At 63.3% G+C, this 41743-nt stretch carries 32 protein-coding genes (1 of these 32 running past the window's edge); 5 read left to right on the top strand and 27 right to left on the bottom strand.

Translation table 11 applies throughout. The features are described from left to right. The 4 genes from N4Q37_RS21080 to N4Q37_RS21095 form a co-directional block, all read right to left on the bottom strand. Positions 1-578, bottom strand: the 5' portion of a protein-coding gene (locus tag N4Q37_RS21080) for an alpha/beta hydrolase (RefSeq protein ID WP_260961534.1). Its footprint begins 4 nt before the window's first position; only the first 578 of its 582 coding nucleotides appear in the window; the start codon lies at positions 576-578; its stop codon lies beyond the left edge, outside the window. Between the two features lie 117 nt (positions 579-695). Further along, positions 696-977, bottom strand: a complete 282-nt coding sequence (locus N4Q37_RS21085) for a type II toxin-antitoxin system RelE family toxin (RefSeq protein WP_260961535.1) — start codon at positions 975-977, stop codon at positions 696-698. Beyond that, positions 967-1212 (bottom strand): type II toxin-antitoxin system Phd/YefM family antitoxin, encoded by a 246-nt coding sequence (locus tag N4Q37_RS21090; RefSeq protein WP_025211236.1) that lies wholly within the window; start codon positions 1210-1212, stop codon positions 967-969. Before N4Q37_RS21090 ends, N4Q37_RS21085 begins: the two co-directional genes overlap by 11 nt. Before the next feature lie 59 nt (positions 1213-1271). Continuing rightward, complete coding sequence (locus N4Q37_RS21095; protein ID WP_260961537.1) at positions 1272-1517, bottom strand: DUF2789 domain-containing protein; 246 nt, start codon at positions 1515-1517, stop codon at positions 1272-1274. 152 nt (positions 1518-1669) lie between these two features. On the opposite strand from N4Q37_RS21095, the gene N4Q37_RS21100 reads away from it, so the two are divergent. Together N4Q37_RS21100 and N4Q37_RS21105 are read left to right on the top strand one after the other, a co-directional pair. Next, the gene (locus tag N4Q37_RS21100; protein ID WP_260961538.1) at positions 1670-2197 is read left to right on the top strand and encodes an NfeD family protein; all 528 of its coding nucleotides are present in this window, start codon (positions 1670-1672) and stop codon (positions 2195-2197) included. A gap of 1 nt (position 2198) precedes the next feature. Continuing rightward, positions 2199-2960, top strand: coding sequence for a slipin family protein (locus tag N4Q37_RS21105; protein WP_260961539.1), 762 nt, complete (start codon positions 2199-2201; stop codon positions 2958-2960). 139 nt (positions 2961-3099) lie between these two features. On the opposite strand, the gene N4Q37_RS21110 is transcribed toward N4Q37_RS21105, so the two are convergent. From N4Q37_RS21110 to N4Q37_RS21130, 5 genes are read right to left on the bottom strand one after another with little or no spacing between them, the layout of a single operon-like run. Continuing rightward, complete coding sequence (locus N4Q37_RS21110; RefSeq protein ID WP_260961540.1) at positions 3100-4062, bottom strand: sulfotransferase; 963 nt, start codon at positions 4060-4062, stop codon at positions 3100-3102. Beyond that, entirely contained in the window at positions 4050-4835 is a 786-nt protein-coding gene (locus N4Q37_RS21115) for an aspartyl/asparaginyl beta-hydroxylase domain-containing protein (protein WP_260961541.1), read from the bottom strand. The genes N4Q37_RS21110 and N4Q37_RS21115 overlap by 13 nt, the downstream gene beginning before the upstream one ends. 11 nt (positions 4836-4846) lie before the next feature. Continuing rightward, positions 4847-6358, bottom strand: coding sequence for a TolC family protein (locus N4Q37_RS21120; RefSeq protein ID WP_260961542.1), 1512 nt, complete (start codon positions 6356-6358; stop codon positions 4847-4849). Positions 6359-6397: 39 nt separating this feature from the next. Beyond that, positions 6398-12712: an Ig-like domain-containing protein gene (locus N4Q37_RS21125; RefSeq protein WP_260961543.1), complete on the bottom strand. Its 6315-nt coding sequence runs from the start codon at positions 12710-12712 to the stop codon at positions 6398-6400. A 53-nt stretch (positions 12713-12765) separates the two neighbouring features. Next, on the bottom strand, positions 12766-13611 hold the full coding sequence (locus tag N4Q37_RS21130) for a sulfotransferase family protein (RefSeq protein WP_260961545.1): 846 nt from the start codon (positions 13609-13611) through the stop codon (positions 12766-12768). Between the two features lie 309 nt (positions 13612-13920). On the opposite strand from N4Q37_RS21130, the gene N4Q37_RS21135 reads away from it, so the two are divergent. Both N4Q37_RS21135 and N4Q37_RS21140 read left to right on the top strand, forming a co-directional pair. Then, on the top strand, positions 13921-14508 hold the full coding sequence (locus tag N4Q37_RS21135; protein ID WP_260961546.1) for a phage tail protein: 588 nt from the start codon (positions 13921-13923) through the stop codon (positions 14506-14508). A gap of 46 nt (positions 14509-14554) precedes the next feature. After that, complete coding sequence (locus N4Q37_RS21140) at positions 14555-14866, top strand: DUF6916 family protein (protein ID WP_260961548.1); 312 nt, start codon at positions 14555-14557, stop codon at positions 14864-14866. Between the two features lie 124 nt (positions 14867-14990). Here N4Q37_RS21140 and N4Q37_RS21145 read toward each other — a convergent pair whose 3' ends face one another. The 18 genes from N4Q37_RS21145 to N4Q37_RS21235 form a co-directional block, all read right to left on the bottom strand. Then, positions 14991-15482: a GNAT family N-acetyltransferase gene (locus tag N4Q37_RS21145; protein WP_260961549.1), complete on the bottom strand. Its 492-nt coding sequence runs from the start codon at positions 15480-15482 to the stop codon at positions 14991-14993. A 9-nt stretch (positions 15483-15491) separates the two neighbouring features. Next, positions 15492-17591: a biotin/lipoyl-binding protein gene (locus tag N4Q37_RS21150; RefSeq protein ID WP_260961550.1), complete on the bottom strand. Its 2100-nt coding sequence runs from the start codon at positions 17589-17591 to the stop codon at positions 15492-15494. A 1-nt stretch (position 17592) separates the two neighbouring features. Continuing rightward, positions 17593-18912 (bottom strand): efflux RND transporter periplasmic adaptor subunit, encoded by a 1320-nt coding sequence (locus tag N4Q37_RS21155; protein WP_260961551.1) that lies wholly within the window; start codon positions 18910-18912, stop codon positions 17593-17595. Then, complete coding sequence (locus N4Q37_RS21160; protein WP_260961552.1) at positions 18909-19688, bottom strand: efflux RND transporter periplasmic adaptor subunit; 780 nt, start codon at positions 19686-19688, stop codon at positions 18909-18911. Before N4Q37_RS21160 ends, N4Q37_RS21155 begins: the two co-directional genes overlap by 4 nt. A 613-nt stretch (positions 19689-20301) precedes the next feature. Next, positions 20302-21780 (bottom strand): efflux transporter outer membrane subunit, encoded by a 1479-nt coding sequence (locus tag N4Q37_RS21170; RefSeq protein ID WP_260961553.1) that lies wholly within the window; start codon positions 21778-21780, stop codon positions 20302-20304. Next, a complete protein-coding gene (locus tag N4Q37_RS21175; RefSeq protein WP_260961554.1) occupies positions 21777-22838 on the bottom strand; it encodes an HlyD family secretion protein in 1062 nt (353 codons plus the stop codon). Before N4Q37_RS21175 ends, N4Q37_RS21170 begins: the two co-directional genes overlap by 4 nt. 16 nt (positions 22839-22854) lie before the next feature. Then, complete coding sequence (locus N4Q37_RS21180; RefSeq protein ID WP_260961556.1) at positions 22855-24378, bottom strand: MFS transporter; 1524 nt, start codon at positions 24376-24378, stop codon at positions 22855-22857. A gap of 132 nt (positions 24379-24510) precedes the next feature. Further along, positions 24511-25431 (bottom strand): LysR family transcriptional regulator, encoded by a 921-nt coding sequence (locus tag N4Q37_RS21185; protein WP_260961558.1) that lies wholly within the window; start codon positions 25429-25431, stop codon positions 24511-24513. 72 nt (positions 25432-25503) lie between these two features. Then, positions 25504-27939: an alpha/beta hydrolase gene (locus N4Q37_RS21190; protein ID WP_260961559.1), complete on the bottom strand. Its 2436-nt coding sequence runs from the start codon at positions 27937-27939 to the stop codon at positions 25504-25506. Between the two features lie 9 nt (positions 27940-27948). Beyond that, entirely contained in the window at positions 27949-29391 is a 1443-nt protein-coding gene (locus N4Q37_RS21195) for a TIGR01777 family oxidoreductase (RefSeq protein ID WP_260961560.1), read from the bottom strand. Beyond that, positions 29384-29872, bottom strand: a complete 489-nt coding sequence (locus N4Q37_RS21200) for a cell division protein (RefSeq protein ID WP_260961561.1) — start codon at positions 29870-29872, stop codon at positions 29384-29386. Before N4Q37_RS21200 ends, N4Q37_RS21195 begins: the two co-directional genes overlap by 8 nt. Positions 29873-29977: 105 nt before the next feature. Then, positions 29978-30844: an ABC transporter permease gene (locus N4Q37_RS21205; protein ID WP_260961562.1), complete on the bottom strand. Its 867-nt coding sequence runs from the start codon at positions 30842-30844 to the stop codon at positions 29978-29980. 12 nt (positions 30845-30856) lie between these two features. Next, complete coding sequence (locus tag N4Q37_RS21210; protein WP_260961563.1) at positions 30857-31714, bottom strand: ABC transporter ATP-binding protein; 858 nt, start codon at positions 31712-31714, stop codon at positions 30857-30859. Positions 31715-31719: 5 nt separating this feature from the next. Continuing rightward, positions 31720-32745, bottom strand: a complete 1026-nt coding sequence (locus N4Q37_RS21215) for an ABC transporter substrate-binding protein (protein ID WP_260961564.1) — start codon at positions 32743-32745, stop codon at positions 31720-31722. A 37-nt stretch (positions 32746-32782) separates the two neighbouring features. After that, positions 32783-33676, bottom strand: coding sequence for a TauD/TfdA dioxygenase family protein (locus N4Q37_RS21220; RefSeq protein WP_260961565.1), 894 nt, complete (start codon positions 33674-33676; stop codon positions 32783-32785). A 341-nt stretch (positions 33677-34017) separates the two neighbouring features. Beyond that, positions 34018-35385 carry an HlyD family type I secretion periplasmic adaptor subunit gene (locus tag N4Q37_RS21225; protein ID WP_260961566.1) on the bottom strand — a complete coding sequence of 456 codons (1368 nt, stop codon included), beginning with the start codon at positions 35383-35385 and terminating at the stop codon, positions 34018-34020. Further along, a complete protein-coding gene (locus N4Q37_RS21230) occupies positions 35375-37531 on the bottom strand; it encodes a type I secretion system permease/ATPase (RefSeq protein ID WP_260961568.1) in 2157 nt (718 codons plus the stop codon). Before N4Q37_RS21230 ends, N4Q37_RS21225 begins: the two co-directional genes overlap by 11 nt. A 39-nt stretch (positions 37532-37570) precedes the next feature. After that, a complete protein-coding gene (locus N4Q37_RS21235; RefSeq protein WP_260961569.1) occupies positions 37571-38920 on the bottom strand; it encodes a TolC family outer membrane protein in 1350 nt (449 codons plus the stop codon). Positions 38921-39278: 358 nt separating this feature from the next. Between N4Q37_RS21235 and N4Q37_RS21240 the strand changes: the two genes are divergently transcribed. After that, positions 39279-41743, top strand: a 2465-nt coding sequence (locus N4Q37_RS21240) for a retention module-containing protein (RefSeq protein ID WP_260961570.1), incomplete at its 3' end; no start/stop codon positions are given.

Consider the following 41743-nt stretch of genomic DNA (forward strand, 5'->3'; position numbering starts at 1 on the left):
GCGCGACGCAGGGCGTGATGCTCCATGCGGTTTTGCAGGCGATAGAGATAAGCGAAACCCTGCTCCCAGCGGTGGTGGCCGGACTTCACATTGATATGCCCGGCACCCGCCAGTATCCCGGCCTCGGCTCCCCAGTGACGCGCCAACTCCAGCGCACGCGGGGCACTCACGGCGGCATCGTTGTCGGAACTGACCACCTGGCTTGGGAATGGCAACAGGTCGCGGGGGATCGGCGCGAAATTGCGCAGTGCCGGAGCACAGGCCGGGCGCTCGACATCCGCCGGCGCCACCAGCAACGCGCCACGAACCTGTCGCAACAGATGCATGGGGGCGGTGGCGGCCCAATGAGCCACCGTGATGCAACCCAGGCTATGGGCAATCAGGATCACCGGTGTGCTGTCGACCACGATGGCTTCGGCCAGCGCAGCGACCCAGTCTTCACGACGAGGCGTCAACCAGTCGGCCTGCTCGACCCTGGCGCTGTTGGGCAGGCTGTTCTGCCAGTGGGTTTGCCAATGATTTTCCGGCGATCCTTGCCAGCCCGGCACGATCAGGTAGCGAATGGATTCGTTGCGCATGGGGGCTCTCCTGCGGGTCTGTTCCCAGAGGAGTATAGGGAGGAGATTTATATTGTTTAAGGAATAAGAAGATATTTATTAATATCAATTTAGAATAATGCAAGCAGATGCCAAGGGCTAACGACGTCTGGCTCTCTGATAAACCTCACTGCGCTCACGCTTGCCGACGGCTATAACCGACACCACAAGACGATCATCGATTACCTCATAGACCAACCGATACCCGCAGGCCTTGAGCTTGATTTTGTAGCAGTCAGGCATCCCATGCAGCGCATCCGCAGCGAGGCGAGGCGATTCAAGCCGCTGGATCAGTTTTTTCTTGAATTGCTCACGCACGGTATAGCCCAACTTGTCCCATTCCTTACGAGCCGATGGCAGGAACTCGAGCTTATAGGTCATCCAGGCTCACCGGGATGGGTGTCTCATGACGGCGGGCACGAACGATCTCAGCCAACTCCAGATCATCCAGGCGCTCCATCATGGCCTCGAAGACCTCGGCCGGCACCATATACCCCATCACACGATTGTGATTGAGCACTGCAACTGGGCCACCGTGGGCGCCACTGAGAACAGCCGAAGGGTTTTTTTTCAATTCCGAAACACTGACAGCCATGTCGGCCAGAATGCTTTGCATGATTCAGGTCCTCAAAAGGTACGGCATTCTGGTCTTTTTAGTGGCTACGCACAACTTGATCACTCCCCCCGTCCCTTGCGCAACAGCACATCCAATTGATCCACCACTTCCGCCCAGTCGGCGTCCTCGAGGAGCTCGTCGCGCAGTAATTGCCGCTGGGCTTCGCTCCAGAAAAATGCGTCAGCCAGGTGCAAGTCGGGCTTGAGCGGTGAATGACTGGCGATGAATTGATCAATGCTGACGGCATCGTCGGGCAGGCCCAGTTGTTTGAACAGCGCGGGCAGGCTGTGGATCGGCGTTTCCATGGGAGGGCTCCTGTACGGGGGGTCAATGGGCACTTGGCACTCTGCTCAGTCTAGTCCCTTGGAAGAGGATCGAACTGATCAAAAATCGATCAAGCCAGGACTCGACTAAACTCAGGATAGAGTCAGTGCAAATCGTTGTTGCGGAGGGCCCCGTGAACATTCGTTGCATGACGGTCGCGCTGCTGTTGATCCTCAGCGGACCGGCGCTCGCAGGCGATGGCCTCGCACTGTGGGCAACCAACCCCCTGGCGTTCTGGCTGATCGCCTTGGGCGTGACATTGCTGATTGCCGAGGCTGCCTTGCCCAACTACGGCGTTGCAGGGCTGGGCGGCATCGTCTTGTGCCTGATCGGTGCGCTCATCCTGACCAACGCCGACGTGCCTGTTCCATTGATGATCAGCCTGGGCCTGGTCAGTGCCCTGTTGCTGGTCGCGCTGGTGATCCGCGCGTTGAAGACCCGGCCACGCCACCCCGTCAGTGGCGATGCGGCGCTGCTGGGCAGCGTCACGACGATCAACGCATTGCAGGGCGCCAGTCACCATCATGGCTGGGTCCAACTGGAAGGCGAGCAGTGGCAGGTGACCTGCGCAACGCCGCTACGGCCAGGGCAAGCGGTGCGAGTCATCGCACGCAAGGGTTTGCTGCTGGAAGTCGCCCCCGCTGACGCACAAGGAGCCTGAGATGGGTATGCAAATCGGTTTTGCACTGCTGCTGGTGCTGGTCATCGCGCTGGCGGCTTCGACGTTCCGGATCCTGCGCGAATATGAACGCGCGGTGGTGTTCCAGCTCGGTCGGTTCTGGCAGGTCAAGGGGCCGGGGCTGATCTTGCTGATTCCGGTGGTGCAACAAATGATCCGCGTCGACCTGCGCACCATCGTCCTCGACGTGCCTCCCCAGGACGTGATCACCCGCGACAACGTCTCGGTGAAGGTCAACGCGGTGCTGTATTTCCGCGTGCTCGATCCGCAGAAAGCCATCATCCAGGTGGAAAACTTCCTCATGGCCACCAGCCAATTGGCCCAGACCACGCTACGGGCGGTCCTCGGCAAGCATGAGCTGGACCAGTTGCTGGCCGAGCGCGAGCAACTGAACAGTGATATCCAACAAGTCCTGGACGCCCAGACCGACGCCTGGGGCATCAAGGTGGCGAACGTCGAAATCAAGCACGTGGACCTCAACGAATCGATGATCCGCGCCATCGCGCGCCAAGCCGAAGCCGAGCGGGAGCGCCGGGCCAAGGTGATCCACGCCGAAGGTGAGTTGCAGGCGTCGGAAAAACTCATGCAGGCCGCTGAAATGCTCGGGCGCCAGCCGGGGGCGATGCAATTGCGCTACATGCAGACGCTGGGGGCGATTGCCGGGGATAAAAGCTCCACCATCGTTTTCCCGTTGCCGATCGAGTTGCTCAAGGGGATGGCGGAGGTGTCTGCCAATAAGCCTTGATGTATTTGCAGGCAAGACACGCACGGCCTGCTGTGGGAACAAGGCTTGCCCGCGATGAAGGCGATGCGGTCTCTCAAGTATCGAGGCGCCTGTGTCGCGAGCAAGCTTTGCTCCCACAGCGGGGCAGTACGGCGCTTCGCTAAATCCCCTCGCCACAAGAGTGAACACGCAATGTTTCGAGCGCTTCGTAAGGCCCCTGCGCCCACTGCATCACCCGTTCGCGCAACAACGGCGAAGCCTCCCGGCGCTTATCTTCGCTGTCACTGGCAAACGCCTGCGTCGGTTGCTTGGCATGCCGGCCCGCCGCCGCCAACGCCTGGCGGCATTGCTCCTCATCGAGCCCGAAAAACGTCGCCAGCCTGCCCGTCATCGCCTCCGGTAATTCGCTGTAGTTGACCGCCATTCCGGCAAAGGCCTGGCAGTGTTCCAGCCCCACATGGAGCAGTCGACCCAAGCGTCGCGCGATGGCGTCTTCCTGGGTGCTGAACGGCAATCCATCGTCCAGCACGCTCGCCCCGATCATCCCCGGCACCATGTGCATGCCGGGGCGGCGCAGGTGCGAGACGGCGATTTCCAAAGGGTCGCGGTACAGGAACAGCCAGGGCGTGTCGGGAAAGCATTCGCGCAACAGCGCCAGCTCACCGATGTTCCAGGCGTCGAGCTTGATCACCAGGCGTTGCTCCACGCCCCGGCGGCGCTGCCCATAGGCCGACATCAAGCCCTGGAGCGCCGCGCACCGTTCGGCAGCTGGCAAATCACTGCGCAGAAGCGTATCCAGGGGCGGCGGTTCCGAAATGACGATGTGGTCGGGTAACTGGGCAAGCATCTGGCTGATCAACGTCGAGCCGCAACGGGATGCATGGAAAATGAACGCACTTGGCGCCAGGCCCGGGCTTTGTTGTTGCCACCGGCCGAGAACGTCCAAAGATGTCTGGCGACGAAACGCCTGATTGAAGGGCAAGCGCAGGGCGTCCTCCACGGCGTCGCCGAAGAACGGCTGCGACAGTCGCGCATCGCCGAACCAGCACCAATCCACTCGCCACAGCCCCGACGTTTGCCATACGCGGATCGGCAACCAGCCGTGCAGATTCAGGCCTTCCACTGTTCACTCCATTGTCGCAGCCCATTGCGCATGGCGGCGCGCAATTCTTCCCGCGTGAAATGCAGCCCTTGTCCGGCGCCCAACGCCACGGCCGATTCGATGAACGCATCGACGTCATGCAGGCCCTGCAAGGTCCGGGCGAGATGCGGGTCGGTTTCGACACGCTGCTGGAAACGAACGAGGTCGCTTTGCCCCACGCCAGCTTCGGGGGTGGTGGGCAGCCCGTCGGCGATTTGCCGGGCCAGCCATGGTCCTGGGCGACAGTCGAGCACCAGGTGAATCCGTGGCTGGGCACTGCGATTTTCGACGCGATGGGGCCGCGACAAGTCGAGAAACCAGCACTCGCCCACGCTCATCGGGATCCGTTGCCCGTCCAGCCAGAAATCCACCTCGGGCGCGCTGAGCAGTGGAACGTGCAGGCGCAGGTCGGCGTCCGGCCCGTCCAGGTCATAATCGCGATGTTCATGGATGCGCCCGCCCGGTCCAAGCCGCAGCAGCCGGGCCGAAACGATGTCCAGCGACCAGTCGCGCAGCGCTTCGTGCCACCGCTGATCGTCTGACCAAGGCGCACGACGCAAGGGCTGGCCCTGCCCGGGTGACAGTTCGGTCAAGGCGTCGGACGGCGAAATCAACGCCACGCCACTCCAGTCACCACTGTAATAAGCGCTGTTGAAGTGCCCTTGCCAGCGATCCTCGTCGATGGCGGCCAACGCCTGCAACAGCAACGGCAGGTTGACCGTCACCGGCAGGCGGGAAAACGCCGGGGCCGTCATGGGCGCGCCGGTTATCGAGGCACCGCCGGCTTCGGCACGCTGATATCGCCCTGGGCCCAGGCCGCTTCGCGGTTGGCCAATGCCGTGGCGATCGACTGCACTTCGGTCGATTGCACTTCATCGGGCAGCGGGTCGAGGCCGGCGCTGGCGAAGATCTGGCCATAGGCGTTGCGCAGGTCGGCGTAGGCCAGGTCCCGGCGCAGGTCGGCCTGCAAAGTGTTCAGCTCGCCCTGGATCAGGTCCAGTTCCCCCAGGCTGGCGGCCTGGTGGCGGCTGCGCAACTGGCCGACGATTTGCCCATCGATGTCCGACAGTTGCTGGCTGGTCTTGAACTGGCGCAGCGCATCGCGGTAGTTGGCGTTGGCCACGTACAGCTGCGCCAACACGGCGATCGACATGGCCTGGCGTCGCGCCGCCGCCACTTCTTCACCGGCCTTGGCGACGTCGATGGCCGCCGGGGCAGAGATCACGTTGAACAGGTTCCAGGTGACTTTCACGCCATAATCGGCCCAGCCCTGCTCCACCAGGAACGAGTTGCTGTCGTAATGCCCGCCCGCGGAAAATTCCAGCCCCGGCAACAGGCGCAACATGGCCTTGCGGGTTTCGGCGGCAGTAATACGGGTCTGGTAATCCTGCTCGCGCAGTTCCGGACGGCTGGCCAACGCTTCCTGTTCGAGACGGGGCAGGTCGACCTTGAGTTCCGGGATCTCGTATTCGTCCTGCGTGGCGAGGGTCAGCTCAGTGCCCAGGGGCAGGTTGATCAGGGTCGCCAGTTCCGTCTTGGCCAGGGACAACGCCCGGCGCTGTTCTTCGAGCTGGCGCGTGGCCTGGATCAGCGAGCGCTGGTAACCCAGGGCTTGCACCGGATCACCGATGCGCTGCTCGCTCATGCTCTGGCTGTTGTTGCGGGCAGCCTCGACCCGGGCCATCAGGGCGTCGATCTGCTTGAGCAGGCGTTCGGCGGCCATGGCTCGCCAATACGCCGAACGCACGTCCTGAACGATGGTGTTGATCACCTTGCGCCGGCGCTCCTGAACGATCAGCCGCTGGTCCCCGGCCTGCTTGGCGCTGATGTAGCTCACGCCAAAATCGAGAACGTTCCAGACCATGGTCAGGTCCGCCACTTCGCGGTCGCGGTCCTGGGAAGTCGACGGTTCCAGGGACTGGGTGCCGGTCTCCACGCTCTGGCTGCTGGAGGCGTTGACGTTGTTGCGCCCCACATAGCCGGCGTCGAGGGCCATGCGCGGCAACATGTCGAAACTGGCCAGGTCCAACTGTCGCTTGGCCAGGGCCTCCTCCATGACCTTCAAGCGACCTTCGAGGTTGTACTTCACCGCCCGGGCCATGGCCTGGTGCAGGGTCAAGGGCCCGCTCAGGGGCTCCTGACCCTTGTACATGTTCTGCAGGTCGGTCTGGGCGCGCTGTTCGCTGACACTGCGCTCGATCGGCTCGCTGGTGACCGCACATCCGCTGACCACCAACGCCAGCATGCTCATACCGAATAACTTCTGACTTCTATTCATTCCCTGTACTGCCCCTGGCTGCCCCAATATTTTTAGAATTCAGGCCGGGCTGATGCCGACCTGTCGTAAAGCAGTGGCCAGGTTGTCGACCTGACGCTGTTCCGTGTCCTTGAGGTGTTGCAATTGCTGACCCAGGCTCGGCGCACCAAACATGCCCCGCAGTCCCTGGGACACATCGCCGCTCTGCATCGACTGGCTGCCGAAAGCGTTCATCGACTCGCCTTCGGCACTCGTGTCCTTGTTGAACAGGCCCGCGAGCGTGCTGATGCCGAACACCCCGCCATCACCGCCGCCAAAGCCCAGGAACCCCTGGCCTGAGCCATCGCCACCGGTGTCATTGCCAAATACCTGGGCGATATAGCTTGGCGCCAGCGCCCCCCGGTTGATGAAAATGTCGCCGATGGGCTGGATACCGCCGCCCAGGTCCCGTTGCTCGAACAACGGCGGGAAGCCTATCGGCGAGCCGAGGTCACCGGTCGGCGGAGCGAAGATGACCGGTTGCAGCGGCACCTCGGACGATGGGGTGACCGGGACCGGGTCCGTCGTCAGGAACTCCGGTGGCGGCTTCACGTCATTGGGCACCACGGTATCGATCGCGTAGTTGTTGGACACCGCCACGCCGGTGCCGGCGTTACCGGACAGGTCGTTGACATTGCTGGTGTCCAGGGCAATGAAGTTGCTTGGATCGGTGAGATTGGTGGTCGGGGTGAACGTCGCCGTCCAGGTCTTGCCACCGTCACTGCTGGTCAGGTTGGTCAACTCACCGTTGGTGACGCTGAGGTCCGACAGGTCAAAATTGGTCACCGCTTCGTTGAAGGTGATGGTCACCTGGGTCGTCTCGCCCACCGTCAGGTTCGGGTCGGCCACCACGATGGTCGCGCTCGGCCGGGTGGCGTCGAGGGCGTAGTTGGCGGAGATCGCGATACCCGCCCCGGCGTTGCCGGCCAGGTCCTGAACGTTGCTGCTGTCGAGCAGGATCAGGTTGGTAGGGTCGTTGACCCCGGCGGTGGGCGTCAGGGTCGCCGTCCAGGTCAGGCCACCGTCGCTGCTGGCCAGGTTGGACAACACACCGTTGGCGACGCTGAGGTCCGACAGGTCGAAACCGGTCACCGCCTCGGTGAAGCTGATGGTCACGGTGGTGGTCTGGCCGATGCCCAACGAGGTGTCGCCTAATGTGATGGTGGCGCCTGGGCGAATCGTGTCGATCGCGTAGTTGTTGGAATCGGTGGTGCCGACGCCGGCGTTGCCCGAGACGTTGGTCACACCGCTATTGTCCAGGGTGATCACGTTGCTGGTATCGGAGATGCTGGAGGTTGGCGTGAAGGTCGCCGTCCAGGTCACACCGCCGTCGCTGGAGGAAACGTTGCTCAACGTACCGTTGCTCACGCTCAGGTCGGCATTATTAAAGCCGCTGACTGCTTCACTGAAGGTGACGGTCACCAGCGACGTTTCGCCGGCAATAAGGGACGTATCGGCGACCACGACGGTGGCCGTCGGCACCCGGGTCTCGACCGTATAGTTGGTCGAGTTGGTAGTCCCTGCCCCACTGTTGCCGGCCGCGTCGCTCACACCGGTATTGTCCAGGACAATCAGGTTGGTGGTGTCGCTCACGCCCACGGTCGGGGTGAAGGTCGCGGTCCAGGTAATGCCGCCATCACTGCTGCTGACCGCACTCAGCGTGCCGTTGGCCACGCTCAGGTCCGAATTGTCGAAGCCGCTGACCGCTTCCGAGAAGGTGATGGTCACCAACGCCGTTTCGCCCGGTCGCAATGCTGAATCGCTGAGCACGATGGTCGCGGTTGGACGCTGGCTGTCGATGGCGTAGTTGTTGGAATCGGTGGTGCCCACGTTGGCGTTGCCGGCCAGATCGACGATGCCACCACTGTTGAGCGTGATGACGTTGCTGGTGTCGGTCACCCCAACGGACGGCGTGAGGGTGGCGGTCCAGGTGATGCCACCGTCGCTGCTGCTCAGGCCGCTGAGCGTACCATTGGCCACCGTCAGGTCGGCGGTGGTGAAAGCCGTCACCGCTTCGCTGAAGGTAATGGTCACCAGCGACGTTTCCCCGGCGGCAATGGCCGTGTCGGCCACGACGATGGTCGCGGTGGGGCGCACGGTGTCGATGGCGTAGTTGTTGGAATCGGTGGTGCCGACGCCGGCGTTGCCCGAGACGTTGGTCACGCCGGTGTTGTCCAGGGTGATCACGTTGCTGGTATCGGAAATACTCACGCTCGGCGTGAAGGTCGCGGTCCAGGTGACACCGCCATCGGAAGACGAAACGTTGCTCAACGTGCCGTTGGCGATGGTCAGGTCACTGTTGTCGAAACCACTCACCGCCTCGTTGAACGTGATCGTCACCAGCGACGTTTCACCTATGCTCAACGCGCTGTCGCTGACGACAATGGTCGCCGTCGGCACGTTGGTGTCCACTTGGTAGTTGTTGGAGTTGGTCGTGCCGGTACCGGCGTTGCCCGCTGCATCGCTGACGCCGGTGTTGTCCAGGGTGATCACGTTAGTGGTGTCGGTGACCCCGAGGGTCGGCGTCAGGGTGGCGGTCCAGGTGATGCCGCCGTCGCTGCTGCTCAGGCCGCTGAGCGTACCATTGGCCACCGTCAGGTCGGCCGTGGTAAAGCCCGTCACCGCCTCGCTGAAGGTAATGGTCACCAATGACGTCTCGCCCGCGGCGATGGCCGTGTCGGCCACGACGATGGTCGCGGTCGGGCGCACGGTGTCAATGGCGTAGTTGTTGGAGTTGGTGGTGCCGGTGCCGGCATTGCCCGCGCCGTCCGTGACGCCAGTATTGTCGAGCGTAATGAGATTGGTGGCGTCGCTGATGGCGGCCGATGGGGTAAAGGTTGCGGTGTACGTGATGTTGTCGCTGGTGCTCAACCCACTCAGGCTGCCGTTGGCAGCGGTCAAGTCGGCCAGGGAGAAACCGGTCACCGCCTCGCTGAACGTGATGGTCACCAGTGAGGTTTCGCCGATTGCCAGGGCCGTGTCGGCCACCACGATGGTCGCGGTCGGCCGCACGGTGTCGATGGTGTAGTTGTTCGAATCGGTGGTGCCACTGCCGGCGTTGCCCGCCGCATCGGTCACGCCGGTGTTGTCCAGGGTGATGAGGTTGGTGGTGTCGCTGACGCCAGCGCTCGGTGTGAACGTCGCGGTCCAGGTGATGCCGCCGTCGCTGCTGCTGACCGCGCTCAACGTGCCGTTGTCAATGGTCAGGTCGGCGTTGGTGAAGCCGGTCACCGCCTCGTTGAACGTAATCGTCACCAGGGAAGTGGCCCCCAAGCTCAGCGCCGAGTTGGACACAACGACCGTGGCCGTCGGGCGTTGCGTGTCGATGGCGTAGTTGTTGGAGTTGGTGGTCCCGGTGCCCGCGTTGCCAGCGGCGTCCGCCACGCCGGTGTTGGCCAGGACGATCAGGTTGGAAGCGTCTTCGACGCTGGCGCTCGGTGTGAACGTCGCGGTCCAGGTGATGCCGCCGTCGCTGCTGCTGACCGCGCTCAACGTGCCGTTGGCAATGGTCAGGTCGGCGTTGGTGAAGCCCGTCACCGCTTCGCTGAAGGTAATGGTCACCAGGGACGTTTCACCAATACTCAGTGCCGAGTCGGCCACGACAATGGTCGCAGTAGGACGCACGGTGTCGATCGCATAGTTGTTCGAATCGGTGGTGCCGCTGCCGGCGTTGCCTGCCGCATCGGTCACGCCGGTATTGTCCAGGGTGATCAGGTTAGTGGTGTCGCTGACGCTGGCGGTTGGCGTGAACGTCGCGGTCCAGGTAATGCCGCCGTCGCTGCTGCTGACCGCGCTCAAGGTGCCGTTGGCAATGGTCAGGTCAGCGTTGGTGAAGCCGCTCACCGCCTCGCTGAAGGTGATCGTCACCAGGGACGTTTCACCGACTCTCAGTGCCGTGTCGGCCACCACGATACTCGCGGTAGGCCGCACGGTGTCGATGGCGTAGTTGTTGGAGTTGGTGGTGCCGGTACCCGCGTTGCCAGCCGTATCGCTCACGCCGGTGTTGTCCAGGGTGATCAGGTTGGTGGTGTCGCTGACGCTGGCGCTCGGCGTGAACGTCGCGGTCCAGGTGATGCCGCCGTCGCTGCTGCTGACCGCGCTCAACGTGCCGTTGGCAATGGTCAGGTCGGCGTTGGTGAAGCCGGTCACCGCTTCGCTGAACGTGATGGTCACCTGCGAGGTCTCGCCAATCCTCAAGGCGGTATCGGCTACCACGATGGTCGCCGTGGGCGCCACGGTGTCATTGACGACGTAGTTATTCGAGTCGGTGGTGCCCACGCCGGCGTTCCCCGCCAGGTCGGCAACGCCGGTGTTGTCCAGGGTGATGACGTTGGTGGTATCGGCGATGTTGCTGGCCGCCGTCAACGTGCCGGTCCAGGTGATGCCGCCGTCGCTGCTGCTCAAGGCACCCACGGTGCCGTTCTGCACCGTCAGGTCGGCTGAGGTAAGACCGGTCACGGCTTCGGAGAAGGTGATGGTCACCAACGACGTGCCGCCGGAGTTAAGGTTGGTATTGGCCACCACGACCGTCGCGGTCGGCGGGGTCAGGTCCGGCACATAGTTGGTGTTGAGGGTGCCGCCATCGCCGTAGATATTGGCTACGGAACTCGGTGAATTGCCTGCGGTGCCGGCACTGGCACCACCGGTACCGCTGCCACCGACGTTGCCCGACAGGGCCGCGAAGTTGGCCGCGGTCATCAGGATCGTGCCCTTGTTCCAGATGGCGCCGACGCCGACGCCGCCCGCGCCGCCGGTATGGGTATAGCCACCTCCGGCACCACCGCCGCCACCGCCACCACCGGCGCCGATGTTGTTGGAAATCACCGAATTACCAATGATCGTCAGGGTCGCGCCGGTGTCGTTGTAGATACCACCAACCGCTCCACCACCGGCGCCGCCAATCGAGTTGTAGCCGTCACCGCCACCGCCGCCCCCGATGGACAAGCCAGCGCTGGCGGCCGTGCCGCCGGCCGAACCCGTGCTGTAGCCCGGGTACGCGGCGCCGCCGGCGCCGCCGGTGGAGTTACCACCCCGCCCGCCCATGTTGAAGAAACCACCGCCGGCGCCGCCTTGTCCGGTCGAGCCAGCGGAACCCGTGGCATTGAGCGTATCGCCGCCCCGACCGCCCGTACCGCTGCCGACCGCGCCGCCACCACCGCCGCCGCCGCCGGCATATTGCGGCGTCACGCCGCCACCGCCACCACCGCCCGATGCGGCGTTCGCGGTGACCGTGACGTTGCGCATGGTCAGGGTCCCGGCGTTGTAGATCCCGCCGGCCTTGGCGACCGCCGCATCGACGCCGCCATTGCCACCGTCGCCTGCCAACATGCCGCGGGTAATCACCAGGCCATCGAGGGTCGCCGTCGTACCGGACGTCACACTGAGGACCTGGGTGCGGAATTGCCCATCGAGGGTGACATCCGCCACGTTGTCGTTGTTGAGGTCGCCGTCGATGGTCACGTTCCTGTTGACCACCAGCACCTGGGTCAGCGCCACCGTCATACCACTGCTGAAGGTCACGATGTCGCCGTTCTGCGCCGAGGCCAGGGCTGCGCGCAAGGAGCCGACACCGGTATTGGCGTTGTTGGTGGCGGTCCAGGTGGCGAGGCCCCATTGGTATTCGCTCATCGCGTTGGCCGACAGTACGTTGGCGCTTTCGATGTTGCCGGTGGCAATTTCCAGGTCCCAGTCACCGCCGAGGCCGGTACGGTCGTTGGAGGCAGCCACATCGCGGCCGGTCAACTGTGCCAGCGAATCGACCAGCTCCAGGCCGCGGTCACCTTGGGCGGTGTAACAGCCGTAGATCAGGATATCGCCACCGGCGTTCATGTCCTGGCCGATCTGCGCCAGCACCTCGCTGCGGGCCTGGACGTTGTCCGCCGACAAATAGCTGTTGCCCAGCCACAAATCGCCGGCATTGCCGTGGGCGATGATCTGCACCGAGCTGACGCCCTGGTGGCTGTCCAGGTAATCGGCGATCTGCTGCAAGCCGTCCTTGGTGGCGTCCAGCTTCACCACATCAGTGCCGGGCGCCACGCCCTGGAGCAGGCTGTCGGCATCCTTGACGCGGGAGTCGACGAACACCACCGACTTGCCGGGCACCGCCACCTGTGTGGCATCGGCCTGGCCCTGGGGTGCGTGGGTGTCGGCCGGCTGGTCCGCCGTCGGCGTTTTGGCCGCGTCGGCGGTGGGGTGGGCGTCCGGCTGCGCGGCATCGACGACGGTGGCGGCCACCGCGCCGTCGAACAGCATTCGCGGCTCCAGGGACATGATCATTGGCGACGCCAGGGCCTGTGCGCCCTCGGTTACCCGCGATTTACCTTTGCTCCACCACATGACGATCACCCGGACTCGAACTTCTAGGACACGCAAATGAAAGAAAACCGCAGTCAGTTGACGGCGGCGTCGGTTTTCATACGAATGACATTGGCGGCGCTGGCAGAACCATCGCGCCAGAACGACAACTCGGCAAATTTCTCGAACAGGTCCGGCGGCAACAGCGTTCGCCGGGCTTGCGGCGCAACCTTCGGCTTGACCTTGTGCAGGCCGGCGACGCCCAGGGCCTGATCGAAAGCCGGCGCGTCGTAGGTCAAGTGGTTGAAATCGTGTTCGAACCAGGGTTCGCCGATGAATTCGTAGACCAGCCGCATGACCCGCTCCGGTGCCTGGCTGAGCAGGTCGTAGTCAACGATCAGCAGCGACTCGGCGTTTTCGCCGTAATAGGCTTCCTTGAGCGCCGTCCAGGCGAACCCCACCAGGCGATTGCGCTGGGCCAGGGTCTCGCAGCGGCTGTAGACGGTGTTGCGCTCGTCATCGTCGTTGAACAGCTTGGTGTTCTCGAACGGATTGGCGCGGTAGAGCCGCTCCAGGCTGTCGAGGATCCAGGCGACGTTGCGCACACAGGCGATGGTCTTGGCTTGGGGAAACAAGTCCTGGAGCGCCGGCAGGCGAGCGCACCATTGGCGATTGGTGTCGAAGATGACGGGCTTGTCGGCTTTGTCGGCGTAGTAGGAATCGAACAGACCGCGCAGCAAGCGGCGACGCTGGTCGGTGTCGATCACCGAGCCGAACTCGCTGCCGGCGCTGCATTGTTGCAGGACGCCGCTGAACAGCGAACCGACCGGGCTGGTCATGCCGGCATGGAAGCGCGGGTTCTGCAACAGAATCGCAGAAAGCAGGGTCGAGCCCGAGCGCGGTAAACCGGAGATAAAGTGGAACTGTGACAATCCCTTCACCGTTTGTAGTCCTTTTGTAGCCTAGAGCGTAGCCGAGGAAACAAAAGCCGCCTAGTAGTACTTTGATATCAAATCGCCCTCGCTCGGGAAAAAAGATGGGCGGTCGCAGCGCACGGCCAAACTGAATCGTTTAAGCCGATTCTCGATATTTTTCAGCCTTCTCACCCGGCAAAGTGCCACATCCCCGTCTACGCTCAGCCATGCATGACCAGGCCAGGGAATGAAGGAGTCAGGCTGACCGCACTCTCCCTCCTCAGGCCCTGCCCCGGCGTATAACCTAGACCAATAACCTGAAGGGATGAGGAATCTATGGAAGTATTTATGGGCACCATTCAGCCGTTTGCCTTCAACTTCGCGCCCAGCGGTTGGGCGCAGTGTTTTGGGCAGACACTCGGCATTTCCCAATACCAGGCGTTGTTCTCCCTGCTGGGTACGTACTACGGGGGCAACGGCACCACCAACTTCATGCTCCCCAATCTGCAAGGTCGCCTGCCCCTGGGCATCGGCAACGGCCTGGGGCTGACACCGCGTGTCATCGGCGAAGTCTCCGGCACCGAGAACGTGACCCCCACGCTCAATAACCTGCCTTCCCACACCCACACCCTGGCGGGGCTCACCGCCTCGACCACCCTGCAATTGGCGAACCCGGCCAGCAACCCGGCAAGCACACCGACGTCCACCAATGCGTTCATCGGGACCTCGGGCACCGGGCCGGGCTCGGCCAATATCTACTCTGACCAGCTAGGTGCCTCGCCGGTGCCGGTGAAGGGTATGAGCACGAGCATCGACGGCACGATCTCCCCTGCCGGCCAAGGCCTGCCACTGGCGATCATGAACCCGTTCCTCGCGGTCAACTTCAGCATCGCTTTGAACGGTCTCTTCCCGTCCCGTAACTGACGAACCGCCGGAGGGCTGCGGCCCTCCGGCCTTCTGGAGTACCGATATGCTGCAACAGGTTCACAGCCACCATTTCCAACCACTGCTGGGCCAGACCCACAGCCTGACCCTACCCGACGGCAGCTCCCTGCCTGTGCGGATCGAAAGCCTGGAAGAAACACCACGGTCGAAGATGCCGAACACCCAACGCATGCCGTTCAGCGTGGAATTCAACAGCCTGGAAAGCACCGACTTCGTCGATGGGCTGTGCGCGCTGGAAGTACCTGAACTGGGAAGGCTCGAAGGGGTGTTCGTCTCGCGGATACCGCCCATGGGCCGGGACCCGGCGCTGGGGTATTTCTATATCGCGTTCAACTGAACAGAAACCCTTGTGGGAGTGGGTTTGCTCCGGGCGGCGATCCGACGAAGGCGGTGGGTCAGCTTGCACCCATGCTGAATGTGCCGCCCTCATCGCGAGCAGGCTCGCTCCCACGGTCCTCCGCTCAATTGCCTTTCGGATACCACACCAACCGCTCCGCCGCCGGGTTGCGTTCCTGCACTTCGAAGCCCAGCGCCAGGTAATGCTGGCGCGCATGGGGGTTGCTGCTCCAGACCACAGTCGCCACCGGGCAACGCACCTGTTGCGCGGCTTTCTGTACCCCTTGCAACACCGCCCGGCCATACCCCTGCCCGCGGGCCTGGGGGATGAAGGCCAGGTACAAGACGCGGATTTCATTGGGGCCGAAATCGGTGCTCAAGGCGCCGATGGCCGTGCCGAGTTTTTCCACGATGTAATGCATGGCGTTGGGAAAATTTTCCCCCAGCCCTTGTTCCTGCACCAGGAACTGCTGCGCAATCACCTGCTGCACGTGTTCATGCTCGCCGTCGATCCATTGCAGATCCGGCCGCGCTGCCTGGTAAAGGCTCTGCAAAAATGGCCCATCGCTGACCCGCGAGGGACGCACCACCAACCCTTCTGCCGCCACTGATTCCATGTCCGCTCCTTAAAAACCGCTTTCCCTGACACCCAGCGCCACCAATCGACGCCACGCCGCGCCCAATACCGACTCACCCTGCCCCTGCAACACCACCACCCCGCGCAGCGGCTGTACCGGCGCCCGGGTACCGTCAACGACACTCAGGCGCACGCCATACTGCGCCTGCACCGGTTCCGCCCGTTGCTGCGAATCGCGGCGCACGGCAATCGGCCCATGATGATCGGAGGTCAGCGCCTGTTGCTCGACCCAGGCGACGCCGTTGGTGTCGATCTCATTGAGCTGCACCGCAATCGACGGATGCATAGGATCGTCAGCGATGAACCGCCCCGTGGCACCGGGTTCGACCCGCCACAGCTCTGCTTCGGTCAGGTAGCCGCGCAACCGGGAATCGTCCTGCACCACTCGCGCCAGCGGCTGAGTGGGCGACAGCCAACGCCCCACCGACAATTGCGGCAGCAGGTCGCGCACCTGGCCGGCGTGGGGCGCTCGCAGCAGCAAGCGCTCACGTTGGGCGACCAGGCCCCGGTACTCGGCCACCGCCTCGGCCAATCGCTGTTCGACGATGCCGGCGTCGGCGGCGGTTTCGCTGCGCCCGGCCTGACGACGCATCTGCAATTGCTGGATCTCGATTTCCCGCCGCACGATGGTCAGGCGCGAGGCCATGTCCGGCGACTCCAATTCAATCAACACCTCGCCTTGGGCCACGACCTGGCCGTCGTGCACGTTCACCTGCTTGACCCGCGCCGCCACCGGCGCATGCAGGGCACTGGCGCGCCCGGCTTCGAGCAGGGTCGGCATCTCCACGGCGCTGCGCCAGGGCAACAGCAGCGCCAGCACCAGGCCAAGCAATACCAGGCCGGTCAGCAATACGCGCGGGCCGTGGGCCTGCTCCCGTCGACACCACCATTGTCGCCATTCATTCACGATGGGCATAAAAATGAACCACACCAATTCCACCAGCATCAGGAAGATACCCAGCACCTTGAAGAACAGGTGATAGACCGCCAGGGCAATGCCAAAGAACAGCGCCGCGCGCCACAACCAGGAACCGTATCCCCACGCCAGCAAACGACGGCGCATCTTCGCTGACCAGGGTTCCGGCGCCGCCACGCCATAGCCAAACAACAGCTCGCGCAAGCGCCAGCGACACAGGGCGAACGCCCGTCCTTGAAGGTTATCCACCGCCCAGAAGTCACTGAGCAAAAAATAACCATCAAAACGCATGAACGGGTTGAGGTTGATGATCAACGTGGTGATCCAGGTTGCACTGGCCAACATGAACGCCGCGGTGCGCGCCGGCCCGTCCGGCAGCAGCGACCAGGCCAACAGCGCAATGCACGCCAGCAGCAACTCGGCAAGCACCCCACCGGCACCGATCAGCAAACGGGCCCGACGATCCTTGATCCGCCAGGCGTCGCTGACATCGGTATAGAACATCGGCAGCAACACCATGAACGCCACGCCCATGCTCTGCACCCGGCAACCGGCGCGCTTGGCCATGAACGCATGGCCAAATTCGTGGCAAAGCTTGGCAAAGAGCAATGCCACCCCGAACGCCATCGCGCCGCCCAGGCTGAACAAGTGCGGGAATGTCGCGACGAAACGTTGCCAGTCCCGCGACACCAGGAAAATCCCGAGGCCCAGCGTCAGTGGCAGGCCATAACGCAGGAGCATCGGGCCGAACCGCACCAACCAAGGCCAGGCACGATTGAGGAAGGCATCCGGACGCCACAGCGGAATACGGAAAAACAGGTATTGATGAAGAAGGATCTGCCACAGGCTCTGGCGCTGTGCGGCAGCCTTCACGCCATAACTGCCGCGCTGTTGCGGGTCCGTCGCGCTGATCAGGTCGTGGCCGCGCAAAAAGCCCAGCAACTGTTCCAGCGACTCGCCGGTAAGAGGCAAGCCCGGCTCACGGTTCGCCGCTTGCAGCACTTGCTCCGGATCGCCCAGGGACCAATGGCGCAACATGCGCATCGCCGCCGCGCCCAGCTTGAAATAACGCCCGCGCACCGGATCGGCCAGGGTCCATTGCGGCGAGCCGTCCGGGTCCGGGGCCGCTGCGGACAATTGCAGGTCTGGCCGCAGGTTCGGCAGCGGGCTCATGCTACAGGCCCACGCTCTGGCGCAGCCCGGCCAACGGGCGGCGCAACAGGTACAGCGCCAGCGGTGCGCGATCGCCGAAGATCTTCGCCGTGCCCCGCAGGCCGATGCGCGGCGCCGTGGCATCGAAGCGCGCATCCAGCCGATACGCCAGTTGCCCGGCGGCAGTGGGTTGCGCTTCATAGGCCGAACGTTCGAGCCAGGCCACGTGCCGCTGCAACGGATCGCTGTCGAGGAACAACGCCACCTGCGCTCCCGGCGCCAGGGCAATCGCATCGCCCACCGCCAGCTCGATGCGCAACTCGGCCTGGTTCGGATCGGCAATTTCCATCAGCCGCTCGCCGGTCTGCACCGGTTTGCCGAGCCAGCGCTCGGCATCGGCGAACACCGCAATGCCGTCCCGCTCGGCGCGGACCTCGCTGCGCTTGAGCAACTCGATGGCGTAGTTGCGCTCGGCGCGTTTCTGTTCGACGCGGGCGGCCAGCAGGTCAATCTTCGAACTCGATTCGGCGTCGACGAACGACCGCTGGGAATTGGCCTTGAGCTCCGCCTCCGCCACCCCCAACGCCCGCTCCGCGACATCGGCCTGGGCCTTGAGGCTGGTGCTTTCGAAGCGCAACAACAGGTCACCGTTCTTGACGCTCTGGTTGGGTTTGACCAGGAACTCGGCGATCACCCCGTCCAGCGGCGCCGCCACCACCTGGCCGCCCAGCGGCACCACTTCGGCGGGGGCCAGCACGGACTGGCGCACCGGCACCAGCAAGCCCAGCAACAGCGCCGCCACAAGCGCGACCTGGCGTTTGCGCGTCCAACGCAGGCGCCAGGGTTTGCGCGGTTGCAAGGCCAGCCAGGCGTGGCTGTAGGTGTCGCCCAGTTGCGACAGCAAGACTTGTTCGGAGGGGGCCCATGGCAGATCGCGGGCCAGCCATAAGCCGCCAAATACCTGGCCCTTATGGTCAATCAATGGCAGCCAGAACACGTGCCCGGCCGACAGGCTTCGCCAGTCCGTCCGGACGGATTCGCTGACCCCATCGGCGCCAATCACCCGGGCCTGATTCAGGACCCCTTGCTTGAACAACTGCGCCACCGCTTGCTCGACAAACGCCACGAACGGCGCATTCGGCTCCACGGCACTGACCCCGGTCACAGCCTGGACCTTGCCGGCGATCAACAGCGCGGCATGGCGAAACCCGAACAACCCCTGGCCATCATTGACCAGGCTGTAGCTCAATTGCGCCGGCGTACGCGCCGCCCGGGTCTGGCGCTCCAGGTCGAGGAAGCGGGCAAACACCTGCTCGGCGCTGCCCGATATCGGCGCGTTCACTTGGGCTCCGCAAAACGCGCCGTACCGCTCATGCCGGACAGCAAACCGCTGGCGTCCGGCACGCTCGCCACCAGCAGCAGGGTCTGGCTACCCTCGTCGATGCGCGCGCCCAGGCGCTTGACCGTCGCTTGCAACGGCTTGCCGGTTTCATCGGGAACAAAGGTAAAGGGCTGGCCGGGCTTGAGCCGGTCCATCCAGCGTGACGGCACCAGCAGATGAATTTCCAAGGTGCGATTGTCGACCACATCCAGCAACGGCGCGCCGGCCGCGACGCTTTCATAGCGCTGGACCTTGCGCGCCACCACTTGCCCATCGAACGGTGCGATCACGCTGCAACGCTTGACCTGCACTTGATAGACCTGGGACTGCGCCTGCGCCTCGCTGACCCGCGCCTCGGCCCGCGACACTTCGAAACGCCCGACCGACTTCAACTCCGCCAGTTGCCGGTTATGGGCCAACTCTTCACTGGCGCCACGGCTGGCCGCCTGGGCGGCGTTGAGCTGGGCCTGGTACGCCGAGCAATCGAAACGCGCCAGGGTATCGCCCTTCTTGAACGACTCGCCTTCACTGAACGGCAACTCGACGATGCGCCCGGCCAGCTCACTGGCCAGCACCGCCTGGTCCCGCGCCCGCAACACCCCCCGCGCCTCGTTGCCGCCCGAGGCACTGGCGGTGACGTTGTTGCCGAGCAATGGATCGTCTGCCACAGGCGTTTGCGCCTGGACACCGCACGTTACCAAGGTCAATCCCACAACCCAACTACTCAAACGTCCCATGACCGCTACTCCCTGACGGATGGGCGGAGTCTACGACAGCGGCGGGGGGCGTCAAGGGAGTTGCCTTGAAGAGGGGAAATCTCTTGTTTCAAAAACGGTGGGGATTGGACCAAAAGCTCGTGGTTTTTTTTACTGACGTCGATCGGTATCAATTCCCACAATGGATTAGGAGCTTCCGTTCGTTTCAAAGCGGCTTTGGGGGATGGCGTTCTTGCATCGACCAAAGAACGCCGTTCCGTTGGGTCATAACTGCAATAGTCCCTGACAATCTGGACCAAAAACGCCTTGACCCTTCGTCGTATAAGCACACAACACTCTCCTCGCCGATGCTGGAGCATACCTACCCGGGATTGACGAAGAATCAAGCCCGTCTTAGGATTCACCCACTGCTCAACCTCGTACGCAGAGATTTGGTTCTCTGGCCGTTGGGGTGAAAACACCGGCTTCGGCCGGTTTTTTCGTTTCTGGGGATTGAGTTTGTGCGCACCGCTTTTTTTATCGACGGCTATAACCTGTTCTACGGGCTATTGGCGGACACGTCGCGTTGTCACCTGCGACGAACTCCGGTCCCACCAATTCCCAGACCGAGTGCCTACCCATAAGGCCCTCGCCATCAAGCCGGATTACTGGTAGCGCCACCCGTCACCGGATATACCGACTCCCATCCCCCACCCAACGCCTTGTACAGCCCGACCATGGCCAGCGACACGCTCGTCGAGCTGTCGACCAGTTGTTCCTGGGTCGCCAGCAAGGCGCCCTGCACGGTGAGGACGGTGACGAAGTCGACCACGCCTTCCACGTACTGTTGCTGCGCGGTGCGCAGGGCGAGTTGGTTCTGGCGCACGGCCTCGGCGAGGCTGTCGCGACGCAGCTGGCTGGCGTTGTACGCGCTCAGTTGGTCGTCGATTTCGTGCCAGGCCTTGAGCACCGTCTGTTGGTAGGCCGTCGCGGCCTCCTGCTGCTGGGCTTCGCGCAGGTGCAGCATGCCTCGCAGGCGTCCGCCGTCGAACAGCGGCAGGCTGAACTGTGGGCCGATGCCGAACGCACGCGAGCCCCAGGAGCCGAAATCGCTGAGCTGCATGGCTTGTGAACCGACATTGCCCGACAAGGTAATGCGCGGGTAGAAGTCGCCCTTGGCTACGCCAATGCCGGCGGTGGCGGCGTGCAGTCGGGCCTCGGCCTGGCGGATGTCCGGGCGGCGTTCGGCCAGCTGCGACGGCAGGCCGATGGCGACTTGACGGGGTGCCTGGGGCACCGGTGCGTCGCTGGACAGTTCGGCCTGCAACGCTTGCGGTGGCTGGCCCACCAACAAACTCAGGGCATTGATCAGTTGCGACTGGCGCTGCTGCAACGCCGGCAAGCGCGCCTCGACGGCGGCGACCTGGGCCGCCGCTTCGGCCACGTCCAGGTCCGTGGCGACACCGTCGGCCAGGCGCAATTGCGTGAACCGCAGGCTACGGCGCGCCACCTCGAGGTTCTGCTCGGTGACGGCGCGGGTACTTTGTACGCCGCGCAATTGCAGGTAGTCCTGGGCTGTCTCGGCGAGCACCGCCAGCAGCACCCCGCGACGATCGTTCTGCGCCACTTCAACGTTGGCCTCCGCCGCTTCGGCCTCGCGGCGCACCCGCCCCCACAGGTCCAGTTCCCAGGACGCGGAAAAACCCGCATCCCACAGGTTGAAGGCCGAATCGCCGCCATGCCCCGATGGGTCGTTCAACCCCTCGCCACTGTTGCGCTTGCGTGCATAACTGCCGGTAGCGGACGTGTTCGGGTATTGCGCCGAGGTGATGACCTGGCGCGCGGCACGGCTTTGTTGCAAGCGACTGCCGGCGAGCTTCAGGTCCAGGTTGTCGGTCACGGCACGGCGGGTCAGCGCCGTCAGCGTCGGGTCATTGAAAACTTCCCACCAGCGCTCATTCATCTGCGCCGGGACCACCTGGCTGGCCGCCGCGGTGCGCGGTGTGGACCATTGGTCGATGGGCTGCACTTCGGGCCGCTGGAAATCGGGGCCGACGGTGCAGGCAGACAGGAGTGTGATAAGCAGAGTGCCGAAGGACAGGGACGGCCACCGGCGGCCTACAGAGTTGTTCATCGCTGCACCACCTCGCGCACATCCGTCGCCGAGCTGGCGGTATCGATACTCGCCTCCACCGACATGCCCACCCGCAACCGCTCGGCCAGGGGTTGGCCCGGGTCCAGCACGATCTTCACCGGTATGCGCTGCACCACTTTGGTGAAGTTGCCGGTGGCATTGTCCGGCCGGACCGAGGCGAAAGTTACGCCAGTGGCCGGGGCAATACTCTGGACTCGACCGTGCAACGCTTCACCACCGAAGCTGTCGACACGCACGTTCACCCGCTGGCCCGGTTGCACATCGGTGAGCTGGGTCTCCTGGAAATTGCCGACCACGTAAGCCTTGGCCAGCGGCACCACCGCAAGGATCTTGCTACCCGGCGTCACGTAGGCCCCAACCCGCACCGCCCGCTCACCCACCATGCCGTCCTGGGGCGCAACGATGCGGGTGTACGACAGCTCGTAGCTGGCCATTTCCAACGCCGCCTGGGCCCGTTTCAGCCCACCTTCGGCCGCATCGCGCTGGGCCGTGAGAATCTCCACCTGCTTGCGCTCGGCCGCCAGTACCGCCGTGGCGTTCGCCAACCGGGCGGTGGCCTGGTCGATCCGCGTCTGCGCCTGTTGGGCGTTCTGCACGGTCCCGGCGCCCACCCCGGCGAGATGTTGGTAACGATTGCGTTCGTGCTCGGCAAAGGCCATTTCCGCCTTGGCCGCCACCACATTGGCCTGGGCCTGGGCGATGACCGACGCCTGGCGCTCCAGGGTCGCCCGGGCATTCTCCAGTTGGGCACGCGCCACCAGGGTCTGGGCATCGGCGGCCTGGGCGGCCGCGCGCAAGTCACGGTCGTCGATCAGCGCGAGCAATTGTCCGGCCTTGACCTGTTGGTTGTCCTCCACCAGCACCTCTTTGATAAAGCCCGCCACCCGCGGCACCACCAGCGTGTAGTCCGCCGAGACGAAGGCATCGTTGGTGCTCTGTTGCACGCGCTTGCCGGACGCCAGTGGATACACCAGCGCACCGAATACCAGGATCGCCGCCAGGGCGAGGGCCATCTGTTTTTTTGATTGAGTCGTCATGAAAAACCTTCCGGATTCAACGTAGCGCGCGAGGCGGATAGATCCGCGTCGGCAACCACAAAACAAGCAGGATCAGGGCGAGCGCGACACCCGCCATGCACAGGTAAAGATCGGAGGAGGTCAGCACCGAGGCCTGCTCATGCAGACGACGGGCAAGGCCGGCACTATCGCCGTCAACGAGCGGAGCATTGCCGAGGCTGTCCACCAGCAGGGTGAAATGAAAATGCAGGCGCGTTGTGGTCAGCACGTCCAGCACACCCGTGGCAATCACGGCGGCCAGGCCCTTGACCGTGTTGAACCACGCCGAAGCGAACGGGCCCTCCATTGGCGAGATGCTGCCGGTCGAGAGCATCAGCAGCGGCAGCACCGCCATCGGCTGGCCGAAGATCTGCAACCACTGCAACACGTAGAAGTCGTCGCGAATCCACGCCGAGGTCAGTTGCGAACCACCGATGCACGACAGCGCCAACATGCCCAGGCCAATGCCCAGCACCCAGCGACAATCGACCTGGCGCAGGTTGCACAGCGCCGCCACCAACGGCAGCGCGAGCAACTGCGGCAGCGCCATCAACAGCATCATTGGCGCGGTCTGCAGCGGACGATAGCCCTGGACCTGGGCCAGGTAGCTGGAGGGGATGATGATCACCGCCATCAGCACCACCAACACCCCGGCCAAGGTGATCAAGGCAAAGCTCAGGTTACGGATACCGAGCATCTGCAGCTTGAAAAACGGCACCGGCTGCGACCTTTCGTTGATCATGAACAGCACTAGCAAAATCACCCCGCCACCCAGCAGGGCACAGATCAGGCTCGACTCGAACCAGTCCAGCCGATTGCCTTGCAAAACGCCGATCACCAACAGGCAGATCGCCGGGAAGCCCAGCAGCAGGCCACGCCAGTTGAATGGCTTGAGGCGCTCCAGGCGCAGCGGATCCTGGGGCAGGCCGTAGGCCACCGCGGCCATGGCGATCAGGCAAGGCACGATGATTTGCCAGAAGGTCCACTGCCAGCCAAGGTACTCGGTCCACAGCCCGGCCAAAGGCGTGCCCAGGCCAGGGCCGAACGTGGCCGTGAGGGCGTAACCGGCCAGGCCATAGAGCTTCACGTCGGGCGGCAGGAAACGCAGGGCGACGGTCATCAGCATCGGCGGTAACGCACCGCCGGCCAGGCCTTGCAGGGTGCGCATCAGCAGCAGGCTTTCGTAATTGGGCGCGAACGGGCACAGCATCCCCAACACGGTAAACAGGCCAATGGCCCACAGCGTGAAGCGACGCAGCGAAAAGGTCACCGAGCACCACGGCGCGAAAGCCATGGCAGCCACCGATGTCGCGGAATAACACGCCACCAGCCAGGTGCTCTCGTCGTACCCGATGGCCATCGCCCCGCGAATGTCGGCCAAGGCGACCTTGGTGACCATCTCGTTGAGCCCTGAAACCAGCACTGCCAGCAACACGCCCACCAGGCCGATGATGATCCGCGGACCGAACGCCGACGGCGCGGCAGTGGCCGCCGGTAACGTTGCTGTGGTGAGGGATGTCATGGCAAGCAACCACTCCGGGAAGAAAATACCGGAGCAGTTTAAAAACCGTGAGAGCTTACAAAAAGTGACTTATCGGCAGCTTATAAGTGCATCCAGCGCAATGATTTCGATCCTGGCTTGAGCTGCGAATGGTCAATCCGGCTGCGCCGCCTGCCAGGTTTCCTCGCAGCAAGCCTTGAGGGTTTCGCGCAGCCAGCGGTGGGCCGGGTCGTTGTCGTAGCGCGGGTGCCAGGCCTGGGTCAGCATCAGCGTCGGCAGCGGGATCGGCAGGGTGAACGAGCACAGGCGCAGTCCCAGGCGCTTGACGCTCAGCAGCGCCTCCTTGGGCACGGGCAGAATCAGGTCGGAATCGGGCAAGGCGAACATCGCCGCGTGGAAACTCGGCGCGATGACGGCCACGCGTCGCTCCAGGCCCAGGGCGTTGAGCGCCGTGTCGATAGGCCCGCGGGCAATCCCGCGCCGGGACATGCTGATATGGGAAAATCCGGCGTACCGCTCGGCCGTGATTTCACCGTCGAGCAAGGGATGGCCTTCGCGCACCAGGCCCACGAAGTGCGTGGAAAACAGATTCTGCACCTTCACTTCGGGCATCACCGGCCGGGTGTTGCTGATGTTCAGATCGATCCGCCCTTCGCGCAGGGCGTCATCATCACCGTCGCCTTCCGGAACGTAGCGCAGCTCACAATGGGGAGCCTGGCGTTCGAGCGTGTCGAACAGCTTGCCGCCGTATACGCCGACGAAAAAATCGTTGGCGCGGATGCTGAAGCGCCGCCGCAAGGTAGCCAAGTCCACCGTATCGGCCGAGCGGAACACCAGCGCGGCCCTTTCCACCACGTCGCGCACCTGCTCGCGCAAGGCCACGGCCTTGGGCGTGGGCACCAGGCCGCGACCGGCGCGTACCAGGATCGGATCACCCACGGCCTCGCGGATTCGCGTCAGGGTGCGGCTCATGGCCGCGGGACTGAGGTTCATCCGCCGCGCCGCGCCGACCACACTGCCTTCGTCCAGCAAGGCATCGAGGGCGACCAGCAGGTTCATGTCCGGCAGCTGCATACAGAGCACCTATCCCTTGTCACAATTGATCTGGACGCAATGCTAGCAGATCAACGAGAGCGCTCCATCGAGCTATTCCACCAACGTCAACTCACCGTCGCGATACAGCACTTCCCGCCCCAACCATGCTGCATCCACCCGCGGCAGCACCGCCGAAGGCTTACGCAATTCACGCAACAAGGTCGAGCCATGGGACAGGCGTCCCCCCATGCGCGCAATCACCGCCCGGGCGCCTTGATAGTGAGCGTGACGACCGGGGTCCAAGGTGTCTTCCAGCAAAATGTCCTGACCCAGGATGCCTTGGGTCTGGCCCGGGTAGATCAGGAAACCGCTCGCCTGTTCGGTGCCTTCACGACCGTCTTGCCAGAAGCTGCCGTCGCGGCTGCGGATGTCCGGGTGCGGTGCAAACCAATGCTCGCGGTCAATGGCCGGCATCCCGTGGTGCAGGCGGAAGAAAATCCGCATCAGGTTGTCGCGATACCATTCACGCACCTGCAAGTAGTAACCACGCAACCCCGGCAGGCCGGCGCCATGGGCCAGGCGAATCGCCAGCGGCCATTGTGGAAATGCTTGCAGGGGCAGCGCCGTCGGTGCCGGGCGCGGCGTGGCCGGGTCGGTTTCCCACGGCAGGCGATGAGGGCTGTGTTCAAGGTTGTCATAGGCGGTCGGCGGTCGTCCCAACCAATCGCCGCCGCTGCTGGCCAAGGCGCTGGCGATGCACAAGTTGCCCTGCACCACGAACACGTAGAACCGGGTGAACCAGTCGGCCAGTTGTTGGCCGCTGGCACCTTGTCCGGTTAGCTCATGCAGCTCGCGGTCGAAACCGCGCAAGCCGTTTTCCAGCGTGAGCAAATGCCCGCGAGCGCTGCGTTGCATGCGCAGGAACACCGGCAGCGAACGCAACAAACGCAGGGGCCGCCAAGGCAGGTGCGGTGTCGCGCCACCCACTTCACCCGCGTAGCTGCTGGCATTGATGCCCCAATCGGCGAGCCGGGCGAGGAACAAGTCATTGTTGATATACGAGGCGCCGCCAAACACGGCCGTGAATGGTTCGTTGTCCTGCAATACCCGTGAATCCCAGCGCGCCATGATCGCCGGAATGCTCGCTGCCGCACGGCGCTGGGCGTACTCCACCAACACGCTGGGTTGCGGTGGCAGGATCTCGGCGATGTTGGCGGCGGTCAGGTGCCGGCGCCAGCCGTAGTCGCTGATCGGTCGGTATTGCAGCAGCCAGAGTTGCGTGCCGTCCCAAGCCCACTCGACATCACCGGGCACGTAGTGAAAGACCCGCAGCACGCCTTGCAGGAAGCGCCATAGCGCGTCGGCAGTGAGGCCGTGGGCAGGCTTGAATGAATCGCTACGCCACGCCGCACCGAGGCGGGAAATAATCGCGCGCTCGGGGCTTACCTTGCCATCGGCCAACGATTCCAGGTGACCTTCGACCCACTCCAGTTCGACTGACAGGTGGCGCACGAATGCGATGCCGGACAGCCGTGGCGTGATGAAACGCTGCACCACCACTTCCTCGACACCCGCCGCGGTCAATTCGGCAATGCGCGCCGCTACGTTGTGCGTCGGTTCACGCAGGTACGTCGTGCTCAAACCCGCGTTGGCCGCATCAGCCTGGTCCTCCCCATAACTGGAGGAACGCACCGCCCAGACAGCGTCCGGCTGGCTGTCCAGGAAGCCCGGCAGACGCCGATCATGGCAATCGTTGAGGGACAACGCCGCAGGCACCGGCTGCCCAGCCAGGGCCGCCAGACGCAAGCGCCCGCCCTTGGTGTGCGCAACGAAGCCCCGCTCGCCCGACTCCAGCCACGCGGCGAACTCGGCGGGTGAGTCGATCCACGGATAGTGGCCCCAGCCGGGCTTCAGGCTGATGGTCAAGTCGGCGCGGGCAAGAATGGCGGACCATGCTGCGGCCTGTTCGATGCCCAGCACCTTGTCCTGATCGCCCCAGACCAGCTCGACCGGGTCAGTGACCCACTCCAGCAGCGGCAACACTGTGTCAGCGCGCACCAGGTCCCAGTGCGGCACAAACGCCCGGCAGCGCGCATACCCGGCACCCATGCGCTGGTATTGCGCGGGCGTCCAGGCCTGGCGGGAGAATTTGCGGGCAAACAGCGTCGGCTTGTTCGCCAGCAGCCAGTGGATGGTCTTGCGAATCGGCAGCGGCGACATCAACGCCGGCAGTCGCCGCTGCCACAAGAACGCCCCCACTGGCGCCAGCAACACACTGCGGCAAAAGTGTCCCGGCTGGCGTTGCAAGGCGTGCAGCACCAGCAAGGCGTTGACTCCGACCGCCATGATCGCGCTGCCCTTGACCGTTGCCGCCAGCAACGCTCGGGCGTAGGCCGCCAGGTCCTCGCAAGGGGCTTGCGGGTTGTTGCCGAAGCCCGGCAGCTCCAACGGCACCACGTCGTGGTGTTGAAAATGCGGCAACGCGTCGTCCCACCAATCGGCGGCGCTGCCGTTGCCGGCCAGCAGGTACATCCGGGGCTTGCTCATGGGCGCTCCTCAGGCCAGGTCGCGCAGGGCAGCGTCGAGCGTCGGGTAACGGAACGTATAGCCGGCCTCGATGAGACGGTTGGGCACCACCCGCTGGCCGTCGAAGAACAACTGGGCCATCTCACCGGCCAAGGCACGCACCGGCGCGGCAGGAATGTGGAACCACACCGGGCGCTTGAGCCTTTTGCCGACACGTTCGGCGAACAGCGCCTGGCTGACCGCTTCTGGCGCCACCAGGTTGTAGGTACCGCTCAGGTTGTCATCGGTGAATGCCCGGGCGATCACCTGGATCACGTCGTCGCGGTGCACCCAACTCATGATCTGCCGACCATCACCCATGCGTCCGCCGAAGCCCAGGCGAAACGGAATCAGCAACGGCAGCAGCGCCCCGCCCGGGCCAAACACCACGCCCAGGCGCATCACCACCTGCCGCACACCCAGCTCGGTGGCAGGCAATGCCGAGGCCTCCCAACGCGCGCAGAGTTCAGCCATGAAGCCCTCGCCTCGGCTGGCGCTTTCATCGAGGCTTTCGCTGGCATCACGCACGCCGTAGAAGCCGATGGCCGAGGCCTGGATCCACAGCGCCGGTTTGTGCCGGGCGTTTTTCAGCCAAGCCATCAATGCCTCGGTGGTATTGACCCGGCTGGCGATGAGTTGCGCCTGGCGCCTGGGGCTCCAACGCGGCCCCGCCACCGGCGCGCCCGCCAGGTTGATCACCACATCGAAAGTTTCGTCATGGCCCAGTTTGCCCAGCGAGCGCAGGCACCGGGCGCGGCCGTCGAACAGATAGGCGGCTTTCAACGGATCGCGGGCCAACACGCTGACCGTGTGCCCGGCGTCGAGCAGTTGATTGACCAGGGTCTCGCCGATAAACCCGGTGCCGCCCGTGACCAGCACGCGCTTGTAAGCGCCACCGGCAAACGGATTGGTGGGCTTGCCCTCGCGCTGCATGCGCAGCGCGGCCAACCCGTCGCGAATCCCCGAGGCCGTGACCCCGAGGGCGAACAAGGTCAGCAGCCAGCCACGCCAGCCCAGGTCAATCGCGCCCAGGCCGGTCGGCAAACCTCCCCACTGCGCCAGTTGCACCCCGTACAGCGCGAAGAAGGCGCCGCCATTGACCGCCAACACCGTATGCATGATGCGCTCGATGGGCGGCAACTTGCGGCTGCGATCCTCGACCACGAAGTCCCAGAGCGTAAGGCCGACCTCCAGCGCGAACAGCAACGCGATGACCATCGCCCATGTGCCTTGGAAGGCCAGATGGGCAATGCCCAGGAACAGGATCCCGTAGAAGCATGAGCGCAGGGCATGGATGGAAAGTTCCAGTCGAGCACTGTGGCGATAGGGCAAGGCGACGGTGAGTTCGTGGTGATACAGGGTATCCAGCGCACCCAGGATCGCCTGGGCGATCAACAGCATGATCGCCCAGTCCAGCAGTGAAGAATCAGCCATGGTTGGAGTTACTCGACGCGTTGTCAGTCAGGGAGGTACGGCGGTCGTGGCGATAGAGCCAGACCAGCGGCGGCAGCAGTACGAGCAGTGCCAGGCCGTCGAGCCACAGATGCGACCAGACCCGTGCCTGGGCAGAAATCCACATGTCCTGGGGCGCCCACAGCAGGATGCCGACGATCAGCCATCCCCAGGCCATGCGGCTTTTCAATCGATGGCCGATGTGCACGAGGGCGAGCATGTACAGCCCATAGCTTTGCAACGTGGCGCCGAACAAGGCCAGCCACCAGACTTGCTGCGCGCGGGCTGTAGCGGGCACGGTGTCGGCCCCCCAGAACGCCTGTTCAATGGTATTCAGATAGCCGTCGAGCAAGCCTGAATGACCGGCCCACGCCAGCGTGACGCCCGCGAATAAATGCATCAGGGCTGCGGCATACAACCAAGCGACCAGGGCTTTGCGAAGGGGGCTGGAGGGGACTGGCATTCCGTGTCCTGAGGGTTTGCTGAAGGACTGCAAGTCTAATGGAAAGACCGGCCGAGCGGGAGCAAGCTCCCTCGCCACGGGTTCAGAGTATTACTTCAGAACGGATCAGCGCTGCATTCCCCAACGCTTCACCGTCACCCGATCCAGCGAATCGAACACCAGGTTCTCCACCATCAACCCAATCAGAATCACCACCGCCAACCCGGCAAACACCTTGTCGGTGTACAGCTCATTACGGTTCTGGAAGATGTACCACCCCAGGCCTCCCTTACCGCTGGTGGCGCCGAACACCAGTTCGGCGGCGATCAGCGTGCGCCAGGCGAAGGCCCAGCCGATTTTCAGCCCGGCGAGGATCGACGGCAGCGCCGCCGGGATCAGGATGAACAGCACGAAACACAGCCCCTTGAGGCCGTAATTGCGCCCGGCCATGCGCAGGGTTTCCGACACGCCGAGAAACCCCGCGTACATGTTCACCGCCAATGCCCACAGCACCGAATGCACCAGCACGAAAATCAGGCTGTTCTGCCCCAGCCCGAACCACAACAACGCCAGCGGCAACAAGGCGATGGCCGGCAACGGGTTGAACATCGACGTCAACGTACTGAGCAGATCGCGCCCCAACTGCGTCGACACCGCCAGGGTCGTCAGGCCAAACGCCAGGACGATGCCCAGCAGGTAGCCCTTGAGCAACACCACCAGGGAAATCCACACCTTGCCCAACAGCTCGCCACTGAGCAGCCCGTCGTACAAGGCGCTGGCGGTTTGCAGGAAGCCCGGCAGCAGCAGGTCATTGTTCTGATAACGGGCCACGGCCTCCCACACCAAGGCCAGCAACACCAGGATCAAGCTTTTGCGCAGCCAACCCTGTTGCCACAGACGCAGGCCCAAGGGTAATTCCCGCTCCAGTGGCACGTGGGCCAGGGGCTGCAGGTCGACTTCGTATTCTTCGCGCACGGGCGAGAAATGGCTCATGAAATACCTCCTTCAATATGCGATACGAATGTCGGCAAAACCCAGCTCATGCTTGGCGTCCGGCGACTGGCTTTGATCGAACAGCAAAGAATGAATCCGCCGCGCCGTGTGCTGGAACGCCCCGCCTCCGAGGCTGTGCAAATCGTATTGATGGCTATGGATTTCCGCCCGCACCCGCCCCGGATGCGGCGACAGCAGCAGAATGCGATTGCCCACCACCAACGCCTCTTCGATGGAGTGGGTGACGAACAGCAAGGTGAAGCGCACCTCTTCCCACAACAGCAGCAGTTCTTCCTGCATCTTGCGCCGGGTCAGGGCGTCGAGGGCGGCGAAGGGTTCGTCCATCAGCAGGATCTTCGGCTGCATCGCCAATGCCCGGGCAATCGCGACGCGGGCCTTCATGCCGCCCGACAAAGTGTGGGGATAGGCATCGGCAAACGCCGCCAAGCCAACCTTGTCCAGATAGTGCAGCGCCCGCTCCTCGGCCTCGCGACGCCTGAGGGTGCCCGACGCCAGCAGCGCGAACATCACGTTCTGCTTGACGGTTTTCCACGGCGGCAACTGATCGAACTCCTGGAACACCACGATCCGATCCGGCCCCGGCGCACTGACGATTTGCCCTTGCAAGCGGATCTGTCCTTCGCAAGGTGCGATGAAACCGCCAATGGCCTTGAGCAACGTGGACTTGCCACAACCGGATGGGCCAAGCAGCACAAAACGGTCCGCCGGATCGACTTCGAAACTCACTTGATGGGTGGCCCGCACCACTCGCTGCGGGGTGCGGTATTCGAGGCAGACGTTCTCCACCGACAACAACGCCGTGTCAGTGGCCAAGTTGCTGGCCGCGTGGCCTTGCAAACACGCATTCATGGCAATCAGCTCCCCTGCAACGGTTTGGCGTCCTGGAAGAAATAGTCTTGCCATGACGCCGGCTTGTTCTTGATCGCGCCGACGCGGTAGAGGAATTCGGCCAGTGGATAAGTGTTCTTCGGCGTGACGCTGAATTCGATCTGCGGGTTGTCGATGATTTTCAGCAAGGTGGCACGGTCGATCTTGGCCTGGGTGACTCGCAGGTAGGTGTCCGCCGCCGCGCCTTTGTCTTTCTGGGCAAACTCGGCCGCTTCGGTCAGGGCCTCGACGAAGGCCTTGTAGGTCTTCGGGTTTTCATTGCGGAATTTCTCGGTGGCGAACAGTACGGTGGGCGAGTTCGGCCCCAGCACATCGTAAGAATTGAGCACCACATGCACGTTCGGATTCTGTAGCGCCTGGTCCTGGTACGGCGGGTTGGAGAAGTGCCCGGTCAACTCGGTGCCGCCGGCAATCAATGCCGCCGTGGCGTCCGGGTGCGGGACGGCCAGGGTGTACTTGTCGAGGCGATTGAAATCCTGATCGCCCCATTGCTTCGCGGCAGCGTATTGCAGGAACCGCGACTGCACCGAAACCCCCACCGCCGGCACCGCGATACGGTCCTTTTCGGTGAAGTCGGCGAGGGTCTTGACCTTGGGGTTGTTGCTCAGCAGGTAATAGGGAAAGTTGCCCAGGGAGGCCACGGCCTTGACGTTCTGCTTGCCCAGGGTGCGGTCCCAGATCGTCAGCAGCGGCCCGACGCCAGCCCCGGCGATGTCGATGGAGCCCGACAGCAGCGCATCGTTGACCGCCGCGCCACCGGACAGTTGGGTCCAATCGACCTTGATCTCGATGCCTTCCTGCTTGCCGTGTTTCTCGATCAACTGCTGGTCGCGGACCACATTGAGCAACAGGTAAACGATGCCGAACTGCTCGGCGATACGGATCTCGCCTTCGGCGTGGGCGCTGGCCGGCGCCATCAGGCTGCTGGCCAACAGGCTGAACACCAAACCGATGGCGGCGGCCAGCGGTGCAAAAGCAATGCGTTTGGACATGGTGATTCTCCGGGCTCTACGCGCGAGGCGCGGCCGATCAGAAAGGGGCGTCGCCCTGGATGGTGGTGCGATACAACTTGCGGCGCAGATGACTCGGGCAACCGGCCGCCAGGTGGATCAGCGAGCGGTTGTCCCAGAACACCAGGTCGTGGGGCTGCCATTGATGGCGATAGATGTTCTGCGGCAGCACACTGTGGGCGTACAGCTCGGCCAGCAGCGCGGTGCTTTCGTCCTCCGGCAGGCCGACGATGCGGGTGGTGAAGCCTTCACTGACGAACAGCGCCTTGCGCCCGGTTTCCGGGTGGGTGCGCACGATCGGGTGCACCACCTCGGCGACCTGGGCCAGTTGTTCCGGTGTCAGCGTCGGACGCCAGTTGCCTTCGAATTTGGTTTCGCTGTAGCGCGCCGTATAGGAATGCGCCGCCGAACGGCCCTCGACGACCTTGCGCAACGCCTCGGGCAAACCATCCCAGGCCTTGTGCATGTCGGCAAACAACGTGTCGCCGCCTTCACTCGGCAGCTCCTGGGCATGGAGCATCGAGCCAAGGCTGGGCAGTTCTTTATAGGAAAGGTCCGAATGCCAGAATTTGCCAGCATCGCCCAGGCCAATGGATTGGCCGTTTTCGATGATGTTGGAGACGATGAGAATTTCGGGGTGGCCACTCAGCAGGAACTGCTTGAGCACATGGATCTGCAGGACGCCAAAGCGGCGACTGAAGGCAATTTGTTGCTCCGGGGTGATGTGTTGGTCGCGAAACACCACCACATGATGGTCCAGATGGGCACGGTGGATCCGTGCGAAGTCCTGGTCGCTAATTGGCCGCGACAGGTCGAGGCCGAGGATCTCGGCACCCACAGCGCCGCTGAACGGGCGGATATCGACCGACTGCGGCGCAAGGATTGGTTCTGAAGAATAAGAGACGGCTGGCATATATCACTCCCACGCACGGCGCGCTTCACAGGCGCGCATCGATCAAAACTCACGGCGTAACCGTATGGGTTTGTGTCGTGCGGCGCGCCGATTGGTCGGCAGGTACGCAGGGGAGTGACTTTATAGATATAAGAATCTAAATTTAAATACCGTTATTGAATAACGATATGGTATCGAGTTTTGCACCGCTCCAATCTGTGGGAGCAAAGCTTGCTCGCGATGAAAGCGACGCGGTCTTTCAAAAAACCGAGGCGCCTGTTTCGCGAGCAAGCTTTGCTCCCACATCACGGGGATAAATCCCCCTCGCCACAAAAGGTGCCGCTGGATCGGACTATTCGGCGCTACCGCTCATGCAACGCCTCGGCCCGGGCCTTGATGATCGGCTTGAGCAGGTAGCTGAGCACGGTTTTCTTGCCGGTGATGATGTCCACCGAAGCCACCATGCCGGGGATGATCAGCAGCGGTTTTTCATCGGTGCCCAGGTGGCTGCGTTCGGTGCGCAGCTTGATGATGTAGTAGGTGGTTTTCTTGTCTTCGTCGGTGATGGTGTCGGCACCGATCTGTTCCAGCTTGGCTTTCAGCCCACCATAGATGGTGTAGTCGTACGCGGTGAATTTCACCGTGGCGTCCTGGCCAGGATGCAGGAAGGCGATGTCCTGGGGACGGATTTTCGCTTCCACCAGCAGGGTGTCGTCCAGCGGCACGATTTCCACCAGGTCGCTGCCGGGCTGGATCACGCCGCCAATGGTATTCACCAGCATCTTGTTCACGATGCCGCGTACCGGCGACGTCACCAGGGTCCGGCTCACCCGGTCTTCCAGTGCCTTGCCGGTGGCCTGGGCCTTGTTCAGGTCGGTGCGCGCCTCGTTGAGCTGGGTCAGGGCTTCGCTGCGGAATTTGCCGCGGGTCTCGTCGATCTTGCGCTGCACTTCCTTGATCGCCGACTCGGCGCGGGGAATCGCCAGCGTCGTGGCGTCCAGTTGCCCACGGGTTTCGACTTCGGCGCGCTTGAGTCGCAGCACTTCCACCGGCGACACCGCGCCCTGGGCCACCAGAGGCTCGGACATGTTGATTTCCTGGCGTTGCAGCGCCAGGCCGGAACGATACTGCGCCTGCTTGGAAATGAACTCGCGCAGTTCCTGCTGGCGTTGGACCAACTGCTCCTGCAAGCCGCCGATTTCATCATGCAACTGCTGGCGGCGGCTGATGTACAACGACTGTTCGCTGGCCGCCTGGCCGGGCACGGCCTTGAGCACGTCCGCCGGGAAATTCAGTGGCCGATCCTCAACCTCGGCGCTCAAGCGTTCGACCCGCAGCACCATCGCCAGGCGATCGGCCTCGGTTTCCCCGACGTTGGAGACAAAACGCGTGTCGTCCAGGCGAATCAGCGGCGCGCCGGCTTCAACGATCTGCCCTTCCTTGACGAACAGCTCGGCGACGATACCGCCTTCCAGGTTCTGGATCTTCTGGATCTTGGACGACGGAATCGCCTTGCCGTCGCCCTTGGTCACCTCATCGATCACGGCGAAGTTGGCCCACGCCACCAGGAACACGAAGAAGCCGATGATGCCCCAGATCGTCAAGCGCACCACCCGCGGCGCGTCCTCGATCAGCGCCTTGTTGACCTCGGGCAGCGGCTGGCCGTGCAACGAGGCAGAGCCTTTGAAATAACGGCCCACGGAATCCTTGAAACCGGACTTAAGCAACACTGATCTGCCCCTTCTTCAGCGCTTCCATGACGGCAGCTTTCGGGCCGTCAGCGAGGATCTGCCCGCGGTCGATCACCAGCAGGCGGTCCACCAGCGACAGCAGCGATGCCCGGTGCGTCACCAGCAGCACGGTCTTGTTTTCCACCACGGCGGCCAGGCGCTGTTTCAAGCGTTCCTCACCGGTGTTGTCCATGGCGCTGGTGGGTTCGTCCAGCAGCAGGATCGGCGGGTTGAGCAACAGGGCGCGGGCCAGGGCGACGTTCTGGCGCTGGCCGCCGGACAGGTTCTGTCCACGCTCGCCGACTTGCAGCTCATAACCTTGCGGATGCAGGCGCGCAAACTCATGCACGCCCGCCAGTTCCGCGGCCTGGAGCACCAGTTCGTCTTCGACGTAACGGGCACCGGAGGTCAGGTTGTCGCGCAGGGTACCGGCCAGCAACTGGATGTCCTGGGGCACGTAGCCGACGTTGTAGCGCAGTTCACTGACGTCGATCTGGCGGATGTCCACGCCGTCCACCAGCAGGGCGCCATCGTCCGGTTGGTACAGGCCCACCAGCAACTTCGCCAGGGAGCTCTTGCCCGAACCGCTGCGGCCGATGATGCCGACTTTCTCGCCCGGCTTGATCACCAGGTTGATGTTCTTCAGCGCGGCGTTCTGCTGGTTCGGGTAGGTGAAGTTCAACTGGCGGCATTCAATGGCGCCCTGCAAGACGTTGCGGCTCAACGGGCGCTCGTCGAAGTTGCGCTCCTGGGGCAGCTCCATCATCTGGTCGACCGAGGTCATCGTGACCCGCGCCTGCTGGTAACGGGTCAATAGGCCCGACAGCGACGCCAAGGGGCTCAGGGCGCGACCGCTGAGCATGTAGCAGGCCACCAGCCCGCCCATGCTCAGGTTACCGGCGATGATCTGGTAGACCCCGAAGACGATCATGACCACGCCCGCCAGTTGCTGGATCAGCAAGGTGATGTTCATGGCCAGGCCGGACAACATCTTCACCCGCAGCTCGAGACGGCTGAGGGTGCCGATGGTCTGTTCCCACTGATACTGGCGTTCGCTTTCGGCGTTGTTGACCTTCACCGCGTCCAGGCCCGCCAGGGTTTCGATCAGGCTGGACTGGCGCTCGGCACCCAGGGCCATGGTCCGCTCCATGGTCGCCACCAGCGGCTTTTGCAACGCATAGCCGATCAACAGGGCAAGCGGGAACGCCAGCACCGGAATCCAGACCAGATGCCCACCGAGGATCGCGATAACCATGAAGATCAGCAGGGTGAACGGTAAATCGATCAGGCTGGTGAGGGTCAGCGAGGCGAGGAAATCGCGCAGGCTCTGGAACTCATGGATGTTCTGGGCAAAGCTGCCGACCCGCGCCGGACGGCACTTCATGGCCATGCCGACGATACGCTCGAACAGCGTCGCCGAAATGATCAGGTCGGTTTTCTTGCCGGCCAGGTCCAGACACAGGCTACGCAGCATCTTGAGGATCAGGTCGAACACATAGGCGCCGGTGATGCCAATGGCCAGCACCCACAGGGTCGATTCCGCCTGGTTCGGGACCACGCGGTCGTAGACGTTCATCACGAACAGCGGTGCCGCCATGGCGATGATGTTGATCAGCAGGCTGGCGGCGATGGCATCGGCGTACAGCCAGCGTGAACGCTTGAGGGTGTCACGAAACCACGAACGCGCCCGAGGAATCAGCGTGCCGTGGTTAACGTCAAATTTATGTTGCGGTTGGGCGAAGAACACCTTGCCGCTGTAGTCATCGGCCAGCAACTGGCGGTCAACCGTCACTTCGCCGCCATCGCTTTCGCTGAGCAGCAGGCGTGCCTGGTCATCACCGGCCCAGCCCAGCAACACGGCACTACGGCCGTCCTTGAGCAGCAACAGCGCCGGCATGGCGATGGTCGGGATCTGTTCGAGCTTGCGTTGCAGCACCCGCCCTTGCAAACCGGCACGGGCCGCCGCGCGCGACAATAATTCGACACTCAGCCGTTGCTTGGGCAGCGGCAGGCCGGTGGTGAGCATTGCCGCACTGGCTGGCTTTTGATGCAGCATGCAGAGTGCCAACAACCCGTCCAGCAACGGATCGTCGTGCAACGTGCGCGGATCATGGATGAGTTCGACTCGACTGACTTCTGATTCCACGCTGGGCACTCTTTTGCTGATCGAAACGGGAAAAGGGACTCAATTCATCCCAGGCAACTGGACCTTGGGTTTCACGTCATTTTGCACAACCGATGCCAACGGCGCGACTACACCCTGGCTTTTGAGCAACTGCCCCATGGTGGCCTTGATCCGATACTGGGTGAACAACTGCACGTTCTTGATTTCCACCAGGCGCCGGGACGCGGTGAACAGCTCGTTTTCACTGTCGAGCAAGTCAAGCAGGGTCCGCTCGCCGAGGCTGAACTGCTTCTGGTACGCGGTGCGCACACTGGTGCTGCGATCCACGTACTGCTGGGCAATCGGCACTTGGGCGTTGGCGTTGTTGAGGGCGTTCCAGGCCAGGCCCAGCTCTTCGTTCAGCTGGCGCAACGCGTTGTTGCGGATATCCAGGGCCTGGTTGGACAGGTAGGACTTGGACTCCAGGTCCGCCTTGTTGCTACCGCCGGCATACAGGTTGAAGCGCATGCGCAGCATGGCTTGCCACTCGTTGTTATGACCGTTCTGGCCATCGAGGTCGTTATCGGCAGTGCGACCCAGCTCGGCGTCGAAACGTGGGTAGAAGCTCGATTTGGCGGCTTCGTACTGTTGTTCGGCGGCAGCGATGTCGGATTCGGCCGAACGCAGCACGGGGCTGTTATCCAGCATCTGGGCACGGGCTTCGTTCAGGTCGGCTGGCATCATCGCCATAAAAGAGGCCGGACGTTCCAGCTGATCGGGCATCTGACCCACGGCGCTGAGGTAGTTGGTCTCGGCGTCGGCCAGGTTGGTTTGCTCGGTGATCAGGTTGTTGCGGGCCTGGGCCACGCGCGCTTCCGCCTGGTCAAGGTCGGCGCCGTTGCCCACGCCACGGGAGGTACGCAACTTGATCTGATCGAAGATGCGCTCGTGGCTCTTGAGGTTGTCCTCGGCCAGGCGCACGAACTCGCGGCGGGTCAGCACGTCCAGGTAGACCTGGGCGACGGTCAGGCCAGTGCGCTCGGAAGCATCCAGCAACGAATAGGCGCGGGAATTAACGGTGGCTTGTTGACGCCCCACTTCGCTGGACGTCGCAAAACCGTCAAAAACCATTTGCGACAGGCGCAGGCTCGACTCGCTGCGGTTCAGGGTTTCCCAATGATCGTTGTTGCCCGACCGCGTGGTAACGCTGTCGGTGCCTTCACGACCGTAGCCGGCCGCCAGATCCACCCGCGGCAGGTAGCCGCCCTTGGCCGCCTTGAGTTGGTAATCCGCCGCGAGACGGCTGTTCACCCCGGCCTGGATTTGCGGATGCACATCCAGCGCCTGTTGCATGGCCTGCGGCAAGGTTTGTGCTTGTACGAAACTGGCCGCGAGGGCGAAAGGTAAAGCCATGAACAGAGGTGAACGCATAGTGGTTTTCTTCCTGAAACACTTGTCTTGGATCACAGCGAAACATGGCGCTGCATCGGATGATGGCAACCGGAATGACCGTATGTCGGAAAATTCGATACAGGAACTGAACCATGCACGAAAAGAACGGGCCGCCGCTTAAATATCAATGTGACATTAGCGATGCGATTGTTTAGGATGGCCGGCAGAAGGTCAATAGTTTGGCACAAACAAATAATTCAAAAAAATCAGCCAAAAAATTGACATATAAAAGCGTCAAAACAACCTTATCTAATGACACAAGAACGTCCAGACCGCTGCCGCTCTACGGCTGCGGGACCATGGAAGTCTACTGAACGTTTCACCCGGAGAGTCTTCAATGAGCAGTGTTATTGCCGTCGTCAAAAGCATTGTTGGGCAGGTTTTCGTCGTATCCCCCGAGGGCATCCGGCGCGTTCTCATTGAAGGCGATCGCCTCTACACGGGTGACCAGTTGGACACCGGGCCTTCGGGCGCCGTCACATTGGAACTCAGTGACGGCCGCAGCCTGGACCTGGGTCGTGACACCCAGTGGAGCGCCAGCGCGCCGGACTCGTCCACCGACCTGGCCCAAGCCACAGCCCAGGCCGCGCCTTCGGTAGAAGAGCTGCAACAAGCCATCGCCGCGGGCGTCGACCCGACGACCGCACTGGAAGCCACCGCCGCTGGCGCCACTGCCGCGGGTACCGGTGGGGCCGCCGGTGGCGGTCACAGCTTCGTGGCGCTGGATGCCACGGCAGGCAGCGTCGACCCTACCGTCGGTTTCCCCACGGCCGGCCTGGCTACGGCCGCGGCCACCGACACGAACATCGACGGCCTGGACACCAACACCAACATCACGGCCAACGCGGTGCTCAACGCCACCTTGACCCTGAGCGCCACACCGACCCTGACCGAGGGCGGTGGCGTACTGGTCTACACCGCGACCGTCACCCAGGCTCCCCAGACTGACCTGACCGTGACCCTGTCCAACGGCTCCGTGATCATCATTCCGGCCGGACAGACGACCGGCAGCGTCAACGTGCCGCTGGCACCGAGCGACGACGTCTACAACGACCCAACCCAGATCAGCGTGACCGTCACCGGCACCACTGGCGGCACCGGCATCGTCGTAACCCTGCCGACCACGCCGGCGGTCACCCAGATCACCGACACCATCGACACCACCACCGTCACCCTGACGGCAGGCAACACCGTGACCGAAGGCGGCCAGATCACCTACACGGCCACCCTGACCAACCCGGCCCAGACTCCAGTCACCGTGACCCTGAGCAACGGCTCGGTCATCACCATCGCTGCCGGCCAGACCACCGGCACCGTCGCCGTCGATACACCGGCCAACGACGTCTACAACAACGGCAGCACCGTCAGCACCACCATCACCGGCGCGACCGGCGGTAACTTCGAAAACCTGGTACCAAGCACTACGCCTGCGGTCACCACGATCACCGATTCGGTGGACACCACTGGCCTGACCCTGACCGCCAGCGACACCATCACCGAAGGCGGCCAGATCACCTACACCGCCACATTGACCAACCCGGCCCAGACCCCGGTGACCGTGACCTTGAGCAACGGCTCGGTCATTACCATCGCTGCCGGCCAAACCACCGGCACCGTCGCCGTCGATACACCGGCCAACGACGTCTACAACAACGGCAGCACCGTCAGCACCACCATCACCGGCGCGACCGGCGGTAACTTCGAAAACCTGGTACCAAGCACTACGCCTGCGATCACCACGATCACCGATTCGGTGGACACCACTGGCCTGACCCTGACCGCCAGCGACACCATCACCGAAGGCGGCCAGATCACCTACACCGCCACATTGACCAACCCGGCCCAGACCCCGGTGACCGTGACCTTGAGCAACGGCTCGGTCATCACCATCGCTGCCGGCCAAACCACCGGCACTGTCGCCGTCGACACACCGGCCAACGACGTCTACAACAACGGCAGCACCGTCAGCACCACCATCACCGGCGCGACCGGCGGTAACTTCGAGAACCTGGTGCCAAGCACCACGCCAGCGGTCACCACGATCACCGATTCGGTGGACACCACCGGTCTGACGCTGACCGCCAGCGACACCATCACCGAAGGCGGTCAGATCACTTACACCGCGACCCTGACCAACCCGGCCCAGACCCCGGTCACCGTGACCTTGAGCAACGGCTCGGTCATCACCATCGCTGCCGGCCAGACCACCGGCACCGTCGCCGTCGATACACCGGCCAACGACGTCTACAACAACGGCAGCACTGTCAGCACCACCATCACCGGCGCGACCGGCGGCAACTTTGAAAACCTGGTACCGAGCACCACGCCTGCGGTCACCACGATCACTGACTCGGTGGACGACACCGGCCTTAGCCTGTCGGCCTCCACCGAAGTGGCCGAAGGCGGCTCGATTGTCTACACCGCCACGCTGACCAACCCAGCCGGTACACCGGTTACCGTGACCTTGAGCAATGGCGCGGTGATCAACATCGCCGCTGGCGCGACTACGGGGACCGTCACCATTGCCGCACCTTCCGACGACGTCTACAAAGACGCTGGCAAGGTTGAGGTCAGCATCGATAACGCTACGGGCGGCAATTTCGAGAACCTGGTGCCTAGCACCACGCCTGCGGTCACCGATGTCACCGACACTATCGACACCTCGACGGTCAGCCTGACAGCTACGTCGACCGTCGCCGAAGGCGGCACCGTTGTGTATACCGCCTCGGTGAATGCTCCGGTTACGGATGCTCCTCTCGTCGTGACATTGAGCAACGGTCAAACCATCACCATCCCGGTCGG

The sequence above is a fragment of the Pseudomonas citri genome, assembly GCF_025336485.1.
Taxonomy (GTDB): Bacteria; Pseudomonadota; Gammaproteobacteria; order Pseudomonadales; family Pseudomonadaceae; genus Aquipseudomonas; species Aquipseudomonas citri.

Excerpts from the sequence above, each read along its gene's own strand:
- N4Q37_RS21085 (WP_260961535.1), bottom strand. The coding sequence starts at position 977 with ATGACCTATAAGCTCGAGTTCCTGCCATCGGCTCGTAAGGAATGGGAC.
- N4Q37_RS21090 (WP_025211236.1), bottom strand. The coding sequence starts at position 1,212 with ATGCAAAGCATTCTGGCCGACATGGCTGTCAGTGTTTCGGAATTGAAA.
- N4Q37_RS21095 (WP_260961537.1), bottom strand. The coding sequence starts at position 1,517 with ATGGAAACGCCGATCCACAGCCTGCCCGCGCTGTTCAAACAACTGGGC.
- N4Q37_RS21105 (WP_260961539.1), top strand. The coding sequence starts at position 2,199 with ATGGGTATGCAAATCGGTTTTGCACTGCTGCTGGTGCTGGTCATCGCG.
- N4Q37_RS21115 (WP_260961541.1), bottom strand. The coding sequence starts at position 4,835 with ATGACGGCCCCGGCGTTTTCCCGCCTGCCGGTGACGGTCAACCTGCCG.
- N4Q37_RS21120 (WP_260961542.1), bottom strand. The coding sequence starts at position 6,358 with ATGAATAGAAGTCAGAAGTTATTCGGTATGAGCATGCTGGCGTTGGTG.
- N4Q37_RS21125 (WP_260961543.1), bottom strand. The coding sequence starts at position 12,712 with ATGTGGTGGAGCAAAGGTAAATCGCGGGTAACCGAGGGCGCACAGGCC.
- N4Q37_RS21135 (WP_260961546.1), top strand. The coding sequence starts at position 13,921 with ATGGAAGTATTTATGGGCACCATTCAGCCGTTTGCCTTCAACTTCGCG.
- N4Q37_RS21140 (WP_260961548.1), top strand. The coding sequence starts at position 14,555 with ATGCTGCAACAGGTTCACAGCCACCATTTCCAACCACTGCTGGGCCAG.
- N4Q37_RS21145 (WP_260961549.1), bottom strand. The coding sequence starts at position 15,482 with ATGGAATCAGTGGCGGCAGAAGGGTTGGTGGTGCGTCCCTCGCGGGTC.
- N4Q37_RS21150 (WP_260961550.1), bottom strand. The coding sequence starts at position 17,591 with ATGAGCCCGCTGCCGAACCTGCGGCCAGACCTGCAATTGTCCGCAGCG.
- N4Q37_RS21160 (WP_260961552.1), bottom strand. The coding sequence starts at position 19,688 with ATGGGACGTTTGAGTAGTTGGGTTGTGGGATTGACCTTGGTAACGTGC.
- N4Q37_RS21170 (WP_260961553.1), bottom strand. The coding sequence starts at position 21,780 with ATGAACAACTCTGTAGGCCGCCGGTGGCCGTCCCTGTCCTTCGGCACT.
- N4Q37_RS21175 (WP_260961554.1), bottom strand. The coding sequence starts at position 22,838 with ATGACGACTCAATCAAAAAAACAGATGGCCCTCGCCCTGGCGGCGATC.
- N4Q37_RS21180 (WP_260961556.1), bottom strand. The coding sequence starts at position 24,378 with ATGACATCCCTCACCACAGCAACGTTACCGGCGGCCACTGCCGCGCCG.
- N4Q37_RS21185 (WP_260961558.1), bottom strand. The coding sequence starts at position 25,431 with ATGCAGCTGCCGGACATGAACCTGCTGGTCGCCCTCGATGCCTTGCTG.
- N4Q37_RS21190 (WP_260961559.1), bottom strand. The coding sequence starts at position 27,939 with ATGAGCAAGCCCCGGATGTACCTGCTGGCCGGCAACGGCAGCGCCGCC.
- N4Q37_RS21195 (WP_260961560.1), bottom strand. The coding sequence starts at position 29,391 with ATGGCTGATTCTTCACTGCTGGACTGGGCGATCATGCTGTTGATCGCC.
- N4Q37_RS21200 (WP_260961561.1), bottom strand. The coding sequence starts at position 29,872 with ATGCCAGTCCCCTCCAGCCCCCTTCGCAAAGCCCTGGTCGCTTGGTTG.
- N4Q37_RS21205 (WP_260961562.1), bottom strand. The coding sequence starts at position 30,844 with ATGAGCCATTTCTCGCCCGTGCGCGAAGAATACGAAGTCGACCTGCAG.
- N4Q37_RS21210 (WP_260961563.1), bottom strand. The coding sequence starts at position 31,714 with ATGAATGCGTGTTTGCAAGGCCACGCGGCCAGCAACTTGGCCACTGAC.
- N4Q37_RS21215 (WP_260961564.1), bottom strand. The coding sequence starts at position 32,745 with ATGTCCAAACGCATTGCTTTTGCACCGCTGGCCGCCGCCATCGGTTTG.
- N4Q37_RS21220 (WP_260961565.1), bottom strand. The coding sequence starts at position 33,676 with ATGCCAGCCGTCTCTTATTCTTCAGAACCAATCCTTGCGCCGCAGTCG.
- N4Q37_RS21235 (WP_260961569.1), bottom strand. The coding sequence starts at position 38,920 with ATGCGTTCACCTCTGTTCATGGCTTTACCTTTCGCCCTCGCGGCCAGT.